Origin of the sequence: Streptomyces sp. NPDC058683, from assembly GCF_042716195.1 — a bacterium.
Classification (GTDB): domain Bacteria; phylum Actinomycetota; class Actinomycetes; order Streptomycetales; family Streptomycetaceae; genus Streptomyces.
The window spans coordinates 1-57,671 of sequence record NZ_JBHXSK010000010.1 but is presented as its reverse complement, the minus strand read 5'-3'; the positions used below and the strand labels follow the sequence as shown (position 1 = coordinate 57,671).

Sequence of the window (57,671 nt, the reverse complement as noted above, 5' to 3'; positions counted from 1 at the left end):
GATGACAGCGAACGCGATGTGCCACTGATTGCTCCGGAAGGTGACGCGGAACGTCTTCGCCTGCGGCAGCACGCTGCCTTTGCCCTTGCGGGACAGTCTGAACCGGACCCATCCACAGCCGGGCACCTTTGCCTGCGCCCACCGACGGTTGAGTTTCTGCACCACTACCGAGCGGCCCATAACCTGCTTGCTCGTCTTCGGGTTCAGCTTCGGACGGCCGTCCGGATCGACTTCGGGTACGAGGTTGGTGCCGATGACGCGGAAGCCCTCGTGCACGTGCTTTCTGCGCCAGGTCGGCTCACCGGACCCGGATCTGAACCGGGCAGTCTTGGCCTTGGCGAAGTCCTTCAGGGCCTGCTGCTGCACGACTGCGTTCCCGGCTCCCAGCCACTCGTTCTCGCGCCGGGCCTCGGTGAGTTGGCGGCACTGCTCGGCGAAGCCGGGCGCGGACTTCCGGCCCGGACGCCAGTGCGCATGCTGCTCAACGGCAAGGTTCCACACGTACCGGGCGTGCGCGCAATGGTCGAGCATGATGCTCGCCTGCGTGCTTGTGGGGTACATCCGGAACCGTGCCATGCCGCGAACCTAGCTACTGCATTCCCCTCTCGCGCGGGCAATCGATCGGTATCACCCGAGTGAGTGATCAGACATTCGTGTCGCCCGAACGGCAACCGGTCGGCATTCCCTGCCTGGCGGTGAAGGTGATCACTCCTGCCGCAGTGCGAACCACAGCTCCATCCGTACGTCCGGGTCGTCGAGTTCGGTGCCGAGGAGGGCCGCGCAGCGGGCGATGCGCTGGCGCACGGTGTTGCGGTGGACGGAGAGTGCCACCGCCGTGCGGTCCCAACTGCCGTGCAGGGAGAGCCAGGTGCGGAGGGTGTCGACGAGGGCGGGGTGCTCCGCGAGGGGGCCGAGGAGGGCGCGGGCGTGGGCGTGGGCCTCCTCTGCCGGGATCAGGTCGCCCAGTGCGGGGCGGGTGCTGTGCCGGACCAGGGGGGTGCGGGTCGCTCGGGCGCGGGCCAGGGCGTGGGCCGCTTGCGCGGCGGCGGCCGGGAGTTGGTGTGCGGGTACGGGGGCGCTGACGCCCAGGGTCCAGCCGGGCTGTGGTTCGGGTTCTTGGGTGGTGGGGAGCAGGATGCGTATGACTTCCCCTACGGGGTCGATGAGAGTCGAGCCGAGTGAGGCGCCTAGTGCGGTGGCGGCCAGGAGGTCGGGCGGGTGCGGGTGGGGTGTGGCTGGTCGCGCAGTTCCCCGCGCCCCTAGAAGCAGGTGGGTACCGTCCCGTTGGTCATTCCGACAGGCATCTACGACGAACCAGGTGTCGCCCCTGCCCAGCAGTGGCGCCACCTCCTCCGCCGTACCACCCAGCAGGAGCCGTACGAGTGCCGCGTTGCGGGCCGCGCCCGAGCCGCTGTGCTGTTCGCCGGTGAGGAGGGTGAGCAGGACCGTGGCCACCGAGGCGATGGTGTGGTCGCCCGGTTCGCGGGCCGGGGCGGCCACCCCGAGCACGAAGCCGGTGCTGAGGGTGTAGGCCGCGAGGTGGACGCCCGCCGTGGCGTGGGTCGCCGAGGTGGGGGTGCCCGGGCCCGACGGTCGTACCACCTCCGTCAGCTCGGCCAGCGAGTCGCGTACCGGTGCCTCCGGCTCTCGTCCCGCCGACGCGATCTCCGCCCCCTCCGGGCCGTACAGGGCCGTCCAGCCGCCCACCCGCTGGGCCAGCTGCCGCAGCACCGACGGCACCGGGTCGGGGCGGGCGGCGGCGGTCGCGAGGCTCTGCTGGGCCTCGGTGACCCGGCGCAGCTCGGCGAGGCGGGCCTGGGCCATCAGCTGCCAGACCGCGCGGGCGACGGCGGAGAAGGTGGTCCCCGGCGGGACCTCGACGAGCGGGAGGCCGTACGCCTCGCAGGCCGCGACGAGCGCGCGCGGGACGGTGTCGTGGACGGGGGCCACCCCGAAGCCGAGGGCGGCGCCGCCGGCCGCCACGATCCGTGAGACGTAGTCGTCGAAGTAGGTGCCCGAACCCGCCGCGTCCGGGATGTGCACCCCGGCGGTCAGCAGCAGCTCCCCGCCCAGCAGGTAGGGGTACGGGTCGGCCATTTCCGAGGTGTGCGCCCAGTGGATCACCAGGGACGGGTCGGACGGCCCGGCGATCTGGCGCAGGGCGAGGTCCTCACGGGCCAGCAGGGCGGCGAGGGGCACCGGGGGCGTGGGCGGAACGGCGGGGTCCGGCATGGTGTGCGTTCTCTCCATCCGGCGGGGCTCGAATAGATGAAACGTACACTTCGCAGCCGCTTTCCGGCCACCTAGTGTGGCCGTCACCCGCCGGCGAGACCCCCAGCGAAGGAGGGCCCTGTGGCCGTCGACTACGCAGTGATCGTGATCTATCTGGCCGGCATGCTGGCCATGGGCTGGTGGGGCATGCGCCGTGCCAGGTCCAAGAGCGACTTCCTGGTGGCGGGCCGCCGCCTGGGCCCCGCCATGTACTCCGGCACCATGGCCGCGATCGTCCTGGGCGGCGCGTCCACCATCGGCGGCGTGGGCCTCGGCTACCAGTACGGCCTCTCCGGCGCCTGGATGGTCTTCACCATCGGCCTCGGGCTGCTGGCCCTCTCGGTCTTCTTCTCGGCCCGGATCGCCCGCCTCAAGGTGTACACGGTCTCCGAGATGCTGGACCTGCGCTACGGCGGCCGGGCCGGCGTGATCTCGGGCGTCGTGATGTGGGCGTACACCCTGATGCTCGCCGTCACCTCGACGATCGCGTACGCCACGATCTTCGACGTCCTCTTCGACATGAACCGGACGCTCGCGATCGTCATCGGCGGCTCGATCGTCGTCGCCTACTCGACGCTCGGCGGCATGTGGTCGATCACGCTGACGGACATGGTGCAGTTCGTCGTCAAGACCATCGGCGTGCTCCTCCTGCTGCTGCCCATCGCGGTGGTCAAGGCCGGCGGCTTCTCCGAGATGAAGGCCAAGCTGCCCACGGCGTACTTCGACCCGCTGGGCATCGGCGGCGAGACGATCTTCACCTACGTGCTGATCTATACGTTCGGGATGCTCATCGGCCAGGACATCTGGCAGCGCGTGTTCACGGCCCGGGGCGACCGGACGGCGAAGTGGGGCGGCACGGTCGCCGGCACCTACTGCCTGGTGTACGCCCTCGCCGGTGCCGTGATCGGTACGGCCGCCAAGGTGCTGTACCCGAAGCTGGGCAGCCCGGACGACGCCTTCGCCACCATCGTCAAGGACGAACTCCCCATCGGGGTGCGGGGGCTGGTGCTGGCCGCCGCCCTGGCCGCGGTCATGTCGACCTCCTCCGGCGCGCTGATCGCCTGCGCGACCGTCGCCAACAACGACATCTGGTCGCGGATCCGGGGGAAGGGCAGGTCCGGTGACCATGACGAGGTGCGGGGCAACCGCGTCTTCATCCTGATCATGGGCGTCGGGGTGATCGGCACGGCCATCGCGCTCAACAACGTCGTCGAGGCGCTGACCGTGGCGTACAACCTGCTGGTCGGCGGTCTCCTGGTGCCGATCCTCGGCGGGCTGCTGTGGAAGCGCGGCACGGTCCAGGGCGCCCTCGCCGCCGTGACCGTCGGCGGCCTCGCGGTGATCGGCCTGATGGCGGGCTACGGCATCCTCGCCAACGAGCCCGTCTACTACGGCCTCCTCTCCTCGCTGGCCGCGTATGTCGCCGTCTCCCTGGCGACCAGGCCGACCGACGCGACCGTGCTGGCCAACTGGCGGGATCGGCTCGCGGGCCGCGCCGCTCCCGAACTCGTGTCCGAACCGGTCCCGGCCGCCCAGTAAAGTCGTAGACAGAAGCAGTGCATACGCGACGAAGCGTAGGAAAGAAGGCATGACCCCATGAGCAGCAACGAGACGCCCCGCGGCCCCGTCGACTCCTCCCGCATCCCGCGGTACGCCGGTCCCGCGACCTTCGCGCGGCTGCCCCGCCTCGACGAGGTCCCCGCCGCCGACGTCGCGGTGGTGGGCGTGCCGTTCGACTCCGGTGTCTCGTACCGGCCGGGCGCCCGCTTCGGCGGCAACGCCATTCGCGAGGCGTCCCGGCTGCTGCGCCCCTACAACCCGGCGCAGGACGCGTCCCCCTTCGCCCTGGCGCAGGTCGCGGACGGCGGGGACATCGCCGTGAACCCGTTCAACATCAACGAGGCGGTCGAGACGATCGAGGCGGCGGCCGACCAGCTGCTCGGCACCGGCGCCCGGCTGATGACCCTGGGCGGCGACCACACCATCGCCCTGCCGCTGCTGCGTTCGGTGGCCAGGAAGCACGGCCCGGTCGCCCTCCTCCACTTCGACGCCCACCTGGACACCTGGGACACCTACTTCGGCGCCGAGTACACCCACGGCACCCCGTTCCGCCGGGCGGTCGAGGAGGGCATCCTCGACACCTCGGCCCTCTCCCACGTCGGCACCCGTGGCCCGCTGTACGGCAAGCAGGACCTGACCGACGACGAGAAGATGGGCTTCGGCATCGTGACCTCGGCGGACATCTACCGCCGGGGCGCCGACGAGGTGGCCGACCAGCTGCGCCAGCGCATCGGCGACCGCCCGCTGTACATCTCGATCGACATCGACTGTCTGGACCCCGCTCACGCCCCGGGCACCGGCACGCCCGAGGCCGGTGGTATGACGTCCAGGGAACTGCTGGAGATCCTGCGCGGACTCTCCTCCTGCAACCTGGTGTCGGCGGACGTCGTCGAGGTGGCCCCCGCGTACGACCACGCGGAGATCACGTCGGTGGCGGCCTCGCACACGGCGTACGAACTGACCACGATCATGACTCGACAGATTGCCGAGGCTCGTTCGAAGTGACCCACGACCACGACCTGGTACTCCGCCCGACCGAGGCGCAGACAGCGGCCGCCCTGAACCCGCCCGCCGGCCGCAACGGCGGGGACCTGGTCGTGGAGACGCTGGCCGGGCTCGGCGCGACGACGGTCTTCGGGCTGCCCGGCCAGCACGCCCTCGGCATGTTCGACGCCCTGCGCCGCTCGTCGCTGCGCTATGTCGGCCTGCGGGTGGAGAACAACGCGGGCTTCGCGGCGGACGCGTACGGCAGGATCACCGGCGAGGCGGCCCCGCTGCTGCTGTCGACCGGCCCCGGCGCGCTGACCTCGCTGGCCGCGCTGCACGAGGCGGCCTCCGCCTCCGCGCCCGTCCTCGCGATCAGCAGCCAGATCCCCACCGCGGGCCTCGGCGGCGGCCGCCACGGCTACCTCCACGAACTCCCGGACCAGGCGGCCTCCTTCCGGGGCGTGGTGAAGTCGGTGCACACCGTCCGCACCCAGTCGCAGATCCCCTCCGCTCTCGCGGCGGCCTGGAAGTCGGCCCTTTCCGCCCCCCACGGCCCGGTGTGGGTGGAGATCCCGCAGGACGTGCTCCTCGCGGAAACCGCGCTGCCCGTGGTGACGGCGGTGGACGCGACCCCCGACGAACTCCCGCCGCGCCCCGAACTGACGGCGGTGGCGGCCGACTTGCTCTCGCGCGCGGCCCGCCCGGCGATCATCGCGGGCGGCGGAGTGGTACGGGCGGACGCCTCCGGCAAACTGCGGCAGCTGGCCGAGCAGCTGAACGCCCCGGTCGTCACCACCTTCGGCGGCAAGGGCGCCTTCCCCTGGAACCACCCGCTCTCCCTCCAGTCCTGGCTGGAGGACCGTCACACCACGGACTTCCTGGAGGACGTCGACGTCCTTCTCGTCGTCGGCTCGGGACTGGGCGAACTCTCCTCCAACTACCACACGTTCAAGCCGCGCGGCCGGGTCGTCCAGATCGAGGCGGACCTCGGCAAACTGGAGTCCAACCACCCGGCGCTGGGCATCCACGCGGACGCGCGCCTCGCCCTCCAGGCGCTGCTGGAGACGGTGACCCCGCGCGAGGACGACCAGGCGGCGGACCGGGTACGGGACCTGCTGTCCCGGGTCTCGGAGCGCATCGCCGCCCAGGAACTCACCCTGGAGCAGGACGTGCTGGCGGCGGTCCGCCGGGCCCTCCCGCGGACGTCCCCCTCCTTCTGGGACATGACGATCCTGGCGTACTGGGCCTGGTCGGCGTTCGACGCACAGTCCCCGAACCTCATGCACTCCGCCCAGGGCGCCGGCGGCCTCGGCTACGGCTTCCCGGCGGCCCTCGGCGCGGCCGCCGCCGACCCGACCCGCCCGGTCCTCGCGGTGTCCGGCGACGGCGGCGCCCTCTACTCCATCGCGGAGCTGGCGACCGCGAGGCAGCACGACCTCCCGGTGACCTGGCTGATCGTCGACGACGGCGGCTACGGCATCCTCCGCGAGTACATGACCGACGCCTTCGGTGAGCCCACGGCGACGGAACTGGCCCGCCCCGACTACGTGGCCCTGGCCGAGTCCTTCGGCGTGCCCGGCGTCCGCACCACCCCGGAGACCCTGGAGACGGACCTGGCGAAGGCCCTCGCCACCCCCGGCCCCTCGGTGGTCGTACTCCCGGCCCTGCTCCGGATGTTCGCGCCGACGCATCTGGGCTGAGCCACCCGTCCGGCGGAGGTGTTCCCGTGCTCCGGCGGGCGGAACGGCCGTGGTCACTGGCGCCGTGGGCCATGACCGGGTGAACCGGTCGTCCGGCATCACCGGCCGGTGCCCGGCACACGCACAGGCCCGGCACCCCGGCGGCACCGGGGATCGCCAAACCTTACGGACACCTGTCGATCCACGCATCAGGTCTTGACAGGAAGCTCCTGCCATCACAGCCTTTGGCAACGTTGTCATTGTGCTCGGTGCGGGTCGTACGCAGCCGGTTCGGCTTGCCCTGCCTGCTTTCTGATGGGACGTCAGAATCATGACCGGTCAGCCGGATCCGTCGCGCGGTCAGCCGCCCCTCGACAACCTGCCCGTGACATCGCCCGGTCCCCGCCGCAGGAGAGGGAAACCCATGCCACGTCCGTTCTCGAGGCGGGCCCGGCGTGTTCTGGCACGCCTGGCCGGTCTCGCGGTGATCGCCGCCGCCACGCTCGGGTCCGCCCCGCCGCTCGCGGCCGGACCGGGCGCCGCCCGGGCCGACGACGGCGGCGCCCGGGTCCACGCCGCGCCCGACGGGCACGGCGGCTCGTGTTCCGCGCGGCAGCCCTGTTCCCTTCGGCAGGCGAAGGCCTCGGCCGCACGCCTGGCCGCGCGGACCGCGGGTGACGTCCATGTGCAGCTGGCCGGCGGAACGTACCGGCTCGACGCGCCGTTGCGCTTCGGCCCGGGGGACTCCGGCCGCGGCGGCCACCGCATCGTGTGGGAGGCAGCCCCCGGCGCCCGGCCGGTCGTCAGCGGTGGCGTCCCCATCGACGGCTGGCACCGGGACGCCGACCGTCCGGCACTCTGGTCGGCCCCGGTGCCCGCAGGGCTGGACACTCGTCAGCTGTACGCGGACGGACAGCGCATCCCGCGGAGTTCGGGTGCGAGCCCGGTGGCGCTGACCCAGACCGCGGACGGTTTCCAGGCGGCCGACGACACCCTCGCGTCCTGGCGGAACCCGTCCGGCATCGAGTTCGTCTTCGACGGCGGTCACGGTGCGTGGACGCAGCCGCGCTGCGGTGTCGCCGCCATCACCGGACGGACCGTCACCATGCGCCGGCCGTGCTGGTCGAACATGAAGCTGCCGAGCACACCGACGGCACCGGACGGCGACAGCCCCGCGGGCGGGTTCCCCTCACTCGGCGACTCGGCCACCCCGAGCAGGATCGAGAACGCCTACGAACTCCTCAGCCCCGGCACCTGGTACCTCGACCGGGCCCGGCACACCGTCTACTACCAGCCACGGCCCGGGCAGGACCCGGCGGCCATGCACTTCGTCGCACCCGTGCTGGAGCAGTTGGTCACCACCTCCTCGACGGCCGACGACCCGCTGCACGACGTCGTCTTCCGCGGCATCACGTTCGCCTACACCACCTGGCGTGCGCCCAGCGGCGACGACGGCTTCGTCGAGATGCAGGCGACCATGCACCTCACGGGACCGGACGGTGCCACGAGGCAGGGCCTGTGCCAGTACGTGTCCCCGCCGGGCAGCTGCCCGTTCGCCGCGTGGAGCCGCCCGCCGGCCGCCGTGGACCTGGTGGGCACGCGGAACGTCTCGATCACCGGCAACGTCTTCGAGCACCTCGGCGGCGCCGGTCTGGGCACCTATCACGGTGCCGACCACGACCTGGTCTCCGGCAACGAGATCACGGACGTGTCCGGGAACGGGATCCAGTTCGGTACCACCGACGACCCGCAGCCGACGCGGTTCGCCACCGACCTCGCCGCCGGACGGCCGGTCACCCGGTCCTCGGGCGGCAGGACACAGAACCCCTGGTGGCAGGTCGATCTCGGCGGTGCGAAGCGGCTCTGGCAGACGACCGTCACACCGGTGGCCGGCAGGGAGCTGAGCGACTTCTGGGTGTTCGTCTCCGCCACGCCCTTCGACACCCGTCTGACGCCGCAGCAGCAGGCGGCCCGACCCGGCGTGCACGCCACTCACCGGACCGGCACGGCGAGCGGCCCGGTCGTCGTGCCGACCGACGTCACCGGCCGGTACGTCATGATCCAGCGAGCCGACGTAGGACACTCCCCGGCCCTCGCCAAGGTCGTGGTCGGCTCAGGGGCGGAGATGTCGGTCGGCAACACCATCACGGACAACTACGTCCACGACGTCGGCGTGGAGTACACCGGCGCCGTGGGCATCTGGGCCGGATACGCGCGCGCCACCACGATCAGCCACAACGAGATCAGCGATCTGCCCTACAGCGGCATCAGCTTCGGCTGGGCCGGCTGGCACACCAACGCGGTGACCCCGTGGACGAACCCGAACATCCAGGCCGACAACGTCATCTCCGGGAACGTCGTCCACAACGTGATGGGAGTCCGGCAGGACGGCGGGGCGATCTACACCAACGGCCCCCAGGGACAGAACCTCCAGCACGGCCTGACGATCCGGGACAACGTCACCTTCGGCAACAAGCACACCAACTTCGCCTACTACAACGACGAGGGCGGCGCGTACATCGTCATGGACGGCAACGTCCAGTACGCCGACAGCGGTTCCTTCAACGGCGGCTGCTCGACCACGGGCCACATCGTGGTCAGCAACTCCTACCGGGTCGGCGACCTCAACCGCTACGTCTGCGACAACGTCGGCACCGACTTCGTCGACGGCGGCGGCAACGTCGTCATCCCGTCCGACCCGGGGCCGGGCACCGTCCCGGACCGGGTCTTCGCCGGAGCCGGCCTGCGGCCGGGCTTTTGGAGGCTGACGACCTCCGCGCCCCCGGACGTGGAGGTGGTCAGCCCGATCGGCGACGGCCGGCTGCTCGTCTCCGGCAGCGGCTTCACGCCGACGTCCACCGTCGCGGTCGACGGCAGGACGGCGGCGCGGGTCACCTACATCGGCCCGAACCAGCTGGCGGCGCAGCTGCCGCCCGGCGTCTTCGACGGCACCGTCACCGTCACCACCCCGGCGGGCACCAGCACCCCCGACGACAGCGACTACACCTACGACCCGGCGAACGACATCGCGCGGGGCAGGCCGGCGACGCAGTCCTCCACGGCCTTCGACGGCCCCGCCGCGCACGCCGCGGACGGGGACACCGACGGCGCGTTCGGCTCCGGCTCCGTCTCGCACACCGACCACGACCGGTACGCCTGGTGGCAGGTGGACCTCGGCTCCGCGCAACCGCTCGGCAGCGTCAACCTCTGGAACCGCACCGACTGCTGCACCGAACGGGCCACCGACTACTGGGTGTTCGTGTCGGACACACCGCTGGACCACTCGCTCTCTCCCGAGCAGCAGGCGGCCCGTCCCGGCGTGTGGTCGAGCCACCGGCCCGGCACCATGGGCCGCCCCACCAGGCTGCCGGTCACGGCGTCCGGACGCTACGTGACGGTCCAGCTGTCCGGCACCGACTACCTGACACTCGCGGAGGTCCAGGTCTTCCCCGCCCGCTGAACGCCGGCCCCGGGGCCGGACGGGGAGTCAGCAGGCGCCCGCCCCCACCCCGTCGATGCGGCCGCCGAAGTCGCCGAGGTACTGGGAGCGCCAGTCGCCGTTGAAGGTGTCGCGCTTCTCGGTCGGGGACCAGTTGATGAGGCAGGAGCGGGTGGAGGCGACGAAGGAGCCTACGTGGTCGTGGAGGTTGGGCGGCATGTCGCGGTAGCCGCTGCGGGCCGTCCACTCCCAGTAGTCGCCGCCGAAGCCCTCCCCGCTCCAGAAGCACACCGAGCCGTCGGGACAGGAGGGGGCGGCGGCCGCCTGCGCGGAGGCGCTCTGGGCGGGCACCACCAGCGCGGTCAGGGCGAGCGCGGCAGCGAGGGACCAGGCACGAAGCTTCACGGGACTCTCCGTAAAAGGGAGTTGGGACGCCTCGGTGGAACCACCGGGGCGCCCCCATGCTCCTGGGCGATCACACGGACACGCCCGAGTCCAAGATCGGCTTCACCTGTGTGAGCGAAGTAGTAGGACTTGTCGCCGTCCTACCAGATCGCCTCGATCCACTCCGGGTGGTCGATGAACGGGTTCCGGTTGTGCTGGTAGGTGCTGTAGATGACGTCGTTGCGGTTCTCCTCGAAGGAGTCCGGCGGGTCCTCGTCGTTCCACTGCTTGAGGACCGAGAGCTTGCCGATGTACGGGGTGGAGCCGTTGGCGACCTTGTCGTCGGGCTCCAGGTTCGCGAAGCCGTCGTCGCCCTCGTAGCGGACCGCCATGTAGAGGATCATGCGGGCCACGTCGCCCTTGACCGCGTCGCGCGGCTCGAAGGAGTCCGAGTCGGCCTTGCTGCCGCCGCTGTTGGTGAAGGTGGAGCCGCCCTCGTCGAAGTCGAGGTTGCCGCGCTTGCCGTTGACCGCCACGTCCTCGGGACGGATGTGGTGCAGGTCCGTGCCGGGGCCGGTGGAGGTGGTGAGGTCGCCGTGCGAGATCGCCCACACGTGCTCACGGTTCCAGTCGCCGCTGTCACCGCCGTTGAGGGTCTTGCTGCGCGAGATACCCGAGTACAGCAGGATCACGTTGCTGCTGTTGTTCGGGTCCTGGTCGGTCTTCTTCAGGGCGTCCCACAGGGCCGAGTACGACAGCTTCGTGACGTTCGCGCTGATGATCGTGTGCAGGGACGACTTGAGGGTCGTCCCCGTCTTGCCGATCGCGTTCTTGTAGTACGTCGAGTCGTACGCGGTGGTCGTCGCGGCGGCCGGAGTCGCCGTCAGCGCCGGGGCGGTCAGGCCGACCAGAACGGCGGCGGTCGTCAGCGCCACCGACTTCCAGTGCCGTATGCGTGTCGCCAGCATAAAGAGTTTCCCATCTACGCGGGTTGATGAGGCGGCAAGAAGGAGGGTGACATGAACATGAGGACGCTGTGGTGAACGGGACGTAAAAAAAGGCCCCCGACCGTCTGGTCGGGGGCCCCTTCGGGTGTCGGGTTACGTCAGCTGACGTCCGACGGGTCGAGCCGGTAGAGCGTCGAGGTGGACGAAGCGGAGGAAGAAGACGAAGAGGACGAAGAAGAAGACGAAGAAGAAGAGGAGTTGGAGGTCGAGGACGAGCTGTCCGTCGTGCTCGTGCTCTTGCTGTACGCGCTCTCCTTCACCGCCGTCCCGTTCTTCTGCACCCAGCTGGTCACCTCGGAGCTGAGCGTGTTGTTGCCGCCCATGCCCATACCGCCGCCGCCGACCTGGATGTAGTGCAGCTTGCCCGCCTTCACCAGTTCCTTCAGCTTGGCGACGGTCATCGCCTTGTCGGATCCGGTGAAGCCCCACATGGAGATCACGGGCTCCTCGGCGCTCAGCTCGATCTGGGCCGCGGACTGGGAGTTGGAGACCGCGAGCAGCCAGGTGGCGCCGTCCATGTGCTTCTTCAGGTAGGCGATCAGGTCGGTGCTCACACCGCCGCCCATACCGCCGCCGCCCATGCCACCGCCGCCGAAGCCGCCGCGCTGACCGGTGCCGCCCGCCGCCTCGCCGGTCTCGCCGGTGCCGTTCGGCGGGGTGCCGCCCGCCTCGCCGGTGCCGCCGGTACCGCCGGCCGCGCCGCCCGGCAGCTCGCCGTTCGTGCCGCCGGGGAAGCCGCCGCCCGTCTCGCCGCCGGCCTCGGCGTTCTGCCCGCCGCCCGGGAAGCCGCCCCGGTTGCCGCCGCCACCGCCGGGACCGCCGCCGAAGCCGCCGCTGCCCGTCGAGGGGCCGGCCGTCGGGTTCGTACCGCCCATGCCACCGCCGGCGGAGCCGCCGAACGGGTCCGCCGCCGCGTATGCCGTCGGACCGGCCAGCGCCGCGATCACGGCCGCCGCCACCGAGGCCGTGAGGAGACGGGCCCGGTTGCCGGACCGGAAGAGGATCATGCCCACGATGCCGGCCACCGTCAGGACGCCGATCGTCGGCCACAGCCAGGTGTTCCAGTCGGAGGCCCGGCGGAGCAGGACGATCGCCCAGATGCCGGTGACGCCGAAGGCGGCCGGGAGGACCCAGATCCAGCGCTTGTCGGTGCGGAACGCGTGCAGCAGCATCACGCCACCGCCGCCGCACAGCGCCGCGATGCCGGGGGCCAGCGCGGTCGTGTAGTACGGGTGCATGGTGCCCTGCGCGGTCGCGAAGATCACGTAGTGGAGGAGGGTCCAGCCGCCCCACAGGACCAGCGCCATCCGGCGCAGGTCGGTGCGGGGAGCGCGGCCGCACAGCACCAGGCCGCCGATCAGGGCGATCGCGGAGAAGGGGAGCAGCCAGGAGATCTGGCCGCCGAGGATGTCGTTGAACATCCGGCCGAGACCGGCGGAGCCGGAGAAGCCGCCGCCTCCGCCCCCGCCCCCGCCTCCGCCGCCGTTGCCCTCGCCGCCGAAGACGCGGCCGAGACCGTCGTACCCCATGATCAGGTCCCAGGCCGAGCCGTCCGTGGAGCCGCCGATGTAGGGGCGGTCGGAGGCCGGGACCAGGGAGACGGCGATCGCCCACCAGAAGCTGGAGACGGCCAGCACGACCGCGGCGAGCGCCAGGTTGACGATCCGCTTCACCCAGGGGGCCTTCGACGCGTACAGGTAGAGCGCGAAGACGGCCGGGAGCGCGATCCAGCCCGCGAGCAGCTTGGTGTTGAAGGCGAGGCCGAAGCAGGCCGCCGAGCCGAGCAGCGGGAGCAGCCTCTCGTCACGGGTGGCGCGGAACGCGAGCGCCGCGCCCGCGACCATCAGGAAGACGAGGATCGTGTCGGGGTTGTTGTCGCGGTTGATCGCGACGGTGATCGGGGTCAGCGCGAGCACCAGCGCGGCGACGGTCGCCGCGCCGTGCCCCCAGATCCGCTTCACGTTCGCGTGCAGGATCCAGATCGTGCCGAGGCCGGCCGCGACCTGCGGCACCATCATCTGCCAGGTGCCGAAGCCGAAGATCCGGCACGACAGGCTCATGACCATGGTCGCGAACGGCGGTTTGTCGACGGTCAGGAAGTTGCCCGGGTCCAGCGAACCGAAGAACCAGGCCTTCCAGCTCTTCGTACCGGCCCAGATGGCGCCGCTGTAGAAGGTGTTCATGTTGGAACCGGAGAGGCTCCAGGAGTAGAGCACCGCCGCCAGGACCAGGATCGCGATCAGCGCGGGCAGCGACCAGCGCGGTGCCTTGTCCGGCAGGGGAGCCGCGGGGGTCGCCGTGGGCGGCGCCCAGTCGGGGGACACGGTCGTGGGGGGAATGGGATCGGTGGCAGATGTCACCAGCCCACCATGCAGACGGCCGATGGGTGAGGGCTGTGCCGATCCTGGGCGCAGGCTGTGGGTGGATGAGATGTCGGTAAGAGGGCGGCCGGCGCGGGCAACGACCGGTACCCGGCCGCGAACGGCCGCTCCCGCGTACCGCGATCACTCGTTCGGCCACGCGGCACCGGGTGCACCGGGTATGTTCCCCGAGGCCGGGACGGCCGTCGGGGGAAGTCTGTCCGACAGGACGACTACGCTGAGGCAGGAGAGGAGGACAGCGTGCTGCTGAGGTTCCGTGTCGCGAACGTGCGGTCCCTGCGCGACGAGCAGGAGCTGTCCTTCGTGGCGCCCGAGGACAAGGACGAGGAACCGTTTCCGGCCCGTTCCGTGCCCATGGCGGGCAGTCGGTCGGTCGGCGTCTTCCCGCTGATCGGGATCTTCGGCGCCAATGCCTCCGGCAAGTCGAACGTGCTCGCGGCACTCGTGGACATGCGGAGCGCGGTGCTCGACTCCTATGCCCGCTGGGCCTCGTACGACGGCGTTCCGCGCTCGGTCTTCGCGCTCGACCCCAAAGGGAACGAGGAACCGAGTTTTTTCGAAGTGGACCTCCTTCTCGACGAGGTCCGCTGGACATACGGATTCGAGCTGGGCGGCGGCCGCGTCGAAGCCGAATGGCTGCACAGCTACCCGCGCGGACACCGGCAGGTCTGGCTGGACCGGGACGCCTCCCGCGCCGAGGCGTACGACTGGCCGGGAAACCGGGTCAAGGACCGTGCCCAGCTCGCCCGGCGCACCCGCCCCAACGCCCTCTTGCTCTCCACCGCGGGCACCGACAACCACCCGCAGCTGTCGCCTCTCTTCCACTGGTTCCGCCGCAACCTGTGGTTGATCGATCCGGAGGTCGACCGGGAGCAGCGTGAAGCGTTCACCCGCGAGGAACTCTCCGGAGCCCGCGCTCGCCGCATCGAGGACCTCCTGCGCGTGGCCGACCTCGGCATCACCGGGACGGAGCTGGTGGACGACGGCAGAGGCCGGCCGACCGTCAAACTCGTCCATCGCTCGGCCGCCGGGAAGGCTGCCCTCGACTGGCAGAGCGAGTCCCTCGGCACCCGCTCCTGGTTCGCCCTCCTGGGCCCGCTGCTCCTGGCGCTCGACGAGGGTGCCGTACTGCTCGTCGACGAACTGGACGCCAGTCTGCATCCGCGCTTCGCCGCCGAAGTCGTCCGGCTCTTCCACGACCCGTACGCCAACCCCAACGGCGCCCAGCTGGTTTTCACGTCGCACGACCCGACGGTCCTCACCACCCCGAGCGGCGGCCGGCTGCTCGAACCCGGCCAGGTATGGCTGACGGAGAAGGACGCGGACGGGGCGACCGAGCTGTATCCGCTGACCGCGGCGTCCCCGGGGGAGGAAGAGGACCTGATGAAGTCGTACCTGGCGGGGGCCTTCGGCGCTGTTCCGTCCCTTCTGGAAGGCCAGATCGCCCGGCGTCTGCTCGCCGACCGGGAGCAGGGCGGGCCCGAGGCGGGGCAACGCTGATGGGGAAGGCGAAGGGGAAGGAATCGCTGGGCCCCACGCGGAGCCGCGGACGACGCAAGAGGATCGTCCACGTCTTCTCCGAGGGGCAGGTCACGGAACCCTCGTACATTGACATCATCAAGGGGTACGCGCCGACCGTCGACGTGCGGATCGCGAATGCCCACGCCCCCGGCTCCCGGCGCAAGCCCCTCAAACTCGTCGAGGCGGCGGTCGACCTGCTGGACACCGAGCAGCGGGCTGCCAAGCGCAGCGGCCTGGAGAAGAAGTACTGGCCGCAGGTCTGGTGCCTCTTCGACCGGGACCAGCACGAGGGCATCGAGACCGCGTTGAAGCAGGCCCGCGAGGCAGGAGTGAAGGTCGCCTTCTCCCACCCGTGCTTCGAGGTCTGGCGTCTGCTGCACCACAAACCGGTCACCGGCACGTTCGGCGGGGCCTGCGGGCAGGTCGTGACGCGACTGCCCTTCGCCAGGGATCCGAAGGACGGGGCCGACATCAAACTGGTGCTGCCGCACCAGGTCACCGGACGCTATCCGGAAGCCAGGAAACATGCCCTTCAGATGAACGCGCAGCACGGCGACCATGTGGCGCTCGTCAACCGGGACCCGTACACCGATGTCCACGAATTCGTGGAACAGGGACTCGGAATCACCTCGTACTGACACCACTTCAGGCTGTAGGGAGCCGTTCGTGGCCAAGCTCACGCTCGCGCAGTTGGAGCGGCACCTCTTCGCCGCCGCCGACATCGTCCGGGGGACGACGGACGCCTCCCAGAACAAGGACTACATCGTCGGCCTGTTGTTCCTGAAGGGGGCCAACGACGAGTTCGAGGTGGCGCGTGAGGAGATCAAGGCGTACGCGGCCACGGAGCTGGGCCTCACCGGCGAGTCGCTGGCCGACTACCTCGAACAGGAGTCGGCGTACCACGAACGCGACGTGCTCTTCGTACCGAAGATCGCCCGCTGGCCGGAGATATCCTCGGCCACGCGTGACATCGCCGAGGGCCGACTGCGTCCGGCGCTGCGGGCGCTGGAGGGCCAGAACCCCGAGCTCCACGGCCTCTTCAGCCATCTCGACTTCCGCCGGGTCGGCGGACTCGGCGGGTCTTCGGCCGAACGTGCCGATCAGCGGCTGAAGTCGCTCATCGGGCACTTCGACCGCGTGCGGCTGAGCACCCGCGACTTCGAGTTCCCCGACCTGATCGGCGCCGCGTACGAGTACCTCATCAAGGCGTTCGCGGACGGGGGAGGCCGCTCCGGCGGCGAGTTCTACACACCGCGCCCGGTGGTCCGCATGATGGTGGACCTGTTGCGACCCGAGCCGGGCACGCGGATCTACGACCCGTGTGTCGGCTCGGGCGGCATGCTCGTCTCCGCCAAGGAGTACGTGGAGGAGCACGGTGGCGACGCCTCGGACATGTTCTTCGCCGGCCAGGACGCCAACAGCGGCTCCGCGGCGACGGCGACGGTGAACCTGGTCCTCCACGGGGTGCGCCGATTCGACCTCCGCACCGGGGACACCCTCACCGCACCGGCACATGTACCGGCCTCGGACGCGGACCGGTTCGACGGAGTGCTCAGCAATCCGCCGTTCTCGGTGGACTACTCGCTGAGCGACCTCGCCTACCGGGAGGAGCGCACGGCGTACGGGGTGACGGGCGAGCGGGGCAAGGCGGACCTGATGTTCGTCCAGCACATGCTGTGGGAGGCCCGGCGGGAGGGCCGGGGCGGCATGGTCGTCACGGTCATGCCGCACGGTGTGCTGTTCCGCGGCGGCGGGGAACGGACGATCCGTACGAAGCTGCTGGACGACGACACGATCGAGGCGGTGATCGGCCTCGCCCCGAACCTCTTCCACAGCACCGGCATCCCCGTCTGCGTCCTGGTGCTGCGCCCGCCGGGAAAGAAGGACCCGGCGCGGGCGGGCAAGGTTCTGTTCATCAACGCGGACCGCGAATTCCTCGCGGAGCGTGCGCAGAACGTGCTGCTGGCCGAGCAGTCCGAGAAGATCACGTCCGTCTTCCACGAGTTCGCGGAGGTGCCCGGCTTCTCGCGCCTGGTCGGTCGTGAGGAACTACGGGAGAACGACGACAACCTCACCGTCCGCCGTTATGTGGACAACACGCCGCCTCCGGAGCCGCAGGACGTGCGGGCACATCTGATGGGCGGTGTGCCACGCGCGGAGATCGAGGCGAAGCGGGAACTGCTCGGCGCTTATGGGATAGCGCCGACCGACCTCTTCGACGAGCGCATACCCGCCGACCCGGAGTACGTCGACTTCCTGCCGAAGGGACAGCGGCCGGACACCGACTGGTTCGCCGACCTGGCCCACCCCCGCGAGCAGCGGTTCGGTGTGGCCTTCACCGAGTGGTGGGAGGCGGAGGCCCCGCGCCTGGAGGCACTTGCCACGGCCGCCGAGGGACCGACGGGCATGCCGCCGTCTCAGCGCAGGGCGGCCTTGTGGGCTGCGCGGGAGTCGCTGGTCTACTCCTTCGTGTCACACCTCGGCGAAGTCGGGCTCGTCGACCGGTCCGCACTCACGGGCGCGGTGACCGAGTGGTGGCGCGAGGCCAGGTACGACCTGCTGGTGCTCGCCGAGAGAGGGTTCGCGGGGGTACTCGACGGCTGGGTCGCGGACGTCGAGACACAGCTCGCGCCCGAACTCGACCCGAGGACCGGTGGGCTACGCCGGCCGACGGCGGGGGAGCGGCGTGCGGCGTACCAGCACAAGCTCGTGGCAGCCATCGCCCCGGACTTTCTGGCGGAGCTGGCGGCGGCGGAAGCGCGGAGGACCGAACTCGACGAACGCTGGCAGGAGCTCAAGGCCCGGCCGAACGATGCCGGTCAGGACGACGGCGAGAGCGGCAGCGGCTCCTCCACTGCGGAGACGGCGGCGGTGGAGGAGGAGCAGCGAGCGGCACTGGCTCGGTGGAAACGTGAGCGTACGGGGACCACCGCCTTGGTCAAGCGCCTCGAAGACAGTGCACAGGCGCGCCTCATCGGTGCCCGTACCGCTCTGGCCGCCGATCACCAGGAGCGCCGGGCGGTACTCGACATCCTTCGCGACGGGCTGCGGAGCAAGCTCGACGACCTTCTGCGGAACCGGCGCCGGGAACTGGTCCGTGCCTACGAGAACTGGTGGGAGAAGTACGGGCTCTCCTTCCGGGAGATCGAGCAGCAGCTGAAGGGGCCGGCGGAGGCCGTTGCTACCCCGAGTTACCCCTGGTCCCGGCGGAGCGCATGGGAGGTCATGGCGGACGGCATACACCTCCTCACCGACCGGAACGCGACCGCCGGTGTGGTCCACTCCCTGATCGAGGCCGAGAAGGAAGTCGAAGGGGACCTCGCCAAACTGGATGTCGACGAACTGCTCGCGCTGCTCACGGCAGTCGGCTCGGACGGACCGGGCCAGGCGCAGCGCCGACCGCTGCGCGAGGTGGTCGACTCGGTACGGTCCGGCGTCGCCACCACCACGGAGAGCCGTCCCGGGGTACCGGTCCTCCGCGCGGCCGACCTGACCGAACGCGCCCTTGCGTTGCCCGGCTGGCGAACCGCCGAATCCGGACCTGCACCGGATCAGGAAAGGCCGCCTACGGCATTGCGCCCAGGGGATGTCCTGTTCGCTCCCGTGGACGCGGCGGGACGGACATTCCGCGCCGCCGTATGGCGAGGCGAACGCGGGCAGGCGACCTACGGTCCCAGCGTCCTGTGCATCAGGCCCGACGCCGACCGGCTGTCCGCCGATTATCTGGTCGCGTGGCTGATGCTGCCCGAAGCCCAGGAACGCGTCTACACGGTGGCACGGTCGGATGGCGGCCTGCGCCTTGTGAACGCGGTGCATCCGGCCCGGTTGCTCGACGTGGAGGTGCACGTGCCGAGCTTGGCGGCCCAGAAGGCATTCGACGAACGTATGGCCGCACTGGTCCGGGAGAAGGCGGTACGCCAGGCCCAGCTCGCGAAGCTCCGCCTGGTGAAGGGCATCCTGGTGGACAACCTCACCGGGATCGCCCGCGCTTGACCGCCTCGCAGGCGCGGGCCCACATGTCGTCGGGCCCGCGCCGTGTCATCGGCTGGGCGGCCTCGGTCAGGGACGGACCGACAGCCGGTAGAACCGGGTCGTCTGGGCCGCGTTCTGGTTGTCGTCGCTGACCAGGAGGACCTTGTACGCGCCCTTGGAGCGGCCCGTGACCACCATGCCCTCGATGTTGTCGAGGAGCGGGTTGGGCTGCGGCTGCTTGGCCGTGGCGCCCAGGGTCGGGCAGGTCGCTATGTCCGTGAGCAGGGTCTTCCTGATCAGCCGTACGCCGGCCTGCCCGGTGAGGTTCGTGATGCCGCTGGTGTCGGTGGCGTGCCGCGGGTCGGCCAGGAAGAGACGGACGGTGTTGCCGACGCCCGCGGTGAAGCCGCGTTCCAGGACGAGCAGGCGGCCGTCGGGCAGCGCCTGGACCTCGGGGACGCCGAGGATCGGGTCGTCGGTGCGGTAGGCGTACTGGGCCGACAGCCTGAAGTGGTCGCCCTTGGTGCGCTGCCAGGTCTGGAAGCGGACGATCCCGGCGGTGTCGCCGGAGAGGGCGTACTCCATGGAGGCCAGCAGGGTGCGGCCGCCGTTCAGGAGGGTCAGGCCCTCGAAGGTCTGGTTGGTGGTGGCCCGCCCGGCGGGGGACACCAGCAGCGACGACGGCACGGGGAGGCGGTCCAGGATCGTGCCGTCCACCGAGTAGCGGCGGATCGACGGCTCGGTCTCGGAGGTGACCAGCCGGGTGCCGTCGCGGTCCACGACCAGGCCCTCGGAGTCCAGCGCGGCGCCGTTCTCGTCGGCGAGCTGGACGACCTTCTTCGGCGCCGGCGTCTTCGCGTCGAGGTCGAAGAGCGAGGAGCGGTCGGAGAGGGCGGCCAGGGAGCCGTGCCGGTCCAGGGCGAGCGCGGAGAAGTTGCCGACGAAGGTGCCGTCGAAGGTCGTCTTGTCGAGGGCGTCGGAGAAGCCGTCGATGGAGACGGAGGACGAACAGGCGTTGCTGGTGGCCGCGTTGGCGGGTCCGGCGGCGGACAGACAGGTGGCCGCCGCCAGGCCGGCGGTGACGGTGGCGAGTACGGTTCGCAGGCGCATGGCCGTCACCGTAAGGCGGATCGGTGAAGGGCGGGAGACCCGCTCATGAAAGGTCGGGGCACGGCCGGAGCGCGCGCCGGCCATGCCCCGGGCACGCTCAACTCGCGGCCAGGTCCTTGTGGATGGCCTTCGCGATGCCCTGGATCGTGGTGATCCCGTAGTTCATGGTGCTGTTGTCGTGGGTCAGCACGGTCATCATGTAGTCGTGGCCGCCGCCCTTGAAGGTGCCGAGGCTGTGCACCCGCCAGCCGTGCGTGGAGCGCGACAGCCAGCCGTTCTTGACGTGCACGGAGACCCCGGACGGGACGCCGTACGGGGTGCCCCAGCGCTGGGACGAGATGACCTGCCCCATCAGCTTCTGGATGTACGCCCGTGAGTTGTCGCTCAGGACGGTGTTCTTGGCGGTGATCATGGCGAGCAGCCGCTGCTCGTCGTGGACGTCGATCTGGGTGAGACCCCAGTAGCCGTTGGCGCCCGGGGTGGTCTGGGTCATCCCGGCGGCCGTCAGGAACGCCTTGATCTTCGTCAGGCCGAGCTGCTTCCACAGTTTCGTGGTCGCGTCGTTGTCCGACTTGGTGATCATGGCCTTGGCCAGCGACTGCTCGGTGGTCGTCAGGTAGCGGTTGTGCTTCTTGGCGTCCCACAGCAGCGTGGCCAGCACGGTCACCTTCACGGTGCTCGCCGAGTCGTAGTGGGTGGTGGCACGGAGCGTGCACGTGGTCTTCGTGGACCGGTCGTAGAGCCCGACGGCGATGGTCCCCTTGCGGTTCGCCATCGCCGCGGTGATGTCCTTCTTCAGCTTCGCGGCCAGGCCCGCCTTCGCGGACGTGCAGCTGACGGTGGGAGCGGCTGCCGAGGCGGGCGCGGCCACCCCCGCGGTGAACGCGGCCCCGCCTGCGATCGCCACCAGCACCTTGGCGCGTCTGGATATCCGGTGTGTCATACCCGGATTGACTCGTGAGTTCGCACGAATGGTTGTACGGGCGGGGGAGGGTTTGACTAGTCGTTACCGGCGCGCCGACGGCGGAGGCACCGGCTACCACGGCCACCACAGCCACCACGGCCGTCGCGGCCGTGCCGTCGGGGTCAGAGGTCGAGGACGGCCTCGGTGGCCGGGGTGCTGCAGCAGACGAGGACGGTGCCGGGCTCGGGGAGTTCGAGCGGCGGGGTGGTGTAGACGACGTCGCCGGTCACCAGCGGGGTGACACAGGTGTGGCAGACGCCGGTGCGGCACGACCAGCGGGTGGGGACGTCGCAGGCTTCGGCGAGTTCGAGGAGCGAGGCGTGGGCGGGTGACCACGGGGCGGTGACGCCGCTGCGGGCGAAGGTGACGAGCGGGCCGGGGCCCGGCGCACCGGAGGGCTGGTGCGGCCGGACCGCGGCGGTGGGGGCGATGCCCGGGTTGATGGCGGTGAGCGCGCTGAACCGTTCCGTGTGGATCCGCTCGGGGCGCAGACCGCGGTCGCGCATCAGGGCGCCGAAGGCGTCCATGAAGGCGGTCGGTCCGCAGAGATAGGCGTCGGCGTCGGCCGGGATCCCCAGGGCGGCGAGCGAGACGGCGGTCGGGCGGCCCCGGGTGACACCGTCCTCGCCGGGGCGGGGGCCGTCGGCCGTGTAGTAGAGGTGCTCGTGGGCGTCGGGGAGCCGGGCGAGAAGGGCCCGGGCCTCGGCCGCGAAGGCGTGGTGGGCGCGGTCGTGGGCGGTGTGGAGCCACCACAGGGGACGCGGGTCCCGGGCCGCGGCGAGCCGGTGGAGCATGGCGAGCACGGGAGTGACGCCGATGCCGGCGGAGGCGAGGACGACCGGGCCGGTGCCTTCTTCGAGCACGAACGTGCCGCGCGGGGCGGCGACGTCCACGACGTCCCCGGCGCGGAGCCCGGCGTGGATGTAGCCGCTGACCTTCCCGTGGGGCTCGTGCTTGACGCTGATCCGGTAGCTGCCGGTCGCGGGCGGCGCCGAGGACAGCGAGTAGCTGCGTACCTCGTGGGCGGCCGCGCCGGCGGCGGGACGGACGGAGAGGTACTGGCCCGGGCGGGCCGCCGGCAGCGGGGTGCCGTCGACGGTGTCGAGGTAGACGGAGGAGATGTCGGCGGTCTCGCGGACGATACGGGCGACCCGCAGGGGCCGGAAGCCCGGCCACCCCGGCTGGTCCGCGGGCTGCCCGGCGGCGGCGAGCTCCCGGAAGGACTGCTGCCATCCGGGGCTGAGGGCGGGGATGTCCAGCGCGGTGCGCAGCTTCGCGGGGTCGCGGCCGGGGAGGTAGAGCAGCGCGTCGGTGTCGGCGACGCTGAGTTCTCCCGGCCCCTTGCGGGTGAGGGTGATCTCGTCGCCGGCCCGGACGTGTCCCTCGGTGAGCACCCGCAGGTAGAAGCCGGGGCGGTGGTGGGCGACCAGAAGGGCGGCCATGGTGGGCTCGCCCAGGCGCATGCCGACCCGATAGCAGGTGACGCGCGGCTGGGTGACCTCGAACTCCGCCTCGCCGATCCGGTACCGGTCGCCGATGCACACCTCGTCGTCGGGCAGGCCGTCGACGGTGAAGTTCTCCCCGAAGATCCCGAAGGTCAGGTCGTCGCGGCCGAGCTGCCGCTGCCAGTACCGGTAGGAGTCCAGCTGGTAGACGAGCACGGCCCGGATCTCGCCGCCGTGCCCGGCCAGGTCGCCCTGGCCGTCTCCCTCGATGTTCAGCCGCCGCACCATGCGGCGGCCGGACACGGGCGCCTTCCACGCTCCGGTGCGGACGGTCCGCCCCTGCCAGGGCACATCCTTCGGCAGCCCCACGTTGACGGACAGCAACGTCCCCATGGCGACCTCCCGCGCGCACCCGGCCGTCAAGGCCCTCCTGGTCATGCATCCTGCTGCCTCCCCCCGGATTCCGCGAACGCAGGACAGCCACGGGGCCGGGCCCGGCCGGCCGGAGGGGCTGCGGCCCAGGTCCGTGGACCGAGGCGCCCGCGACGAGCGACCGGGGCGCCCTGCGACCACCGACCGGGAATTGTTGCGGAGGGATGAAATCCGGTTCCGTCCGTGTTGTGGTCATGCGGAAGAAGAGGGCGAACGGGAGGCACCGCGTGGCAGCGCAACAGGGGGAGCGACAGGGCTGGGCGCGCAGGCTGGCGGGGTATGCCTGGCGGCATCCCCGGTACGTCGTACTCGCGCTCGGGTCCTCGCTGGCCGGCATGGCCGTACTGGCGTTCGTACCCCTCATCACCAAGGTGATCATCGACGACGTGATCGGTGACCACAGCCGGGCCATGGGGCCCTGGGCGGGCGCGCTGATCGGCGCCGCCGTCCTCGTCTACGCGACCACCTACGTCCGCCGCTACTACGGCGGACGGCTCGCCCTCGACGTCCAGCACGACCTGCGGACCGAGATGTACGGCACCATCACCCGGCTCGACGGACGGCGGCAGGACGAGCTGTCCACCGGCCAGGTGGTCGGCCGCGCCACCAGCGACCTCCAGCTGATCCAGGGCCTGCTCTTCATGCTGCCGATGACCATCGGCAACGTCCTCCTCTTCCTGATCTCCCTCGGCATCATGGCCTGGCTGTCGCCGCCGCTCACCCTGGTCGCCCTCGCCGTCGCCCCGGCCCTGTACTGGATCGCCAAGCGCAGCCGCGGCAAGCTCCACCCCGCCACCTGGTACGCCCAGGCCCAGGCCGCCGCCGTCGCCGGCGTGGTCGACGGTGCCGTGAGCGGCGTCCGCGTGGTCAAGGGCTTCGGGCAGGAGGAGCAGGAGACCGGCAAGCTCCGGGAGGTCGGCCGCAGGCTCTTCGCCGGGCGGCTGCGCACCATACGGCTGAACAGCAGGTTCACCCCGGCCCTGCAGTCCGTCCCGGCCCTCGGCCAGGTCGCCATGCTGGCGCTCGGCGGCTGGCTGGCGGTCCGCGGTCACATCACGCTGGGCACCTTCGTCGCCTTCTCCTCCTACCTCGCCCAGCTGGTCGGCCCGGTCCGGATGCTCGCCGTGGTCCTCACCGTCGGCCAGCAGGCCCGCGCCGGCACCGAACGCGTCCTGGAGCTGATCGACACCGAGCCGACCCTGAAGGAGGGCACGAAAACCCTCCCGGCCGACGCGCCCGCGACCGTCGAGTTCGACGACGTGTCCTTCGGGTACGAACACGAGCGCCCTGTGCTCCGAGGGCTCAGCTTCGAGATCCGGCCGGGCGAGACCCTCGCCGTCGTCGGCTCCTCCGGCTCCGGCAAGTCCACCGTCTCCCTGCTCCTGCCGCGCTTCTACGACGTCACCCACGGCGCCGTGCTGGTCGGCGGCCACGACGTCCGCGAGCTGACCTCCGACTCGCTGCGGGCCGCCATCGGCCTGGTACCGGAGGACTCCTTCCTCTTCTCCGACACGGTCCGGAACAACATCGCCTACGGCCGCCCCGACGCGACCGACGAGGAGATCCTGGAAGCCGCCCGGGCCGCCCAGGCGGACCGTTTCATCGCCGAGCTGCCCGAGGGCTACGCCACCAAGGTCGGCGAGCAGGGCCTCACCCTCTCCGGCGGCCAGCGCCAGCGCGTCGCCCTCGCCCGCGCCCTGCTGACCGACCCCCGCCTGCTCGTCCTCGACGACGCCACCTCGGCCGTCGACGCCCGCGTGGAGCACGAGATCCACGAGGCGCTCAAACACGTCATGCGCGGCCGCACGACCCTCCTCATCGCGCACCGCCGCTCCACCCTCAACCTCGCCGACCGCATCGCCGTCCTGGACGGCGGCCGGCTCGCCGACATCGGCACCCACGAGGAGCTCCAGGAGCGGTCCGCCCTCTACCGCCGGCTGCTCACCGACCCCGACGAGCTGGGCGGGGTCTCGCCGGGCCACGCCCTCCCGGAGATCCCGCACGAGGACACCACGGTCCGGGACGAGCTGGACGCCGAGTTCGACGCCGAGCGAGGCGTGACCCCGCGCCTGTGGACCGGCGACCGTACGCCCAGGGACCTCGCCCTCGCCGGCACCCCGGCCACCCCCGAACTCCTCGCCCAGGTCGACGCGCTGCCCCCGGCCACCGACACCCCCGGCATCGACGAGGCCCGGGCCGTACGCCCCGAGGACTCCTACGGTCTGCGCCGGCTGCTGCGCGGCTTCGGGCGGCCGCTGCTCGTCAGCCTCGCCCTGGTCGCCGTGGACGCCGGCATGGGCTTGCTGCTGCCGGTGCTGATCCGGCACGGCATCGACCAGGGCGTCACCAAGATGGCGCTCGGCGCGGTCTGGGCGGCCTCGCTCCTCGGCCTGTTCGCGGTCCTGGCCCAGTGGGCGGCCCAGATCGGCGAGACCCGGATGACCGGCCGTACCGGCGAACGCGTCCTCTACTCGCTCCGGCTGAAGATCTTCGCCCAGCTCCAGCGGCTCGGTCTCGACTACTACGAGCGGGAGCTGACCGGCCGGATCATGACCCGGATGACGACCGACGTCGACGCGCTCTCGACCTTCCTGCAGACCGGGCTGGTCACCGCCTTCGTCTCCGTCGTCACCTTCTTCGGCATCATGGTCGTCCTGCTGGTGATCGACGTGCAGCTCGCGCTGGTCGTCTTCGCCACCCTGGTCCCGCTGATCGTCGCGACCTTCTTCTTCCGCCGGGCCAGCGTGAAGGCGTACGAACTCGCCCGTGAGCGGGTGTCGGTGGTCAACGCCGACCTCCAGGAGTCGGTGTCGGGCCTCAGGATCGTGCAGGCCTTCCGGCGCGAGGGGGACAGCGGACGCCGTTTCACCGAGCGCAGCGAGAGCTACCGCAGGGCCCGTATCCGGGGCCAGTGGCTGATCTCGGTCTACTTCCCGTTCGTCCAGCTGCTGTCGTCGGTGGCCGCGGCCGGCGTGCTGATGGCGGGCGCCCACCGGGTGGAGGCGGCCACCCTCACCACCGGTGCCCTGGTCGCCTACCTCCTCTACATCGACCTGTTCTTCGCACCCGTCCAGCAGCTCTCCCAGGTCTTCGACGGCTACCAGCAGGCCACCGTCTCCCTCGGCCGTATCCAGGAACTGCTCCGCGAGCAGACGTCGACGCGGGCCGCGGACCAGCCGCTGGAGGTGCCCGAACTCCGCGGCGAGATCGCCTTCGAGGGCGTGCGCTTCGCGTACGGCGCCGGCGACGAGGGCGACGCGGCCCTGGGCGGTATCGACCTGACGATCCCCGCCGGGCAGACGGTCGCCTTCGTCGGCGAGACCGGCGCCGGCAAGTCGACCCTCGTCAAGCTGGTCGCGCGGTTCTACGACCCGACGGGCGGCCGGGTGACCGTCGACGGCAGGGATCTGCGCACCCTCGACCTCACCTCCTACCGGCACCGGCTCGGAGTGGTCCCGCAGGAGGCGTACCTCTTCCAGGGGACCGTCCGGGACGCCATCGCCTACGGCCGCCCGGACGCCACCGACGCCGAGGTGGAGGCGGCGGCCCGCGCGGTCGGCGCCCACGAGATGATCGCCACCCTCGACGGCGGCTACCTCCACGAGGTGGCCGAGCGCGGCCGCAACCTCTCGGCGGGCCAGCGCCAGCTGATCGCCCTCGCCCGCGCGGAGCTCGTCGACCCCGACGTGCTGCTCCTCGACGAGGCGACGGCAGCCCTCGACCTGGCGACGGAGGCCCAGGTCAACATCGCCACCGACCGCCTCGCGGGCCGTCGTACCACCCTGGTCGTCGCGCACCGGCTGACCACCGCGGCCCGCGCCGACCGGGTGGTGGTCATGGACCACGGCCGGGTCGCCGAGGACGGCACCCACGACGAACTCCTCGCCCGCGACGGCCGCTACGCCGAACTGTGGCGCACCTTCATCGGCCAGTCCGAGGAACCGGAGGAACCGGTCGGCGCCACCCGCTGAGCCACCGGCGTCCTGACCTGACGTGATCCAGGGCGGGTGATCGGGCCGCTGACGGTCGTGCAACCATCCGACATATGTCGTGCGTCCGTACATCAGTACGGTCATGGCTGGGGCACAGCTGCGGTGCGGGAGGGGACGACTGTGAACAGTGGTGCGATACGGCGGCGGCTGGCACTCGGTGTGGCCGTGCTGGCCGCCTCCGGGGCGCTCGCCCTCGTGGCACCGGCCGAGGCCCAGGCCGTGACGGCGGGCAACTGCGCCGGACGCCAGGTGCGGACCCTGCCCTTCGCCACCGGCACCGTGCACATCTACCGGCAGGGCGGCTACGTCTGCGCGATCACGCTCCCCAAGACGTCCGGCGGCAAGCGCATGATGTCCGTCAGCGTCCAGGCCCGCGGCAACCGCCCGGTCGTCGACAAAGGCAGATACCGGTACCACGCGGGCCCGGTGACCGTGCACGCCGGACACCGGTGTGTCTGGGTGAAGGGCGCGGTGGGCCGCGGCTCGGTGAGTTCCGGCTGGATTCTGTGCTGAACGCCCTTACGCCCCTTCAATCCCCCCTGGTGTGACGGCAGTTGCTCCGATAGCTTCCGGCGCACATCTGTCACACAGATTCCCAGGGGAGTGCGCATGCGCAAGGCGCTCAGATGGCTGCTCGCGCTCACGGTGCTGATAGGCACGTTGAGCATGGCCGGGTCGGCCACCGCCGCCGAGCCGGAGGCCGACATCAAGGACCGGCTGCTGGCGATACCGGGTATGAGCCTGATCCAGGAGAAGCCGTACCCCGGCTACCGCTACTTCGTCCTGAACTACACCCAGCCGGTCGACCACCGCCATCCGGACCGCGGCACCTTCCAGCAGCGGATCACCGTGCTGCACAAGGACGTCAGCCGGCCGACGGTCTTCTACACCGGCGGCTACAACGTCTCCACGACCCCGAGCCGCCGCGAGCCGACCCAGATCGTGGACGGCAATCAGGTCTCCATGGAGTACCGCTTCTTCACCCCGTCCCGTCCCGCCCCGGCCGACTGGACCAAGCTGGACATCTGGCAGGCGGCCAGTGACCAGCACCGCATCTTCAAGGCGCTGAAGAAGATCTACACCAGGAACTGGATCTCCACGGGCGGTTCGAAGGGCGGCATGACCGCCACGTACTACGAGCGCTTCTACCCGCGGGACATGGACGGTGTGGTCGCGTACGTCGCCCCGAACGACGTCGTGAACGACGAGGACTCGGCCTACGACCGCTTCTTCGAGAACGTCGGAACCGAGGAGTGCCGCAAGCGGCTGGACGCGGTGCAGCGCGAGGCGCTGGTGCGCCGGGAGCCACTGGAGAAGAAGTACCAGGCGGTCGCCGCCGAGAACGGGTACACCTTCGACACCGTCGGCGGCCTGGACCGCGCCTACGAGGCCGTCGTCCTCGACTACGTCTGGGGCTTCTGGCAGTACAGCCTGCTGTCCGACTGCGGCACGATCCCGGCGGACGCGGCGACCGCGACCGACGACGAGATCTGGGACTCGGTCGACACGATCTCCGGCTTCTCCGCCTACACGGACCAGGGCCTGGAGCCGTACACCCCCTACTACTACCAGGCGGGCACCCAACTCGGCGCGCCCACCATCGAGTTCCCGTACATCGAGAAGAAGTACATCCGCTACGGCTATCAGCCGCCCCGGAACTTCGTGCCCCGCTCGATCCCGATGCGGTTCCAGCCGCACGCCATGCGGGACGTCGACTCCTGGGTGAAGCACCACGCCCACCACATGCTCTTCGTGTACGGCCAGAACGACCCGTGGGGAGCGGAGCGCTTCCGCGTCGGCAGGGGCTCGAAGGACTCGTACGTCCTCACCGCGCCCGGCCTCAACCACGGCGCCAACGTCGCCGGCCTGGTCGCCGACGAGAAGTCCCTCGCCACCGCCCGCATCCTGGACTGGGCGGGTCTGCCGGCCGCCACCGTGACGGCGGCGAAGCCGCTCGCGAGGTACGACGCGAAACTGGACGTCCGTGACGTGGAGCGCGAACCCGCGCTGCGACCGTGACGCCTTGGCACTGAATCGGCGCTGAACCGACGACTCCGGTGCGTCCCCCGTGTGCGGGGTGACGCACCGGAGTTCGATGTCCACCCATCGAGACTCGGATCTCGCCCGTAACTGGCGATGTGTATAGTCCCGCCCCATGGAATCCGGTGTCGAGCTCGTGAAGCGCGCCCACGTCGACCTGCTCAGGGTCGCCGCGTCGCTGTGTAGCTGACCCCGCGCGCCGTCCTCCGGCGCCTTTCTCCACTTTTCTCCCCTTCCTCGTCGTTCCGGTACGCCCTTGCGGTCCACCGCCTTTGGCGTGATTCAACGTTGCATCCGCGCCGGAGCCGCCGCTTCCCTGCGTATCCCGGAATCCCCTCCGCCTCCCGCTGGAGACCTCCATGACCGTGCGTCTGCACTGGTTCCTGCCCACCACCGGCGACGACCGCGACGTGGTCGGCGTGACCGCCCGCGACTCCCTCCAGTCCCGTTCCACCACCCGTCCGCCCACCCTCGACTACCTCACCCAGGTCGCCCGCGCCGCCGAGTCGGCCGGCTTCGAGGCCGTGCTCACCCCGACCGGCAGCGACTGCGAGGACTCCTGGCTCACCACCGCCGCGATCATTCCCCAGACCAGCCGGCTGAAGTTCCTGGTCGCCTTCCGCCCGGGCGTGATCGCACCCCCGCTCGCCGCCCAGATGACCGCCACCTACCAACGGCTGTCCGGCGGCCGGCTGCTCCTCAACGTCGTCACCGGCTCCGACACCGACGAGCAGCGCGGCTACGGCGACTTCCTCTCCCACGGCGAGCGCTACGCCCGCACCGAGGAGTTCCTGCGGCTGCTGCACACCGCCTGGTCCGGGGAGCCGTACGACTTCGAGGGCGCCCACTACCGGGTGGCCGGCGGGAGGTTGCGCCGGCCGCCGCTGGTACGGCCGCCGGTCTTCTTCGGCGGCTCCTCCGAGGCCGCGCTCCCCGTCGCCGCCCGCCATGCGGACACCTATCTCACCTGGGGGGAGCCGCCGGCCGCGGTCGCCCGGAAGATCGGCCGGGTGCGGGAGCTGGCCGCCGCCGAGGGGCGTGAACTGTCGTACGGCATCCGGCTGCACGTCATCAGCCGGGACACCGCCGGTGAGGCCTGGGCGGAGGCCGACCGGATCCTCGCCTCCCTCGACCCGGCCGCCATCAGGGCCGCGCACGAGCGGTTCAGCCGCTCGGACTCGGCGGGGCAGCGGGCGATGGCCGCGCTGAGCGGGGGGCGGACCGACCGGCTGGAGATCCACCCCAACCTGTGGGCGGGTTTCGGGCTGGTGCGGCCCGGCGCCGGTACCGCCCTGGTCGGCAGCCACGAGCAGGTCGCCGAGCGCATCGAGGAGTACGCCGACCTCGGCATCGAGCACTTCATCCTCTCCGGACAGCCGCATCTGGAGGAGGCGATCCGGTTCGGGGAGTGCGTCCGGCCCCTGCTCGCCCGTCAACTCGCCGCCGCGTAAGTACCTCTCACCGACCCGACGCCCTGTCACCACCCCGATGCCCTGTCACCACCCCGACGTGCCCTCACCCAGCTGACACCCCCTCACAGAAAAGAGAGCCTCTCCATGTCCCGTGCCCTGCCCCGTGCCCTCGACAGAAGAAGTGCCCTCCGTCTCTTCGCCGCCTCCGGTCTCGGCCTCGGCCTGGCCGCCTGCGCCGGGCCCGGCGGCGGCTCCACCGGCACCGCGAGCACCGCCTCCCCGTCCGCCCTCGCCACCTCCGGCGCGGTCAAGGGCACCGTCTCCTTCGCCCACTGGCGGGCCGAGGACAAGGCGGTGATCGCCGACCTGATCAAGGCGTTCGTGAAGAAGTACCCGGACGCCGGTGTCGAGCAGGACATCTCCCCGTCCGCCGACTACCAGTCCACCGCCCTGCGCCGCATCCAGGGATCCAAGACCGGAGACCTGTTCACCGCCTTCCGGGGCGCCCAGTTCGAGCAGATCGTCAAGGCGGGCGTGTACAGCCCGCTCACCGGCACCGACGTCGTCGCCAAGTACCAGGCGAGCCTGATAACCCCGGGCGCGGCCAAGGGAGTCCAGTACGGTCTGCCGTACCAGCTCGTCTTCAACATGCCCCTCGCCAACGCCGACGCCCTCGACAAGGCCGGCCACGGCAGCGCCCCCGTCGACTGGGACGGCTTCCTCCAGCTCCTCGACGACCTCAAGGCCAAGGGCTACACCCCCCTCGCCTGGCCGGGCGGCGACGCGGCCAATGCCGGCCAGCTGCTCAACACGATGGTCATGAACAACGCGCCCAGCGACGACATGTTCACGAAGATCGAGTCCGGCGAGTACCAGGCGACCGACGACTGGTTCGTGAGAACCCTGGAGCAGTACGGCGAGTTGAAGCCGTACTTCCAGGCCCGCGCCACCGGCTCCACCACCGACGCCGTCACCCAGCTCTTCGCCCAGGGCAAGGCGGGCCTTCTGGCGGTCGGCTCCTTCCAGATGGCGGGCGTGCGCGCGCTCGGCGCGAAGTTCCCCTTCGACCTGGTCGCGCCCATCACCACCACCGCCGCGAAGGCCAAGTACCAGGGCGTCTTCAACACCACCTTCGTCCTCGGCGTGAACAGTGCCTCCGACGTCCAGCCGGCCGCCTACGCCTTCCTGGAGTTCCTCAGCGACCCGGCGAACGCGGGCACCTACGCCAACGGCACCGGCCAGCACGTCACCGTCCAGGGCGTCGACTACACCAACGCCGACCTCAAGGCCGTGTCCCCCTGGCTGACCAGGAAGACCCTGCTCGCCCCCCGCTTCCAGTTCCTGAACCTCGACATCCGCACGGCCGTGGAGAACGCCGCCGTCGCCGTCGTCGGCGGCAAGAAGCCGGCGCAGGCGGCCGAGGAGGCCCAGCGTGTCATCGACCAGAAGCGGTCGTAGCAGGCGGCAGGCGCGGGCACTGTGGCTCTTCCCGGTGCCCGCGCTCGCCCTCTACCTGTTCTTCTTCGCCTACCCGACCGTCCAGGCGATCCAGTACGCCCTCACCGACTGGGACGGCTACAGCGCCGCCTACCACAACGTCGGCCTGCACAACTTCACCCGACTGGCCACCGGCGACGACACGTTCCGCAACGCGGCCGAGAACAACCTCAAGCTGACCGTCACGGTCGTCCTCGCCCAGACGGCCCTCGCCCTGCTGCTCGCCCTCCACCTGGTCCGCACGACCCGCGCCTCGACCCTGCTCCGGGCGGTCTTCTTCCTCCCCACCGTCCTGTCCTCGGTGTCGGTCGCGTTCGTGTGGCGCTTCGTCTACGACCCCGACGGCGGCCTTCTCAACTCCGCCCTGCGCGCCGTCGGACTGGACTCCTTCCAGTCCGTCTACCTGGGCAACCCGCACACGGCCGTGTTCTGGCTGGCGCTGACCCAGGTGTGGTTCCACGCCGGCCAGATGATGGTCGTCTTCGTCGCCGGACTCCAGGCGATACCCAGGGAGTTGTACGAGGCGGCGGAGCTGGACGGCGCCGGGCGCTGGTCCCGCTTCCGGTACGTCACCTGGCCGCTGGTGGCGCCCGCGACCGGGATCGTCGTCGCCTACACCACCGTCCAGTCCTTCAAGGCCTTCGACCTGGTCCTGGGTCTCGGCGGCAACCCGCCGGGCCCCGCCCTGGACATCCTCTCCACCCGTGTCTACACGACCTTCTCCAACAACCAGTTCGGCTACGCGGCCGCCCAGTCCCTGGTGTTCATGGCGCTGATCGCGCTGCTCACCTGGGTGCAGCGGCGGGCGATACGGAGGGCGACCCGATGAGCAAGACCCTGCGGCCCGCCGTCCTCGCGCTGGGCGCCGCAGCCGTCGTACTCCCGCTCCTGGTGGTGCTGTTCGGCACGTTCAAGACACTGCCGCAGCTCTTCGACTCCCCGCTGTCGCCGCCGAGTTCGCTGCGGCTGGACAACTACCGGCAGGCGGTGGACGAGGGCGGTCTCGGCACGGCCTTCGTCAACAGCGCGGTCGTGACGGCGGGGGCGGTCGTGCTGACCCTCGCGGTGGCGAGCCTGGCCGCGTTCTTCTGCGCGCGGATGCCCGGCCGGGTGAGCTGGCTCGTGTTCGGCGTCCTGGTGGCGGGCCTCGCGGTGCCCGCGCAGGCGGCGATCGTCCCGCAGTACGTCCTCTTCGACCGCCTCGGTCTCACCGACAGCCTGCTCGGCCTGGTGATCGTCGACACCACGATGACCCTGCCGACGGCGGTGTTCATCCTCGGCGGCTTCCTGCGCTCGCTACCGGAGGAGCTGTACGAGGCGGCCGAACTGGACGGCGCGGGCCCGCTCCGGGCGTTCCGCTCGATAGCCCTTCCGCTCACCCGCCCGGCCCTGGCGACGACGGCCATCTTCCTCTTCGTCATGGACTGGAACGACCTGCTGTATCCGCTCCTGTTCATCCGCTCCCAGGACCACCGCACGCTGCCTTTGGCCCTGCTGAACTTCCAGGGCGAGTTCCTGACCCAGTACCCGCTGCTGTTCGCGGGGGTCGTCATCGCGTCGGCGCCGGTGGTGATCGTGTACGTGCTGCTCCAGAAGCATTTCGTATCAGGGCTCACGGCAGGGGCGGTGAGGGGATAAGAAACCCGATGTGAAGCGCCCTGTCAGGGGCGCGGGGCTGTATCTGATATGCGGCTCCGCCGCGTGGGCGCGAACAACCCCCACCGGCCGTCAGCCAAAACTCAGCCACTGTCCCGCACCACCAGCCGATGCCCCGCCACCAGCACGGTCGGCCCCACATCGGTCCCCCCGTCTATCCGCCGAAGCAGCGCGGCGACCGCCAACCGGGCCAGCTCCCGCTTGTCCGGCGCCACGGTCGTCAGCGGCGGAGCCGCATACCGTGCCGCCTCCACATCGTCGAACCCCACGACAGCGACGTCCCCCGGAGTGCTCAGCCCCCGCTCCCGCAGGACGGCCAACGCGCCCTCCGCCATCGCGTCGGCGAAACAGAACACCGCGTCCGGCGGCTCGGCCAGATCGAGCAGCGTCCGCATCGCGGCGGCCCCGTCGGCCCTCCCGTATGCGGCCACAGCGGGCGCGAGCGTCTCGTCGTACCGCAGGCCCGCCGCCTCCAGAGCCTCCCGGTACCCCGCGAGCCGCGTCGCGGAAGTCGCCGCATACGGCACGGTCTGGCGTCCGATCACCGCGACCCGTCGGCGCCCCGGCGACAGCAGATGGGCCGTCGCCTCCCGGGCGGCCTCCGTGTTGTCGATGGTGACGTGCGGGCACGGCATCTCATGCACCCGCTCCCCGAGCAGCACCAACGGCAGCGCGGTCCCCGCCGCCCGCGCGGCCTCGTCGTCCAGTGCGAGGGGGCTGAGGATCACCCCGTCGACCAGGGGATCCGTACGGCCCAGGGCGATCTCCAGCTCGGCTTCCGCCCGGCCTCCGGTCGCCTCCACGAGGAGCGTGCAGCCATGGGCGGCCGCCTCCCGCAGCAGATGCCCGGCGAGTTCGGCGAAGTACGGCATGGAGAGTTCGGGCACGGCGAGCAGGAGGACCCCGCTGCGGCCGGTGCGCAGCCGGCGCGCGGCCGTGTTGGGGCGGTAGCCCAGCTCCTCCACCGCGCGCAGCACCCGGGCCCGGGTGGCCTCCGAGAAACGCCCGGTGTCCCGGACCACGTTGGACACGGTCCGCATGGACACCCCGGCCCGCTCGGCCACCTCCTTGAGCCCGATCTCCGCACGCATCGGGCCACTTTAGGGGGGAAACCCGGCCGCGGCCGAGGCCGACATGGAGCGTTCACACGCGGCGGGCGCAGCCTACCGGCCGTTCGCCGCCGAGCTGGACGTACAGGGCCGTCGACGCCGGGCACCGGTCCCGCGAGGCCACCGCCCGCACCACCTCGAACTGCGGTTTCCGCTTACCCGAGCCGTCGCAGGCGGTCTCCCGGACCTGGCCGTGGCCCGAGCCGTAGACGCAGTCGCCGACGATCGTGCGCGGTCCGCCGCCCCCGCCGGGGTCGCCGGGGTGCGGCGGCTCCAGGTTGCGCATGCAGGCATAGCCCTGCGGGATCGTTCCGTCACCGTCCACGTCGCCGCCTGTGCGCTGGGCGCTGATGTGCAGCACGAAGTCGGTGGTGGCCGGGCACGCCGGTCCGGCGGCGATCCTCCCGTCGTACCGGGCGATCACCCGGGCCGCCGCCCGTTCGCCGGTACAGGGCACCTCGGTGAAGCCGGCGGTCCCGAACGAGCTGCACTCGTCGACCGCGAGGAACCGCGCTCCGTACCCGGACATCGTCGGACTCGCCGTCGAGCGCGCGCTGCCCGCCGGCTCGCCGGACGAGGACGGCCAGCATCCGGACGACGACAGGGCGACGGCGAGCGTCACCAGTACCCCCGCAAAACGTCTCCTCCACATACCAACCCCCCTGCCAGCGTGGCCCGCGATCACGGCCCACGCCAGCTGTACGGGAGGCTTTCCGCCCGTTGCGGGCGTTACGCCCGATCTATTACGTACGTCTAGTACGTCAGCCCATGGCCGATCGGGTACAGCACCTGCGCCGGATCGTCCGCCCGCTGTACCGGCACCGGCAGCCTGCCGCGCGGTGCGACCCGCCCGGCGATCACCCGGGCCGCGGCCCGCAGTTCGACGTCCGTCCAGGAGTAGGACGCCAGGCAGGCCCGCACGGTGGGCAGTTGGGCGATGTCGTACGGGTTGCGCACGGCCACCGCGACCACCGGCCGGCCGGTCGCGACCAACTGCTCCACCAGCCGCTGCTGTCCGCTGCCCGCCGTCACGTTGTACGTCCCGACGACCACCGCGTCCACCCCCTGGGCCGCCGCGAGCGCCTTGTCGATCGTCGCATCGGAGGGTGCCGTGCCGGTGGCCAACGCGGTCGCGGTGAAGCCGAGTTCGGTGAGGGCGGTGGCGAGCACACCGGTGGGCGGGCCCGTCGTACCGGACGGGGAGGCCGGGTCGGCGCCCACCACCAGCACCCTGCCGTGCGTCCGGCGGGACAGCGGCAGCAGCCCGCCCTCGTTGACCAGCAGGGTGGTGGTGCGCTCGGCGATCCGGTCGGCGACGGCGAGGTGCCGGGCCGTGCCCACCACCCGGTCGACGTCCTTGGCGTTGACGTACGGCCGGTCGAGCAGCCCCAGCCGGGACTTCAGCCGCAGCACCCGCAGGATCGACTCGTCCAGCCGCGCCTCGGTCAGCTCCCCGTCCCGTACGGCGTTCAGGACGGCGTTCCAGGCCACGTCCAGGGTGGGCGGGTTGAGGAGCTGGTCGACCCCGGCCTGCAGGGCGAGCACGGGCACGCGGTCGTCGCCGTACTTGGTGCGCACCCCTTCCATGCCCAGCGAGTCGGTCACCACGACCCCGTCGTAGCCGAGTTCGCCGCGCAGGATGCCGGTGAGGATCGGGTGGGAGAGGGTCGCCGGGTCGCCGGAGTCGTCCAGCGCCGGGAACTGGAGGTGCGCGGTCATGATCGAGTCGATGCCCGCCTCGACCGCCGCCCGGAACGGGACCGCGTCCAGCTTCTCCCACAGCTCCCGGCTGTGCGTGATGACCGGGAAGCCGGTGTGGCTGTCGACGGCGGTGTCGCCGTGCCCCGGGAAGTGCTTGGCGGTGGCCGCGACCCCCGCGTCCTGGTATCCCTGCACCTCGGCGGCGACGAGTGCGCCGACCGCGTCCGGGTCGGCACCGAAGGACCGTACGCCGATGATGGGGTTGGCCGGGTTCACGTTGACGTCGGCGTCGGGGGAGTAGTCCTGCCGGACGCCCATCGCCCGCAGCTCCGCGCCGGAGATCCGGCCGAGGGCACGGGCGTCGACGCGCGAGCCGCCCGCCGCCATGGCCATCGCGCCCGGGAAGAGGGCCGCGGGCGTGCCGATCCGGCAGACGGCGCCGTGCTCCTGGTCGGTGGCGATGAGCACGGGGAGGCCGCGCGGCTGGTCCAGGGAGGCCTTCTGGATCCCGTTCGACAGTTCGGCGATCTGCCGCGGATCCCGGGTGTTGTGCGCCCAGGTGAAGTAGATGATCCCGCCGACGCGGTACCTGGCGATCAGCTCGGCGGCCGTGCGGACGCCGATCTCCTCGAGGTTGGCATCGATGTCGGCCTGGTCGGGGGCGGTGGCGGAGTGGCCGTAGACCCGCATCACGAACAGCTGGCCGACCTTCTCCTCAAGGGTCATACGGGAGATGAGCGAGCGGAGCTTCTTGTCGGCAGTGTTCTTGCCGTCGGCGTGCTTGCCGTCGGAGCCGAAGGCGTACGCGCTGTTGCCGACGGTCAGTCCCGCGGTGACGCCCGCGGTCGCGGCGAGGACGGTGCGTCTGGAGGGCACGTGCGCTCCTTCCGGTGGAGAACCGGCTGAAGGAAACTTCCGTAGGCACACCAATATTCGGGAAGTTTCTTTCCGTCAAGTGAGTGCACAGTAACCAGAAAGGGGCCGCCATCGGCGCATTGGAGGGGGGCACGTCGATGGCGGCGGGCCGGCGGCCGTGGTGCGGCGGAAAGGGTGGGTCGACGATCGCAGCCAGCAGCGAGGGCCGACACCGCACCACGGAGACTCTTCCGACAGCCTGCGCATTGGACGGACGGGGGAGGGCCCGGGTTCCCGGGCGGGCGGGAATTTCCGGAAGTTGGGAGGGGGAGGGCTGACGGGACGAATGTGACGAGCCCCGGCAGGAGCGCCCCGTCAGGGGCGCGGGGAACTGCGCGACCAGCCCCCACCGGCCCGCACACATCGATCCACCTGTTCCACCCCATGGACAAACATCCCCCCGCGCACAAGAAACCCGAGATCATCGCCCCATGCCCCTCGTCGACGTCCCCGGTTCCAAGTCCGTCACCGCCCGCGCCCTCTTCCTCGCGGCCGCCGCCGACGGAGTCACCACCCTCGTCCGCCCCCTCCGCTCCGACGACACCGAGGGCTTCGCCGAGGGCCTCACCCGGCTCGGCTACCGCGTCGGCCGTACCCCCGACACCTGGCAGGTGGACGGCCGCCCGCAGGGCCCCGCGCTGCCCGAGGCCGAGGTCCACTGCCGGGACGGCGCCACCACCGCCCGCTTCCTGCCCACCCTCGCGGCGGCCGGTCACGGCAGCTACCGCTTCGACGCCTCCGAGCAGATGCGCCGCCGCCCCCTCGCCCCGCTCACCCGAGCCCTGCGCGACCTCGGTGTCGACCTGCGCCACGAGGAGGCGGAGGGCCACCATCCGCTGCGGATCGAGGCGGCCGGGGTCGAGGGTGGTGAGGTCACCCTCGACGCCGGGCAGTCCTCGCAGTACCTGACCGCCCTGCTCCTGCTCGGCCCGCTCACCCGCAAGGGGCTGCGGATCCGGGTGACGGACCTGGTCTCCGCGCCGTACGTGGAGATCACGCTCGCGATGATGCGGTCGTTCGGGGTGGCGGTGGCACGGGAGGGCGACACCTTCGTGGTGCCGTCCGGCGGCTACCGGGCCACCACCTACGCCGTCGAGCCGGACGCCTCCACCGCCAGTTACTTCTTCGCCGCGGCGGCCGTGACGGGCCGCGAGGTGACCGTCCCGGGGCTCGGGCGGGGCGCGCTCCAGGGCGACCTGGGCTTCGTCGGCGTACTGCGCCGGATGGGCGCGGACGTGGAGATCGGCGCGGACCGGACGACCGTCCGCGGCACGGGCCGGCTCCGCGGCCTCACCGTGAACATGCGGGACATCTCCGACACCATGCCGACCCTCGCGGCGATCGCCCCCTTCGCGGACGGCCCCGTCCGGATCGAGGACGTCGCCAACACCCGGGTGAAGGAGTGCGACCGGCTGGACGCCTGCGCGGAGAACCTGCGCCGGCTGGGGATCGGGGTCGGTACCGGCGAGGACTGGATCGAGATCCGGCCCGGCGCCCCCGCCCCGGCCGGGATCAAGACCTTCGGCGACCACCGCATCGTCATGTCCTTCGCGGTGACCGCCCTGCGCACACCGGGGATCTCCTTCGACGACCCGGGGTGCGTGAAGAAGACGTTCCCGGGCTTCCACGAGGCGTTCGGGGAGCTGGCCGCGGGGTGGGGGATCCCGTACGCCGGCGCGTGACCTCGGCGCCGTGACCCGGACGCCGTGGCCTCGGCGCGGGGCCTACCTCCCGCGGGGGCCGGTCGTTCCGCTCACGCCGACTCGTTGAGCAGCCGTGCCAGGTGGTGCCGGCCGGCCGTGAGCAGGCCGGGCAGCGGGGCCGCCGCCTCGTACCAGCGCTTCTCGTACTCCCAGCACAGCCAGCCGTCCCAGCCGTGCCGGGAGAGCACCTCCACGCAGTCGGAGAGCGGCAGTATCCCGGCGCCGAGCGGCAGCGGGGTGGTGTCCTCGGCCGAGGCGATGTCCTTGACCTGGACATAGCCGAGGTGCGGGGCGAGGGCCGCGTAGGTCTCGGCGGGCTGCTCGCCGCCCAGCCAGGTGTGCATGACGTCCCAGAGGGCTCCGGCCATGCGGTGGCCGACCGGGCCGAGGACCCGGATCGCGGCGGCGCCGGTGCGGTGCGAGTCGTGCGTCTCCAGCAGGATCCGGACACCGAGCGCGGAGGCGTCCTCGGCGACCGTGCCGAGCCGCCGGGCGGCGATCGCGTCGGACTCGGCGCTGGGCAGCGCCGGGTCGGCGCCGGGGAAGACACGGACGAAGGAGGCTCCCAAGTCGTGCGCCAGCTGGAGGAGTTGGCGCATCTCGTCGAGGACCGGGGCGTCCTCGCCGGGGGCCGCGACGCGCGCGTACCCGGCGATGCCCAGGACCTCCACCCCGGCCGCCTTGAACTCGGCGGCCACATCCGCCCGCGCGGCCGGGCCGAGGCCCGGATGCACGGGTTCTTCCGGGTGGGCGCGCAGTTCGACGCCGTGGTAGCCGTGGGCGGTGGCGAGCGCCAGCACGTCCGTCACCGGCAGACCGGGAACCCCGAGGGTGGAGAAGGCGTACCTCATGCCCACCAACCTACTTCTCACTCGCCGGTTCCGTGCAGGTCCAGCCGCCAGTCCTGCCCGACCAGATCCTTGCCGAAGGACCGGTGCGGTCTCTCGGCGGCGAGGACGAAGCCGTGCCGCTGGTAGATGCGGCGGGCGGCGGACAGGACGTCGTTGGTCCACAGCACCAGGTCCCGGTAGCCGACCCCGCGCGCGAAGCCGATCACGGCGGTGACCAGCCCGTCCCCGATGCCGAGCCCCCGGGCCTCCGGCTCGACGAGCAGCAGCCGCAGCCGTGCGGTGCCGGGGGCGTCGTCCCGTACGCACATCACGCACCCCATGGGCCGCCCCGCCCACTCGGCGATCCAGACCCGCTCCAGATGCGGGTCGTGGTCCTCGGCGTAGTCGGCGACGATCCGGGCCACCAGGCCCTCGTAGTCGGTGTTCCAGCCATACTCGGCGGCATACAGGGCCGCGTTGCGCTGCACGATCCAGCCCAGGTCGCCCGGGTGCGGCTCGCGCAGCACGACCTCGCCGGCGCCGTCGGGGGTGTGCGCGTCGCCGAGGATCGTACGGATGGTGCGCATCGCCTCGGCGAGCCGTGGCCGCTCGCCGGGGGCGACGGCGCCCAGCAGCGAGCCGACCGTCTCCCGGGCCCGCTCGTCGAGCAGCCCGGCGGCGGACCGGCCGTCCGCGGTGAGCGACACGCGCCGCCGCCGCGGGTCCTTCCGCGAGGGGGAGCGCTCGATCAGCCCGGCCTCCTCGAACTTGTTGAGGATCCGGCTCAAGTACCCGGCGTCCAGCGCGAGTTCGGTCCGCAGGTCGGCCGCGTCGGTGTCGGCGGAGTGCGCGAGCTCGTACAGCACCCGGGCCTCGGTGAGGGTGTACGGGGCGTAGAGGTGGCGGCCGTAGTCGAGGGCGCCGATGACGTTGGTGTAGAAGCGGTTGAAGGCACGGATGTCCTGGACGGTCATGGCTGGACCCCGATGGTTGACTGAGTCAGAGATGCCGCGCCTCCGAGGCTATCCCGTCGCCCCGTCCGGCCGGAAGGCGTCGGTCCGAACAGCGGTGCCGCTGCCTTTACTTGTCCTCGTTGGACTGGGTTCGGTCCTGCTTTTGACTTCGTCGCGCCCGCGCCGTAGGTTTATACACGAACGTCACTAATGTCCGTTTCAACCTGGGACGTGACGTGGTCCGCCGGAGAGCCCGTGCGGTGCGGAGAACCGGCATCAAGGGCGGCGGACGCGCTCAGAGCTGCGCGCAGGCTCTGGAGTGCACGCAGGGCGGCCCCGAAGGGCCGTCGTAACATCACCACACCCTCGGAGAGGGGCGATCATGCGCGCGCACACCACACGTATGAAGAGGGTCGCCATCGCTGCGATCTCGGCACCCATCCTGGCGCTCGCCGCCGGAGCCGGTGCCGCCAGCGCGGCAACCCACTCGGCGCCTGACCACGTTGTCTCCTACCAGGACAACGGCGGCGGTGGCGGAGGCCACGGCGGCGGTGGCGGCGGCCACGGCGGCGGCGGAGGTCACGGCGGCGGTGGCGGAGGCCACGGCGGCGGTGGCTGGGGCGGCGGCGGCCACGGCGGCGGCGGCTGGGGAGGCGGCGGCTGGGGCGGCTGGGGCAACGGCTGGGGCGGCGGCGGCTGGGGCGGCGATGGCTGGGGCGGCGGCGGCTGGGACTGAGCCGAGCCACAGTGATTGACGCTCCCTGACAGCAAAAGGGTGGGTCCGGGTGTCCGGTCTTCGGGCACCCGGACCCATGCATCGAAACCCCGCGGGCCCCCGGGCCCGGCGGCCGTGGAGGCGGTGACCGGATGAGGATCGTCTGTGTGGGCGGAGGCCCGGCCGGGCTGTACTTCTCGATCTCGGCGAAGCTGCGGGACGCCGGGCACGAGATCATCGTTCTGGAGGCGGACCCGCCCGAGGCGACCTACGGCTGGGGTGTCGTCTACTGGAGCGACCTGCTGGACATCCTGTACCGCAACGACCCCGAGAGCGCACGGGCGGTGAGCGCCGGCTCCGTGCTCTGGCAGCACCAGGACATCCGCGTGCACGGCAACCGGTACGACGGCATCGCGCACTTCGGCGGCTACGGCTACAGCTTGGGCCGCGCGGCCCTCCTCGGCATCCTGGCCCGGCGCGCGCGCTCGCTCGGCGTGGACGTACGGCACGAGCGCCTCGCCGACCCCGCCGACCTGCCCGACGCCGACCTGGTGCTGGCCGTCGACGGCGCGGGCAGCCGGATCCGGCAGAGCCGCGCCGGGCAGTTCGGCCCGCACATGGAGACCGGCCGCAATCTCTACATCTGGCTCGGTACCGACCGGCAGTTCGACAGCTTCGTGTTCGCCTTCGAGGAGACCGACGCCGGCTGGATCTGGTTCCACGCCTATCCGTCGTTCAAGGGGATCAGCACCTGCATCGTGGAGTGCTCCCCCGAGACCTGGCAGGGCCTCGGCCTCGACAGGCTCGACGAGGACGACGCCGTACCCCTGCTGGAGAAGATCTTCCACCGCGCCCTGGACGGCCACTCCCTGATCAGCAGATCACGCGGTGCGCCGGCGAAGTGGCAGCGGTTCACGCACATCGCCAACAGGACCTGGGTCGACGGCAGCGACGGCCGGCCCGTCGTGCTGGCCGGCGACTCCGCGCACACCACCCACTTCACGCTGGGCTCCGGCACCCGGCTCGCCATGATCGACGCGATCGTGCTGGCCTGCGCCCTGAAGGAGTTCCCGGATCCGCGGGTGGCGCTGCGCGAGTACGACAAGCGCCGCCGCGCGGAACTGCACGGCGTGCAGGCGGTGGCGCGCACCAGCATGGCCTGGTTCGAGCAGGTGGACGACTACCTGGACCGCGGCCCGGTCGACTTCGCCTACGCGATGGCGGTCCGGCAGGGCCGGCAGGCCCCCTGGCGCTACCAGACCCACCTCGCCATGCAGCTGAAACCGGTGCGCCAGGCCCGGCTGGCCTACGACACGGGGAGGCGCTGGTACCAGGACCGGAAGAGGGGCGAGGCGCCGCTGCCGCTGCTGGGGCGGTCCCTGCAGGGCGACCGCTGAGACCGGCGCGGGGGGCCGGTGCGGGAGGAGTCTGAGGAACCGTTACTGCTGGGCGAGTGCCTCGTGATCCTCCTGCTCGGGCCCACGGCCACCCGCTGCAGAGCAACCGTCCCGTCGGGTCCGCGGCCCACCTGTCCAGGCTTACGGCCGGCCGCCCTCGGGGCCGGACTCGCCCGCTGCCCCGGGCCGACGGCCCGCCTCGGGCTCGCGCCCCGCTCAGCTCCGCGGCACTCCCGAGGACCCCCGCACCATCAGCTCCCCCCGGACCGTGGCGATGCCCCCCGGCGGGGGCTCCTCGCGGCCCATGGCGATGCGGCCGGCGCGGGCGCCCGCCTCGGCCAGCGGCAGCCGTACCGTCGTCAGCGACGGCACCACGTCGATGCTGAACGGCAGGTCGTCGAAGCCGGCCACCGACACGTCCACCGGGATCCGCAGCCCCGACTCCCGCAGTGCCGCGCACGCGCCCAGCGCCACCGAGTCGTTCGCGGCCACCACCGCCGTCAGCGCCGGGTCGCGGCGCAGCAGTTCGAGCGTCGCCTCGTACCCCGCCCGCCGGTCGTAGCGCCCGTGCACGGTCCAGCGCGGGTCCTCCTCGATGCCCGCGTCGGCCAGCGCGGCCCGGTGGCCCTCCAGGCGGTGCCGGGTGGTCGTCCGCTCCTCCGGGCCCGCGATGTAGCCGAGCCGCCGGTGGCCGAGCCCGATGAGGTGCTCGGTCAGCTGCCGGCCGCCGCCGCGGTTGTCGAAGGTCAGGGCCACCGCGTCGGTCTCCGGCGCCGGCGGCCGCCCGCACAGCACCACCCGGGTCCCCGCGTCCGCCAGCTTCCGCAGCTTCGCCGCCACCGCCGCCGCGTGCGGCGCGTCCTCCACGGCCCCGCCGGTCAGGATCACCGCCGCCGCCCGCTGCCGTTGCAGCAGGGTCAGGTAGGTCAGTTCCCGCTCCGGCGACCCCCCGGTGTTGCAGACCACCGCCAGCCGCTCGCCGCCGGCCCGCCCGCCCGGACCGCCGATCTCCGCCTGGATCGCGCTCGCCATGATCCCGAAGAACGGGTCGGCGATGTCGTTGACGAGGATGCCGACCAGGTCGGAGGTGGCCGCCGCGAGCGCGCTCGCCGGCCCGTTGAGGACGTAGTCCAGCTCGTCCACCGCCCGCAGCACCCGCTCCCTCGTGGACGCCGCCACGGGGTAGTTGCCGTTCAGTACGCGCGACACCGTCGCGGGCGAGACCTGGGCGCGGGCCGCCACGTCCGCCAGGGTCACCGTCATGTCGTCGTCCTCCGGTCGCGCGTCGCTTCGTACGCCGTCGTACACAGCCTGATCAAAGGAAGCCCCCTTGCCGTGCAGACCATAAGGCCATTCACTCCTGTTGTTCGCCCCCTCGAACAACTCGACCCCATCACGGTCTTGTACAGACCAGTGGTCAAAGGCTAGCTTCAGACCATATAGAAAGCGCTTGCTGCGTTACTGAGACGCATGCGGACGAAGGGAAACACGTGACACGCAAGACGGTGCGTATCGCCATGAACGGCGTGACCGGGCGCATGGGCTACCGCCAGCACCTCGTCCGCTCGATCCTCGCGCTGCGCGAACAGGGCGGTCTCGACCTCGGCGACGGCACCGTGCTGTGGCCGGAACCGATCCTCGTCGGCCGCCGGGAGCACGCGCTCCGCGACATCGCCGACCGGCACGGCCTGTCCGAAGAGCACATCTCCACCGACCTGGAGTCCGTGCTCGCCGACCCGACCGTGGACATCTACTTCGACTCCCAGGTCACCTCCGCCCGCGAGGAGGCCCTCCGGCAGGCCATCGCCGCCGGAAAGCACATCTACACCGAGAAGCCGACCGCGACCGGCCTGGAGGGCGCCCTGGAGCTGGCCCGGCTGGCGGACGCGAAGGGCATCAAGCACGGCGTCGTCCAGGACAAGATCTTCCTGCCCGGCCTGCTGAAGCTGAAGCGGCTCATCGACGGCGGCTTCTTCGGCCGGATCCTGTCGGTCCGCGGCGAGTTCGGCTACTGGGTCTTCGAGGGCGACTGGCAGGCCGCGCAGCGCCCGTCCTGGAACTACCGCGCGGAGGACGGCGGCGGCATCGTCGTCGACATGTTCCCGCACTGGGAGTACGTGCTGCACGAGCTGTTCGGCCGGGTGAAGTCCGTCCAGGCCCTCACCGCCACCCACATCCCGCAGCGCTGGGACGAGAGCGGCAAGCCCTACGACGCCACCGCCGACGACGCCGCCTACGGCATCTTCGAACTCGACGGCGGCGCCATCGCCCAGATCAACTCCTCCTGGGCGGTCCGCGTCAACCGCGACGAACTGGTCGAGTTCCAGGTCGACGGCACCGAGGGCTCCGCGGTCGCCGGGCTGCGCAACTGCCGCGCCCAGCACCGCAGCGCGACCCCCAAGCCGGTGTGGAACCCCGACATCCCGGCCACCGAGGTCTTCCGCGACCAGTGGCAGGAGGTCCCGGACAACGGCGAGTTCGACAACGGCTTCAAGGCCCAGTGGGAGCTCTTCCTCAAGCACGTCTACGCCGACGCCCCCTACCACTGGGACCTGCTGGCCGGCGCCCGCGGAGTGCAGCTCGCCGAGCTGGGCCTGCGGTCCTCGGCGCAGGGCCGCCGCATCGACGTACCGGAGATCTCCCTGTGACCATCCAGCTCCCGGGCGCCGGCGGGGCGCTGCGGACCTACGAGCCGCGCACCGAGCAGCTCGCCGCCACCCCCGGCACCCCCTTCACCTCCCGCACTGTCTTCTCGGCGGCCCATGTCGTCGCCGACCCGTTCGCCGACGTCTCACCGGACTCGCCCGCCGCCGTCGACTGGGACGCCACCCTCGCCTTCCGCCGCCACCTGTGGTCGCACGGCCTGGGCGTCGCCGAGGCGATGGACACCGCCCAGCGCGGCATGGGCCTGGACTGGGCGGGCGCGGCCGAGCTGATCCGCCGCAGCGCCGCCGAGGCGAAGGCGGTCGGCGGCCGCATCGCCTGCGGGGTCGGCACCGACCAGATCACCGGCGGCACGCTCGCCGAGATCCGGGCCGCCTACGAGGAGCAGCTCGCGCTCGTCGAGGAGTCCGGCGCCCAGGCCATCCTGATGGCCTCCCGGGCGCTCGCCGCCACCGCCTCCGGTCCCGAGGACTACCTGGAGGTCTACGGCCACCTCCTGCGCCAGGCCACCGAGCCGGTGGTCCTGCACTGGCTGGGCCCGATGTTCGACCCGGCGCTGGCGGGCTACTGGGGGTCGGCCGACCTGGACGCGGCGACAGACGTGTTCCTGGAGGTCATCGCCGCCCACCCCGACAAGGTCGACGGCATCAAGGTGTCGCTCCTGGAGGCTCAGCGGGAGATCGACATCCGGCGGCGGCTGCCGCAGGGCGTCCGCTGCTACACCGGCGACGACTTCAACTACCCCGAGCTGATCGCCGGCGACGAGCAGGGCTTCAGCCACGCCCTGCTCGGCATCTTCGACCCGCTGGGACCGCTGGCGGCACAGGCGGTACGGATCCTGGACACGGGCGACACGGCGGGCTTCCGCGCGCTGCTCGACCCGACCGTGGAACTCTCCCGCCACCTCTTCCAGACCCCCACCCGGTTCTACAAGACGGGCGTGGTCTTCCTGGCCTGGCTGGCCGGCCACCAGTCCCACTTCACGATGGTCGGCGGCCTGCAGTCGGCGCGCTCGCTGCCGCACTTCGCCCGTGCCTACGAACTCGCCGACGGTCTGGGCCTGTTCCCGGACCCCAAGCTGGCCGAGGACCGTATGAAGACCCTCCTCGCCCTGTACGGAGTCAACCAGTGACCGGCGACCTGTCCCGCTTCTCCATCAACCAGATGACCGTCAAGCAGCTGTCGCTGCCCGAACTGGCCGACGCCTGCCTGGAGCTGGGCGTGCCCGGCGTCGGCCTGTGGCGGGAGCCGGTGCAGGCCTACGGCGTGGAGGCGGCCGCCAAGCTGGTCCGCGAGGCGGGCCTGACCGTCACCACCCTGTGCCGCGGCGGCTTCCTCACCGCGATCGACCCCGAGGCGCGGGCGGCGGCCCTCGCCGACAACCGGCGGGCGGTCGAGGAGGCGGCGGCCCTCGGCACCGACACTCTCGTGCTGGTCTCCGGCGGCCTGCCGGCGGGCTCCCGGGACCTGCACGGGGCACGGGAGCGGATCGCGGACGCGCTGGGGGAGCTGGGCCCCTACGCCGAACAGCACGGCGTCCGCCTGGCCATCGAACCCCTCCACCCGATGTACGCCTCCGACCGCTGCGTGGTCTCCACCCTGACCCAGGCCCTGGACCTCGCGGAACGCTTCCCCGCCCACCAGGTCGGCGTCACCGTGGACACGTACCACATCTGGTGGGACGACCAGGCACCCGCGGGGATCGCCCGGGCCGGCGCGGGCGGCCGTATCCACACCTTCCAACTCGCCGACTGGACCACCCCGTTGCCCGAGGGCGTCCTCAACGGCCGCGGCCAGATCGGGGACGGCGCGATCGACATGCGGGAGTGGAAGGGGTACGTGGAGGCGGCCGGTTACACCGGCGCCATCGAGGTCGAGCTGTTCAACGACGGGTTGTGGGCGCGGGACGGCCGTGAGGTGCTCGCGGAGACGGCGGAGAGGTTCGTCAGGCACGTCGGGGGGTGACGGGACGATACGGGAGTGTGCCATGCCCCCGGGCTGCACCGGGGCGGGCACACTCCTGGCCGTAGGATCGGGCGCGATACCCGAGTGAACGGATGTCGACGCCCATGTACGTCAGTCGGATCCTCGTGGAGAACGTCAAGTCCTTCCACGGCCCTCGTCAGGTCGACCTGACGCTGACCCGTCCCGACGGAAGTCACGCCGGGTGGACTGTGCTCGCCGGCCGCAACGGCTCCGGAAAGACGACGTTGCTGCGTGCCCTGGCACTCGCGCTGGGGGGAACGGTGGCCGCGCGTGGTCTTGTCCAGGGTTTCGAGAACTGGATTGCCCGAGGAGCGGATTCGGGCACCGTGGTGGCCGAGATCGTCAGGCACAAGAACTTCGACGGGTTCACCGCCTCGGGCCGGACTCTGAACAGGTTCCGGGCAGGGCTGAGGTGGACGGCACCGATGGACGGAGCCGCGAGCCGCAGGGGGGCGCAGCCCGCGCTCGAGGAGATCAGGCACAGCGCCAAGGCGGCGGGCGCCAGTCCAGCGCAGAGAGGGCCGTGGGCCGACAACCCGGTGGGCTGGTTCTGCGCGGCCTATGGCCCGTTCCGGCGCATGGCCGGGGGCTCGGGCGAGGTGCAGCGGCTGATGCTGGCCTCCGGACCGGTGGCCCGGCAGGCAAGCTTGTTCCACGAGGACGCGTCACTCGCCGAAGGTGTCGCCTGGCTGATCGAGCAGCACCTGCGCGCACTCGAAGGCAGGCAGGGCGCCGAGGAACTCAAGAACGCGGCGTTGGCAGTCCTCGGTGACGGACTGCTCCCTGACGGATATCGCGTCGAGGACGTCGATTCCGAGGGCCTGTGGGTCACCCGCGACGGGCAGCGTTTCCCGTTGCGGGAGATGAGTGACGGTTTCCGAACGGTCGCTGCGCTGGTCGTCGACATCCTGAAGCAGATCCATGACACCTTCGGGGACACGCCGTTCACCGCCCTGGGCGAGAACGCACTGCTCCGCCTCGTCCCCGGCGTCGTCATCATCGACGAGATCGACGCGCACCTGCACGTGTCCTGGCAGCGCCGCATCGGCCCCTGGCTGACCGCTCACTTCCCCCACATCCAGTTCATCGTCACCACGCACAGCCCCTACATCTGCCAGGCCGCCGACCCCGGCGGCCTGATCCGGCTGCCGGGCGTGGACGAGGCGCGCCCGCCCGAGGTCATCGACCAGGACCTGTACGACCGCGTGGTGTACGGCAGCGGCGACGACGCCGTGCTCTCCGACCTCTTCGGCCTCGACACGCCCTACTCCGAGCGGGCCGAACAGATGAGGGCCGAGTTCGTGGAGCTGGAGGCGGAGATCTACGACGGGGCCTCGTCACGGGAGTCCCTCGACCGCTACCGGGAGCTCAAGCAACGGCTCGCGAGCTCGCCGTCGGCCCGTGTGGACGAGGTGGGTGCGCATCTCCAACGGATCGCGGAGGAGATCAAGGACGAAAGGGAGTGATCCGGCTTCGGCGTGCCGTCCTGCCGGCGGCCACGACGGAACGGATGAGGGACTACACCGACGACATCCGGCAGCAGGCCACGGAGAAGGAACGCAAGGACAGGGCGAAGGAACTCTGGGCGAACCGCCGACAGGTCCGCCCCGCACTCCGCGCGGGGCTTGCGGAGATGGCTCCTGGCCACGAACGGTGCATGTACTGCGGTGACAGCCAGGGCACCGACATCGACCACTTCGAGCCGAAGAGCCTTGCTCCGCTGCGCACCTTCGACTGGCTCAACCACGTGCTGGCCTGCTCGTTCTGCAACAGCAACCAGAAGCGGAACCGTTTCCCTGTCGCGGACGACGGCGGCCCCCTGCTCGTCGACCCGACAGCCGAGGACCCCTTGGACCACATACGGCTGGTGCTCCCGCTCGGAACGTACCGGGGCCTGACCGACCGGGGACGGGCCTGCATCGAGGTGTTCGGCCTCAATGCCAGGGCTGTCCTGGTCAAGGGGCGTATGGATGCTTACCTGACGGCCCAGGGCTCGATCCAGCTGTGGCGCATAGCCATGGACAAGGGGCAACGGGACAAGGCGAAGGAGATCGTCCGGGTCACCTGGGACCGCCCCCTTGTCGATGTCCTGGTCGCCATGTTCCACCAGTCCGGCCATCCGGCTGCCGATGACCTGTTCGCGGGGGAGGAGGAGACCCTCGGCCTCCTCCGCGATCCCGAACTGCGAACCGCGTTCCTGCACTTCCGGGGCGTCAACTACTGATACGCCGGTCCCGCACCGCCCCGACGAACGCGGCCCAGACGCCGGACGAGAAGACCAGCGCCGGACCAGTCACGGCCTTGCTGCCGCGGACGGGCACGCCGAGGTGGCCACGGGCTGCTTCGAGGCAGTCGCCCTGGCTGCCGCCGCTGTGGCTGGACTTGTACCACCCGGTGAGGGTGGACGCGTCGAAGACGGTGTTCTCACTGCTGGCCATGTGGTGACTGACCTGGCTTGGTTGACCCTCGACCTTGTGCAGGGTCCAGAGTGCCGGGTGTGGAGAACGATCTGCGCAGCATCGGGGAGACGGCCCGTGACAGTGGCCTGGGCGTGAGTGCCCTGCGGTTCTACGACCGTGCCGGTGTGCTGGTCCCTGCCCGGGTGGATTCGGAGAGCGGTTACCGCTGGTACGGGCCCGAGCAGTTGGAAGAGGCCCGGCTGCTGGCCTGCCTGCGCCGGGCTGGGATGCCGCTGGCGGACATCCGGTTGGTGCTGGCCAGTTGGTCCGGCGCGGATACGGATCTGGTCCGGAAACTGCTCAGGGCGCACCTGCGCCATCTCGAACAGGGGCTGTCCGATGCCCGCAGTGAGTTCGCCGCGCTCCGAGCGCTACTCGATCACCGGGAGAACGCCATGACCTCGCTCCGTATCGCCTCCGTCCGCCTGTCCGTCGCCGCGCCGGTGCTGGCAGCCGTGCTGGACACGGTTCGCTTCGCGGCGAGCACCGACCCCGAGCTGCCGATGCTCGGCGGGGTTCTGTTCGACATCGAGGGCGAGAGCCTGCATGCCGTGGCCACCGACCGGTACCGGATGGCGGTCGCGCGGGCCGGTGTCGCCGGGCACGACGGGGGCCGGGTGCAGGCCATCGTGCCCACTCCGCTCGCCGACGCGATGCGTGCGCTGTTGGGCGGCGAGGGACCTGCGCGACTCTCTCTCGACGGTGACCGCGTGACACTGGAGGCCGGGGACCGGCAGGCGGCCGGTCGGTGCCTCGACCACGACTTCCCCGACTACCGTCGTCTCCTGCCCCGGGCCGGCGGACGCCGCACCGTCGTCGAGGTGGCGGCCTTCCGGCACGCTCTGGAGACGGGTCCTGTCCGCTCCGGAGAGGCCGGGGCACCCGACCTCAGCGTGCTCAGGGTGGAGGACGGCGGCGCGGTGACCCTCTGTGCCGATGTCGACGAAGACCCGAACCGCGTCGCCGTCAACCGTGAGTTCCTGCTGGCCGCGCTGGCCGCCGGAGCCCGCGACCGACTGATTCTGGAGTTCGGCGCGCCCACGGCACCGATCGCGATCCGCCGGCCCGAGGACGAGGGCGCCTTCTCGCTCCTGATGCCGGTCCGGTTGGAGAACTGACGGTACCTGTGTGAGGACTTCTTCACACAGGTCTTTTTTATATTCCCTGTTCACGGGCGGATGCCCTTTTCAATTTGCTGTGGTTCACCTGTCATTTCTGGTTTCTTGCATTCGGCTGGAACCGCGTCCTGCCTGGTCGTGTCTATAGGGTTTGAGTCAGCCGCAAGGGCGAGCAAAGGGCTCGGAATTGCGGTTGGAAAAGGCAATTGAAAACCAAGGAGTTCCCTGTGAACATGCGTATCGCCACCGTTGCCGCGGCCTCTGCCGCACTCGTCGCCGCCGGTGCCACCGCCGCCGTCGCCGCCCCCGCCCCGGCTCCCGCCCTCACTGTCAAGGCGAGCGCCACCAGCATCAGGCTGGGCGACGTCGTCACCTTCTCCGGCAAGGCCACCGGCCTCAAGGAGGGCAGCAAGGTGACCCTCCAGGTCAAGGACGGCAGGAAGTGGGTCTCGCTGCCCGCGGCCACGAAGGTGAAGAAGGGTGCCTACAAGGTCGGCGACAAGTTCGAGAAGAAGGGCGTCGAGGTCCTGCGCGTCAAGGACGGCGGCACGGTCTCCAAGAACGTGTCCGTCACCGTCCGCTGAATCCGGCCCTGGCGCGCCGAATACGCCGGTAGCCCCTGACCGGCGCCTTGGAGACCCTGCCCCACCCCGTCCGATCCGGGGTGGGGCAGGTGTCGTCGGGGCGCGTGCGCGCCTTGTGGATCTTAGGGATCCTATGGGTCACCTGTCTTTGCCGTCGCCTTAGATTGTCCTTAATTGCTTGACAGGGCTTCGTCATCCGCAGCGGGCTCCGGGCACGGCCGCCGGCGCCCGGAAAAATCTTCCGCGCCCCGTACAACCATCCCCCCGCCCGGCGGTCGTACTTGGTGTCGGAACTTTCGGAGGGGGATCTGGGGGGATCGCGGGGGTTCTGACGCGGAGGGGGTGAGCCGAGGGGGTTCGATCGACGGATCGGGCCCCCTCGAAGCGTGTCCCGGCCCTTCGCGAGGCTGCCTGGTCAGCACCCCGGGACGCGTTCCGGCCCGTGTCGTCGCGGCCGGTTCCTGTGTTGTTCGTGGGGGCCGCGTGCCCCAGGCTGCTGCCTGAACGGGACGACTTGTTTTGTCCGACTCGGGGGGCGGCTCGCGTGCTGCGTATTCACTTCACGCCTCAGGATCTGGCCCGCGTCCGGGTGGCGAGTGCCCCCGACCCGCTCTGGGAGATCGCCTGTAGCCTGCACCGATTACAGACCACGCAGGGCCGCTGGGCGTACGCCGACTGGTACCGCGGGACCCGGACCACCCTCGCCGGCACCCAACTCGGCGCGGCCGTACGCCGGCTCCTGGTCCCCGTGCTGCCCCGGGCCCGCTACCTGCCCGACTTCCTCACCCCGTACGAGGCCGCCGACGGCCTGGACCGCGGGCTCGCGGCGATCGTCGACACCCCGCCCGACCGGGTCGCCCTCGAAATACAGACGCTGGACCGGATCGCCGGCGCCCCCGACTGGGCGCCCCGGCTGCTGGAGCGCGGGGCCCGCGAGGACCTGGCCGGGCTCCTGCGCGCCTACCACGAAGCGGTCATCGCACCGCATGAGAACCGTATTCTCGCCACGGTCGCCGCGGAGCGCGCCCTGCGTGGCCGGGACGCCCTCGCGGCCGGGGTCGACGGACTGCTCGCCGGCCTGTCACCCGCCATCCGCTGGCACCCGCCGGTCCTGCACGTCGACTACGTCGAGGACCGCGACCTGCACCTGGCGGGCCGCGGACTGCGCCTGGTCCCCTCCTACTTCTGCTGGCAGTCGCCGGTCTCGATGGCCGACGACACCCTCCAGCCGCTGCTGGTCTACCCCGTGCACGGCCTCCGCGCGCCCGCCCCCGAACGCCCGCCCGACGCCTCGCTCGCCGCGCTGCTCGGCCGCACCCGCGCGGCCGCGCTGCGGTCCCTCGCGCTGGGCGCGACCACCTCCGAACTGGCCGGGTTCCTGGGCGTGTCGGTACCCACGGCCTCCCACCACACCACCGTGCTGCGCGACGCCGGCCTGGTCTTCAGTCACCGCCACCACAACACGGTGCTGCACACGCTCACCCCGCTGGGCGCCGCGCTGCTCAGACCGCCGATGTCACCCCGGTGAGACCTGGGCGTCCTGGCCGAGCAGGGCCGCCGCCCGGGTCAGGGCCCGCTGCCGGTGCTGCCAGACCTGCTCCAGGCGGGCCGGCGTCGATGCGGGCTGCTCGCGCAGGAAGGCGTTGCGCTGCGTGGCGGTCGTGCGGCGCAAGTCGCTTTCCTCGTCGCACAGTTGATCATCGATCGCGGCGGCCCGCTGCTCGCGCGCCAGCTTCGAGGCGCTCGCGCCCTGGACCGCCTCGGCCCGCAACGACTGGATCAGCGCGGCGGGCGACTGCGCCGTCCGCCCGGCGTCGGCCATACAGCGTTTCCAACGCGCGAGGGACTTCCGGTACGCGGGGGCGGTGGCCAGGTACCGCTGGAGGAGCTGGCCGACGTCCTGCGGTACGAGGGTGTCCTCCAGGGCGGCCCGTACGGTGCCGTACAACTCGGCCCGGACCCTGGCCGTGCAGCCTCCTGTCGCGTAGGCCCCGCTCGCCCCGCTGGGCAGGGTCAGTGGCGCCATCTGGTCGGCGGGGCCGTCGAGGGCGGTGTCGTAGCGGGCCCGTTCGGCGGCGGAGAGTGAACTGACGTACCGGTTCTGGGCCGTTGGGCCCTTGTTCAGGTCGCCCAGCGCCGTGGAGACGCCGTAGCCGGGGGCGGTGCGGGAACCGATCGAGTCGGCCGTGGTCGCCCCGGCCGGTGGTGGCGGGCCCGCGCTCGTGATCAGGAAGCGCAGCCCCCGGTCGCGCATGCAGCGCTGGGTGAGGATCTGCGAGGCGTCGAACAGCTGCCGGCGTCGGCGCAGGTCGCCGGCGTCTTCGGTGAGGAGGGCGGCGGCGTGACCGGACTCCCGCGCCGCCGGTGCCGCCTCGGCCGTCACGGCCGCGCCCGGCCCGGTGCACGCGGTGGCGGCCACACAGACCAGGGTCACGACAGGGACCAGCAGGGGCACCAGGCGTAGGGGTGCGCCACCGGCACGGCGGCACGAGAGCTCTGTCATGGGTGATCGCCCGTCATCCGGTCGGAGGACAGAGCCCGGTCAGCAGCCATCGACGACCTGGTTGCTGCTGATCGAGTCGTTGAGGCCGTCGAAGGTTCCGGGCCAGTAGGCGTACGCGAAGTTGCTGTTGTACCAGCCGTTGGGCAGGCAGTAGAGCAAACCGCTGTACCCGATGTCTCTCCACACCACGACAGTCGTGCCGGTGCGGTTCCACGCCGAAGAGGCGCAGTCGCTCCATGTCCCGTTGTAACAGCCGGAGTGGCTGAACCTGCGCCAGTCTGCGTTGTCGCCCTGGACCTTGCCCGGTGTGCTGCTGTAGTTGGCGTCCTGCCAGAAACAGAACCAAGTGTTCGGGCAGTCGCTCACGGCCTGGGGGGAGACCGCGGCGGAAGCGGCGGAGTGCCCGTCCGCGGCCGCCGCGCTGCCGGGAAGGGTGAGGCCGATGAAGGCGGCCAGGGCGGTGGCGGCGAGTACCGCTGCTAATCGGAAGGACCGCATATGAATTCCCTCTTTCTGGGATCTTTCTCCGTGGTGGCTGATATTGCCAACCGAGGCACGGGCCGGCCATGACCCTTCACGGAGATGAAATGTCCCAGGTGTGGGGCGGGAATCCGGTACTCCGCTACTCCGCACGCACTTCGAGCCCTGGTTAAGAGCTTGCGGCAACCAATCCTAATTCTCCGCATATATGCCGTATGCCATCATTGCGAGTCGATATTCACCGATCCGTAACTTTCGATACGCCGAACATCTGGATCATGATCAGTAAGTTTTCGGGTATGAAAATTTCTGCACACTGGAAGCCCTCTTTCTTCACTGTAGGATTCGCAGCCCTTCTCCTGGCTTTTTCTGGTTCCATGTCTACGGCATCGGCAGCCTCGACCTTTTGGTCGTACCAGAGCCAGTACTCTGGCCTATTCCTCACGGCGTCGCCGACGACAAGTAATGTCTGGATGGACACCTCGTTCGTTGCTCCCAGCATCTATCAGCAGTGGAACTGGCTCAATCCCACTATGGATGGCATGCACCAGCTTCAGAACCGAGGCAACGGCTTGTGCCTCATGACCGATAACAACAGCGACCGGAACGCCGTCTGGGCAAGCGAGTGCAACTCCAGCAAGGCAGGCCAGTTCTGGGAAAACGACCTTCCGAGCCAGATCGCGTCCCATTATTGGTTTGATACTTTGCGGGTTTCTCCGGGGAGCTCGGCTGTCTACTCGTCCGACAACAACGACGACTACAATCATCACGGGATTCCGCTCGAGACCCACTACTGGAACCCGTCGCATAACTAATCTCGTTCAACCGGGCCGCTGATCGGCTGACAGTTACGGGACACGCAACACGCGAAGCTCCCGCGCTGTTGAGGTGGACGTTCGAGGTCTGAACCCTTCGGCATGGGATCTCCGTTGGCCTCAGGCTGACCTTGCGCTGTCATGAGCGTACTCGTCCGCACCTTGACCAAATAAGCGGAGAGTGCTTCTGACCTGCAACGATGGGACTTGTCCAGGGTCCTGTCAGCTGCACGGGAAGAAGCACTCTCCGGGTGGGCGAGCGTATCGGGTTGTACCCGCGTGTCCGCGTCGAGGGCGGCGCCCGCAGGGTGGTCTCGCAGGCCGGGTCGGTGCTGCTGGTCGAGACGGTCCGCAAGTCCGGCCTGGACACCGCGGTATCGACGGCACTGGCGCCGTGGCGCAAGCAGGGGGCGAAACCCGCCGCTGGGAACCCAAGCGCCTTCGCCTTCGCCTGTTCTGAGCCGCCGCTCAGCTCGTGCACACCGGACGCCGTCACTGGCTCCGCTTGACCGCCCGATGGCCCTGGACCGACGTCATCACCCACGCAATCAACCGGCTCCACGCTCTGCCTCAGCCTGCCCCAGCCCCGAAAAGACCGCACCACACAAACACAGAGTTCCGTCAGCACACCAACGAGGACTCATGAACGATCGAGGCTAGAAGAACACCCCGCACCGCAGCAGCACGTTCGCGTACGGTCGGGCCTCGCCCGTGCGGACCACCAGGTGGGCGCCCCCCGACAGCTCCTTCAGCCGCTCGTGCGGGACCAGGGCCAGGTCGGGAAAGTGCCCGTCCAGCAGCTTGGCGGCGGCCGGGTTGGCCCCGCGTATCTCGGTCGCCGCCGTCGCGCCCTCCACGACCAGCTCCGCCAGCAGCCCCTCCAGCACCTCCGCGAAGGACGGCACCCCGGCCCGGAAGGCGAGGTCCACGACCCGCGGCCCCTGCGGGATCGGCATCCCGGCATCGCAGACCAGCACCCCGTGCCCGTGCCCCAACTCCGCGAGCGCACCGGCGAGATGACGGTTGAGAATCCCCGCCTTCTTCACAGCGCCTCGACCTCCGCCGCCGTCGGGTACGAGTCCTGTGCGCCCCGCTTCGTCACCGCCGCCGCCCCGACCCGGGCCGCGTACGCCGCCGCCTCGGCGAGCGACGCGCCCGCTCCGAGGCGTACCGCCAGAGCCGCCGTGAACGCGTCCCCGGCACCCGTGGTGTCCACCGCGTCCACCTTCACGGACGGGACGGACTCGACCCCGTGCGCGTCGGCGACCAGCGCGCCCTCCGCGCCCAGCGTCACCACCACCGACTTCGGGCCCTTGGCGAGCAGGAGCCGCGCCCAGTCGGCCGGTTCCTCGCTCACGCACGCCTCGCCGAGAAGCACCTTCGCCTCGTGCTCGTTCACGATCAGCGGGTCGCAGGCCGCGAGGACCTCACCCGGAAGGGGCCGCGGCGGAGACGGGTTGAGCACGAACCGGCTGCCGGGGGCCAGGTTCAGTACCACCTCCACCACCGTCTCCAGCGGGATCTCCAGCTGCGCGGAGACCACCCGGGAGGTGTGGAAGAGGCTGACCGCGGCCCGTACGTCCACCGGTGCGAGCCGCCCGTTCGCGCCCGGCGAGACCACGATGCTGTTGTCGCCGGAGGGGTCCACGGTGATCAGCGCGACGCCCGTCGGCGCCCCGCCCACCAGCACGCCCACCGTGTCCACCCCGGCCGCCCGCTGCGAGTCGAGCAGCAGCCTGCCGTGCGCGTCGTCGCCGACCCGGGCCAGCAGGGCGGTGCGGGCGCCGAGCCGGGCGGCCGCGACCGCCTGGTTGGCGCCCTTGCCGCCGGGGTGCGTGGCGAGGTCGCCGCCGAGCACGGTCTCACCGGCGGCCGGCCTCCGGTCGACCCCGATCACCAGGTCGGCGTTGGCCGATCCCACGACCAGGAGGTCGTAGTCGTACATGAAGTGACTCCCTAAGAGAACGAGTTGGGGCGGCCGGGCCCGGCG

At 71.0% G+C, this 57,671-nt stretch carries 47 protein-coding genes and 1 pseudogene (1 of these 48 running past the window's edge); 28 read left to right on the top strand and 20 right to left on the bottom strand.

Annotated elements, in window-relative coordinates:
* Window positions 1-576, bottom strand: partial view of an RNA-guided endonuclease InsQ/TnpB family protein gene (locus tag ACFWXC_RS12785; RefSeq protein WP_384477439.1) — the beginning only. Its footprint begins 804 nt before the window's first position; 576 of the gene's 1,380 nt are visible here — the first part of the coding sequence; it begins with the start codon at window positions 574-576; its stop codon lies off the left edge, out of view.
* A gap of 129 nt (window positions 577-705) precedes the next feature.
* Window positions 706-2,232, bottom strand: a complete 1,527-nt coding sequence (locus tag ACFWXC_RS12780; protein ID WP_384477436.1) for a helix-turn-helix domain-containing protein — start codon at window positions 2,230-2,232, stop codon at window positions 706-708.
* Window positions 2,233-2,352: 120 nt separating this feature from the next.
* Here ACFWXC_RS12780 and ACFWXC_RS12775 point away from each other — a divergent pair, with 120 nt between their 5' ends.
* The 4 genes from ACFWXC_RS12775 to ACFWXC_RS12760 all read left to right on the top strand — a co-directional run bounded on the left by ACFWXC_RS12775 (window position 2,353) and on the right by ACFWXC_RS12760 (window position 9,957).
* Window positions 2,353-3,810 (top strand): sodium:solute symporter, encoded by a 1,458-nt coding sequence (locus tag ACFWXC_RS12775; RefSeq protein ID WP_384477433.1) that lies wholly within the window; start codon window positions 2,353-2,355, stop codon window positions 3,808-3,810.
* 57 nt (window positions 3,811-3,867) lie between these two features.
* Window positions 3,868-4,836, top strand: coding sequence for an agmatinase (speB, locus tag ACFWXC_RS12770; RefSeq protein ID WP_384477430.1), 969 nt, complete (start codon window positions 3,868-3,870; stop codon window positions 4,834-4,836).
* Window positions 4,833-6,518 carry a thiamine pyrophosphate-binding protein gene (locus tag ACFWXC_RS12765; protein ID WP_384477428.1) on the top strand — a complete coding sequence of 562 codons (1,686 nt, stop codon included), beginning with the start codon at window positions 4,833-4,835 and terminating at the stop codon, window positions 6,516-6,518. The genes speB and ACFWXC_RS12765 overlap by 4 nt, the downstream gene beginning before the upstream one ends.
* A gap of 403 nt (window positions 6,519-6,921) precedes the next feature.
* The gene (locus ACFWXC_RS12760; protein WP_384477425.1) at window positions 6,922-9,957 is read left to right on the top strand and encodes a discoidin domain-containing protein; all 3,036 of its coding nucleotides are present in this window, start codon (window positions 6,922-6,924) and stop codon (window positions 9,955-9,957) included.
* A gap of 27 nt (window positions 9,958-9,984) precedes the next feature.
* Here the strand turns inward: ACFWXC_RS12760 and ACFWXC_RS12755 are convergent, their stop codons facing one another.
* The 3 genes from ACFWXC_RS12755 to ACFWXC_RS12745 all read right to left on the bottom strand — a co-directional run bounded on the left by ACFWXC_RS12755 (window position 9,985) and on the right by ACFWXC_RS12745 (window position 13,687).
* Window positions 9,985-10,341 carry a peptidase inhibitor family I36 protein gene (locus tag ACFWXC_RS12755; RefSeq protein ID WP_384477422.1) on the bottom strand — a complete coding sequence of 119 codons (357 nt, stop codon included), beginning with the start codon at window positions 10,339-10,341 and terminating at the stop codon, window positions 9,985-9,987.
* Between the two features lie 140 nt (window positions 10,342-10,481).
* Window positions 10,482-11,288 (bottom strand): endonuclease I family protein, encoded by an 807-nt coding sequence (locus tag ACFWXC_RS12750; protein WP_384477419.1) that lies wholly within the window; start codon window positions 11,286-11,288, stop codon window positions 10,482-10,484.
* A gap of 137 nt (window positions 11,289-11,425) precedes the next feature.
* The gene (locus tag ACFWXC_RS12745; RefSeq protein WP_384477416.1) at window positions 11,426-13,687 is read right to left on the bottom strand and encodes an ArnT family glycosyltransferase; all 2,262 of its coding nucleotides are present in this window, start codon (window positions 13,685-13,687) and stop codon (window positions 11,426-11,428) included.
* Between the two features lie 261 nt (window positions 13,688-13,948).
* Between ACFWXC_RS12745 and ACFWXC_RS12740 the strand changes: the two genes are divergently transcribed.
* Genes ACFWXC_RS12740 through ACFWXC_RS12730 form a run of 3 tightly spaced genes read left to right on the top strand, consistent with a single transcriptional unit; the run spans window position 13,949 to window position 19,222 of the window.
* Window positions 13,949-15,208: an ATP/GTP-binding protein gene (locus ACFWXC_RS12740; protein ID WP_384477413.1), complete on the top strand. Its 1,260-nt coding sequence runs from the start codon at window positions 13,949-13,951 to the stop codon at window positions 15,206-15,208.
* On the top strand, window positions 15,208-15,867 hold the full coding sequence (locus tag ACFWXC_RS12735; protein WP_384477410.1) for an RloB family protein: 660 nt from the start codon (window positions 15,208-15,210) through the stop codon (window positions 15,865-15,867). Before ACFWXC_RS12740 ends, ACFWXC_RS12735 begins: the two co-directional genes overlap by 1 nt.
* 28 nt (window positions 15,868-15,895) lie before the next feature.
* On the top strand, window positions 15,896-19,222 hold the full coding sequence (locus tag ACFWXC_RS12730) for an N-6 DNA methylase (protein ID WP_384477407.1): 3,327 nt from the start codon (window positions 15,896-15,898) through the stop codon (window positions 19,220-19,222).
* 66 nt (window positions 19,223-19,288) lie between these two features.
* On the opposite strand, the gene ACFWXC_RS12725 is transcribed toward ACFWXC_RS12730, so the two are convergent.
* The 3 genes from ACFWXC_RS12725 to ACFWXC_RS12715 form a co-directional block, all read right to left on the bottom strand.
* Window positions 19,289-20,311 carry an esterase-like activity of phytase family protein gene (locus tag ACFWXC_RS12725; RefSeq protein ID WP_384477404.1) on the bottom strand — a complete coding sequence of 341 codons (1,023 nt, stop codon included), beginning with the start codon at window positions 20,309-20,311 and terminating at the stop codon, window positions 19,289-19,291.
* Between the two features lie 97 nt (window positions 20,312-20,408).
* Window positions 20,409-21,254: a serine hydrolase gene (locus ACFWXC_RS12720; protein WP_384477401.1), complete on the bottom strand. Its 846-nt coding sequence runs from the start codon at window positions 21,252-21,254 to the stop codon at window positions 20,409-20,411.
* A 143-nt stretch (window positions 21,255-21,397) separates the two neighbouring features.
* Window positions 21,398-23,113 (bottom strand): MOSC domain-containing protein, encoded by a 1,716-nt coding sequence (locus tag ACFWXC_RS12715; RefSeq protein ID WP_384477891.1) that lies wholly within the window; start codon window positions 23,111-23,113, stop codon window positions 21,398-21,400.
* Window positions 23,114-23,379: 266 nt separating this feature from the next.
* Here ACFWXC_RS12715 and ACFWXC_RS12710 point away from each other — a divergent pair, with 266 nt between their 5' ends.
* From ACFWXC_RS12710 to ACFWXC_RS12675, 8 genes are all read left to right on the top strand, one after another.
* Window positions 23,380-27,123, top strand: coding sequence for an ABC transporter ATP-binding protein (locus tag ACFWXC_RS12710; RefSeq protein WP_384477398.1), 3,744 nt, complete (start codon window positions 23,380-23,382; stop codon window positions 27,121-27,123).
* 141 nt (window positions 27,124-27,264) lie between these two features.
* Window positions 27,265-27,657, top strand: coding sequence for a hypothetical protein (locus tag ACFWXC_RS12705; RefSeq protein ID WP_384477396.1), 393 nt, complete (start codon window positions 27,265-27,267; stop codon window positions 27,655-27,657).
* A 96-nt stretch (window positions 27,658-27,753) separates the two neighbouring features.
* Window positions 27,754-29,163 carry a S28 family serine protease gene (locus ACFWXC_RS12700; protein WP_384477393.1) on the top strand — a complete coding sequence of 470 codons (1,410 nt, stop codon included), beginning with the start codon at window positions 27,754-27,756 and terminating at the stop codon, window positions 29,161-29,163.
* A 136-nt stretch (window positions 29,164-29,299) separates the two neighbouring features.
* The gene (locus ACFWXC_RS12695) at window positions 29,300-29,374 is read left to right on the top strand and encodes a putative leader peptide (RefSeq protein WP_350780434.1); all 75 of its coding nucleotides are present in this window, start codon (window positions 29,300-29,302) and stop codon (window positions 29,372-29,374) included.
* Window positions 29,375-29,543: 169 nt separating this feature from the next.
* Window positions 29,544-30,635, top strand: coding sequence for an LLM class flavin-dependent oxidoreductase (locus tag ACFWXC_RS12690; RefSeq protein ID WP_384477390.1), 1,092 nt, complete (start codon window positions 29,544-29,546; stop codon window positions 30,633-30,635).
* 105 nt (window positions 30,636-30,740) lie between these two features.
* Window positions 30,741-32,054 carry an ABC transporter substrate-binding protein gene (locus tag ACFWXC_RS12685; protein ID WP_384477387.1) on the top strand — a complete coding sequence of 438 codons (1,314 nt, stop codon included), beginning with the start codon at window positions 30,741-30,743 and terminating at the stop codon, window positions 32,052-32,054.
* Entirely contained in the window at window positions 32,029-32,922 is an 894-nt protein-coding gene (locus ACFWXC_RS12680; RefSeq protein WP_384477384.1) for a carbohydrate ABC transporter permease, read from the top strand. Before ACFWXC_RS12685 ends, ACFWXC_RS12680 begins: the two co-directional genes overlap by 26 nt.
* On the top strand, window positions 32,919-33,731 hold the full coding sequence (locus ACFWXC_RS12675; protein WP_384477381.1) for a carbohydrate ABC transporter permease: 813 nt from the start codon (window positions 32,919-32,921) through the stop codon (window positions 33,729-33,731). Before ACFWXC_RS12680 ends, ACFWXC_RS12675 begins: the two co-directional genes overlap by 4 nt.
* 101 nt (window positions 33,732-33,832) lie before the next feature.
* Here the strand turns inward: ACFWXC_RS12675 and ACFWXC_RS12670 are convergent, their stop codons facing one another.
* From ACFWXC_RS12670 to ACFWXC_RS12660, 3 genes are all read right to left on the bottom strand, one after another.
* Window positions 33,833-34,840 (bottom strand): LacI family DNA-binding transcriptional regulator, encoded by a 1,008-nt coding sequence (locus ACFWXC_RS12670; RefSeq protein WP_384477378.1) that lies wholly within the window; start codon window positions 34,838-34,840, stop codon window positions 33,833-33,835.
* 52 nt (window positions 34,841-34,892) lie between these two features.
* A complete protein-coding gene (locus ACFWXC_RS12665) occupies window positions 34,893-35,510 on the bottom strand; it encodes a hypothetical protein (RefSeq protein ID WP_384477375.1) in 618 nt (205 codons plus the stop codon).
* A 101-nt stretch (window positions 35,511-35,611) separates the two neighbouring features.
* Entirely contained in the window at window positions 35,612-37,435 is a 1,824-nt protein-coding gene (locus ACFWXC_RS12660; RefSeq protein ID WP_384477372.1) for a glycoside hydrolase family 3 protein, read from the bottom strand.
* A 470-nt stretch (window positions 37,436-37,905) separates the two neighbouring features.
* Here ACFWXC_RS12660 and aroA point away from each other — a divergent pair, with 470 nt between their 5' ends.
* Window positions 37,906-39,156, top strand: a complete 1,251-nt coding sequence (gene aroA, locus ACFWXC_RS12655) for a 3-phosphoshikimate 1-carboxyvinyltransferase (protein ID WP_384477369.1) — start codon at window positions 37,906-37,908, stop codon at window positions 39,154-39,156.
* A 71-nt stretch (window positions 39,157-39,227) separates the two neighbouring features.
* Here aroA and ACFWXC_RS12650 read toward each other — a convergent pair whose 3' ends face one another.
* Together ACFWXC_RS12650 and ACFWXC_RS12645 are read right to left on the bottom strand one after the other, a co-directional pair.
* Window positions 39,228-40,028 (bottom strand): sugar phosphate isomerase/epimerase family protein, encoded by an 801-nt coding sequence (locus ACFWXC_RS12650; protein ID WP_384477366.1) that lies wholly within the window; start codon window positions 40,026-40,028, stop codon window positions 39,228-39,230.
* A gap of 17 nt (window positions 40,029-40,045) precedes the next feature.
* Window positions 40,046-40,981, bottom strand: coding sequence for a GNAT family N-acetyltransferase (locus ACFWXC_RS12645; RefSeq protein ID WP_384477363.1), 936 nt, complete (start codon window positions 40,979-40,981; stop codon window positions 40,046-40,048).
* Window positions 40,982-41,342: 361 nt separating this feature from the next.
* On the opposite strand from ACFWXC_RS12645, the gene ACFWXC_RS12640 reads away from it, so the two are divergent.
* Together ACFWXC_RS12640 and ACFWXC_RS12635 are read left to right on the top strand one after the other, a co-directional pair.
* Window positions 41,343-41,696 (top strand): hypothetical protein, encoded by a 354-nt coding sequence (locus ACFWXC_RS12640; protein ID WP_384477360.1) that lies wholly within the window; start codon window positions 41,343-41,345, stop codon window positions 41,694-41,696.
* Between the two features lie 131 nt (window positions 41,697-41,827).
* Complete coding sequence (locus ACFWXC_RS12635; protein WP_384477357.1) at window positions 41,828-43,072, top strand: FAD-dependent monooxygenase; 1,245 nt, start codon at window positions 41,828-41,830, stop codon at window positions 43,070-43,072.
* Window positions 43,073-43,288: 216 nt separating this feature from the next.
* Here ACFWXC_RS12635 and ACFWXC_RS12630 read toward each other — a convergent pair whose 3' ends face one another.
* Window positions 43,289-44,335 carry a LacI family DNA-binding transcriptional regulator gene (locus ACFWXC_RS12630; protein WP_384477354.1) on the bottom strand — a complete coding sequence of 349 codons (1,047 nt, stop codon included), beginning with the start codon at window positions 44,333-44,335 and terminating at the stop codon, window positions 43,289-43,291.
* A 227-nt stretch (window positions 44,336-44,562) separates the two neighbouring features.
* Here ACFWXC_RS12630 and ACFWXC_RS12625 point away from each other — a divergent pair, with 227 nt between their 5' ends.
* The 5 genes from ACFWXC_RS12625 to ACFWXC_RS12605 all read left to right on the top strand — a co-directional run bounded on the left by ACFWXC_RS12625 (window position 44,563) and on the right by ACFWXC_RS12605 (window position 49,946).
* Window positions 44,563-45,720, top strand: coding sequence for a Gfo/Idh/MocA family protein (locus tag ACFWXC_RS12625; RefSeq protein ID WP_384477351.1), 1,158 nt, complete (start codon window positions 44,563-44,565; stop codon window positions 45,718-45,720).
* Entirely contained in the window at window positions 45,717-46,868 is a 1,152-nt protein-coding gene (locus ACFWXC_RS12620) for a dihydrodipicolinate synthase family protein (protein WP_384477348.1), read from the top strand. Before ACFWXC_RS12625 ends, ACFWXC_RS12620 begins: the two co-directional genes overlap by 4 nt.
* Window positions 46,869-46,900: 32 nt before the next feature.
* Window positions 46,901-47,701, top strand: coding sequence for a sugar phosphate isomerase/epimerase family protein (locus tag ACFWXC_RS12615; protein ID WP_384477888.1), 801 nt, complete (start codon window positions 46,901-46,903; stop codon window positions 47,699-47,701).
* Between the two features lie 104 nt (window positions 47,702-47,805).
* The gene (locus ACFWXC_RS12610; RefSeq protein WP_384477345.1) at window positions 47,806-49,188 is read left to right on the top strand and encodes an AAA family ATPase; all 1,383 of its coding nucleotides are present in this window, start codon (window positions 47,806-47,808) and stop codon (window positions 49,186-49,188) included.
* On the top strand, window positions 49,185-49,946 hold the full coding sequence (locus ACFWXC_RS12605; RefSeq protein ID WP_384477922.1) for an HNH endonuclease: 762 nt from the start codon (window positions 49,185-49,187) through the stop codon (window positions 49,944-49,946). The genes ACFWXC_RS12610 and ACFWXC_RS12605 overlap by 4 nt, the downstream gene beginning before the upstream one ends.
* Here the strand turns inward: ACFWXC_RS12605 and ACFWXC_RS12600 are convergent.
* On the bottom strand, window positions 49,936-50,160 hold the full coding sequence (locus tag ACFWXC_RS12600) for a DUF397 domain-containing protein (protein WP_384477342.1): 225 nt from the start codon (window positions 50,158-50,160) through the stop codon (window positions 49,936-49,938). The genes ACFWXC_RS12605 and ACFWXC_RS12600 overlap by 11 nt on opposite strands.
* A 59-nt stretch (window positions 50,161-50,219) precedes the next feature.
* Here ACFWXC_RS12600 and ACFWXC_RS12595 point away from each other — a divergent pair, with 59 nt between their 5' ends.
* From ACFWXC_RS12595 to ACFWXC_RS12585, 3 genes are all read left to right on the top strand, one after another.
* On the top strand, window positions 50,220-51,299 hold the full coding sequence (locus ACFWXC_RS12595; protein ID WP_384477339.1) for a MerR family transcriptional regulator: 1,080 nt from the start codon (window positions 50,220-50,222) through the stop codon (window positions 51,297-51,299).
* A 233-nt stretch (window positions 51,300-51,532) separates the two neighbouring features.
* Window positions 51,533-51,883: a hypothetical protein gene (locus ACFWXC_RS12590; RefSeq protein ID WP_384477336.1), complete on the top strand. Its 351-nt coding sequence runs from the start codon at window positions 51,533-51,535 to the stop codon at window positions 51,881-51,883.
* Window positions 51,884-52,427: 544 nt separating this feature from the next.
* Window positions 52,428-53,411 (top strand): ArsR family transcriptional regulator, encoded by a 984-nt coding sequence (locus ACFWXC_RS12585; protein WP_384477334.1) that lies wholly within the window; start codon window positions 52,428-52,430, stop codon window positions 53,409-53,411.
* On the opposite strand, the gene ACFWXC_RS12580 is transcribed toward ACFWXC_RS12585, so the two are convergent.
* The 3 genes from ACFWXC_RS12580 to ACFWXC_RS12570 form a co-directional block, all read right to left on the bottom strand.
* Window positions 53,400-54,386, bottom strand: a complete 987-nt coding sequence (locus ACFWXC_RS12580; RefSeq protein ID WP_384477332.1) for a hypothetical protein — start codon at window positions 54,384-54,386, stop codon at window positions 53,400-53,402. The two genes, ACFWXC_RS12585 and ACFWXC_RS12580, sit on opposite strands and share 12 nt — an antisense overlap.
* 39 nt (window positions 54,387-54,425) lie before the next feature.
* Window positions 54,426-54,884, bottom strand: a complete 459-nt coding sequence (locus ACFWXC_RS12575) for a peptidase inhibitor family I36 protein (protein ID WP_384477329.1) — start codon at window positions 54,882-54,884, stop codon at window positions 54,426-54,428.
* A gap of 220 nt (window positions 54,885-55,104) precedes the next feature.
* Window positions 55,105-55,347 (bottom strand): hypothetical protein, encoded by a 243-nt coding sequence (locus tag ACFWXC_RS12570; protein WP_384477326.1) that lies wholly within the window; start codon window positions 55,345-55,347, stop codon window positions 55,105-55,107.
* On the opposite strand from ACFWXC_RS12570, the gene ACFWXC_RS12565 reads away from it, so the two are divergent.
* Entirely contained in the window at window positions 55,340-55,681 is a 342-nt protein-coding gene (locus tag ACFWXC_RS12565; protein WP_384477323.1) for a hypothetical protein, read from the top strand. The genes ACFWXC_RS12570 and ACFWXC_RS12565 overlap by 8 nt on opposite strands.
* Before the next feature lie 251 nt (window positions 55,682-55,932).
* Window positions 55,933-56,094 (top strand): annotated as a pseudogene (locus ACFWXC_RS12560) (IS1380 family transposase); the annotation flags it as partial.
* A 243-nt stretch (window positions 56,095-56,337) separates the two neighbouring features.
* Here ACFWXC_RS12560 and rbsD read toward each other — a convergent pair.
* On the bottom strand, window positions 56,338-56,727 hold the full coding sequence (gene rbsD / locus ACFWXC_RS12555; protein WP_384477320.1) for a D-ribose pyranase: 390 nt from the start codon (window positions 56,725-56,727) through the stop codon (window positions 56,338-56,340).
* Complete coding sequence (locus ACFWXC_RS12550) at window positions 56,724-57,626, bottom strand: ribokinase (RefSeq protein WP_384477317.1); 903 nt, start codon at window positions 57,624-57,626, stop codon at window positions 56,724-56,726. The genes rbsD and ACFWXC_RS12550 overlap by 4 nt, the downstream gene beginning before the upstream one ends.
* Window positions 57,627-57,671: the final 45 nt, after the last annotated feature.

Coding starts and splice junctions, on each gene's coding strand:
- ACFWXC_RS12780 (WP_384477436.1), bottom strand. CDS start 2,232: ATGCCGGACCCCGCCGTTCCGCCCACGCCCCCGGTGCCCCTCGCCGCC.
- speB (WP_384477430.1), top strand. CDS start 3,868: ATGAGCAGCAACGAGACGCCCCGCGGCCCCGTCGACTCCTCCCGCATC.
- ACFWXC_RS12760 (WP_384477425.1), top strand. CDS start 6,922: ATGCCACGTCCGTTCTCGAGGCGGGCCCGGCGTGTTCTGGCACGCCTG.
- ACFWXC_RS12750 (WP_384477419.1), bottom strand. CDS start 11,288: ATGCTGGCGACACGCATACGGCACTGGAAGTCGGTGGCGCTGACGACC.
- ACFWXC_RS12735 (WP_384477410.1), top strand. CDS start 15,208: ATGGGGAAGGCGAAGGGGAAGGAATCGCTGGGCCCCACGCGGAGCCGC.
- ACFWXC_RS12725 (WP_384477404.1), bottom strand. CDS start 20,311: ATGCGCCTGCGAACCGTACTCGCCACCGTCACCGCCGGCCTGGCGGCG.
- ACFWXC_RS12720 (WP_384477401.1), bottom strand. CDS start 21,254: ATGACACACCGGATATCCAGACGCGCCAAGGTGCTGGTGGCGATCGCA.
- ACFWXC_RS12715 (WP_384477891.1), bottom strand. CDS start 23,113: ATGGGGACGTTGCTGTCCGTCAACGTGGGGCTGCCGAAGGATGTGCCC.
- ACFWXC_RS12700 (WP_384477393.1), top strand. CDS start 27,754: ATGCGCAAGGCGCTCAGATGGCTGCTCGCGCTCACGGTGCTGATAGGC.
- ACFWXC_RS12690 (WP_384477390.1), top strand. CDS start 29,544: ATGACCGTGCGTCTGCACTGGTTCCTGCCCACCACCGGCGACGACCGC.
- ACFWXC_RS12685 (WP_384477387.1), top strand. CDS start 30,741: ATGTCCCGTGCCCTGCCCCGTGCCCTCGACAGAAGAAGTGCCCTCCGT.
- ACFWXC_RS12675 (WP_384477381.1), top strand. CDS start 32,919: ATGAGCAAGACCCTGCGGCCCGCCGTCCTCGCGCTGGGCGCCGCAGCC.
- ACFWXC_RS12670 (WP_384477378.1), bottom strand. CDS start 34,840: ATGCGTGCGGAGATCGGGCTCAAGGAGGTGGCCGAGCGGGCCGGGGTG.
- ACFWXC_RS12665 (WP_384477375.1), bottom strand. CDS start 35,510: ATGTGGAGGAGACGTTTTGCGGGGGTACTGGTGACGCTCGCCGTCGCC.
- aroA (WP_384477369.1), top strand. CDS start 37,906: ATGCCCCTCGTCGACGTCCCCGGTTCCAAGTCCGTCACCGCCCGCGCC.
- ACFWXC_RS12650 (WP_384477366.1), bottom strand. CDS start 40,028: ATGAGGTACGCCTTCTCCACCCTCGGGGTTCCCGGTCTGCCGGTGACG.
- ACFWXC_RS12645 (WP_384477363.1), bottom strand. CDS start 40,981: ATGACCGTCCAGGACATCCGTGCCTTCAACCGCTTCTACACCAACGTC.
- ACFWXC_RS12640 (WP_384477360.1), top strand. CDS start 41,343: ATGCGCGCGCACACCACACGTATGAAGAGGGTCGCCATCGCTGCGATC.
- ACFWXC_RS12635 (WP_384477357.1), top strand. CDS start 41,828: ATGAGGATCGTCTGTGTGGGCGGAGGCCCGGCCGGGCTGTACTTCTCG.
- ACFWXC_RS12630 (WP_384477354.1), bottom strand. CDS start 44,335: ATGACGGTGACCCTGGCGGACGTGGCGGCCCGCGCCCAGGTCTCGCCC.
- ACFWXC_RS12615 (WP_384477888.1), top strand. CDS start 46,901: ATGACCGTCAAGCAGCTGTCGCTGCCCGAACTGGCCGACGCCTGCCTG.
- ACFWXC_RS12610 (WP_384477345.1), top strand. CDS start 47,806: ATGTACGTCAGTCGGATCCTCGTGGAGAACGTCAAGTCCTTCCACGGC.
- ACFWXC_RS12600 (WP_384477342.1), bottom strand. CDS start 50,160: ATGGCCAGCAGTGAGAACACCGTCTTCGACGCGTCCACCCTCACCGGG.
- ACFWXC_RS12590 (WP_384477336.1), top strand. CDS start 51,533: ATGCGTATCGCCACCGTTGCCGCGGCCTCTGCCGCACTCGTCGCCGCC.
- ACFWXC_RS12580 (WP_384477332.1), bottom strand. CDS start 54,386: ATGACAGAGCTCTCGTGCCGCCGTGCCGGTGGCGCACCCCTACGCCTG.
- ACFWXC_RS12575 (WP_384477329.1), bottom strand. CDS start 54,884: ATGCGGTCCTTCCGATTAGCAGCGGTACTCGCCGCCACCGCCCTGGCC.
- ACFWXC_RS12565 (WP_384477323.1), top strand. CDS start 55,340: ATGGACACCTCGTTCGTTGCTCCCAGCATCTATCAGCAGTGGAACTGG.
- ACFWXC_RS12550 (WP_384477317.1), bottom strand. CDS start 57,626: ATGTACGACTACGACCTCCTGGTCGTGGGATCGGCCAACGCCGACCTG.